This is a genomic window from Nocardia ninae NBRC 108245 (assembly GCF_007990755.1).
GTDB classification, from domain to species: domain Bacteria; phylum Actinomycetota; class Actinomycetes; order Mycobacteriales; family Mycobacteriaceae; genus Nocardia; species Nocardia ninae.
On record NZ_BJXA01000038.1, the window covers coordinates 1 to 57,671 of the forward strand.

46 protein-coding genes and 1 tRNA gene (1 of these 47 running past the window's edge) are annotated in these 57,671 nt (G+C 68.0%); 23 read left to right on the plus strand and 24 right to left on the minus strand.

All coding sequences use genetic code 11. The features are described 5' to 3' along the window. The 3 genes from NN4_RS24870 to NN4_RS24880 form a co-directional block, all read right to left on the minus strand. Positions 1-5,063: non-ribosomal peptide synthetase (locus NN4_RS24870; protein WP_147136000.1), on the minus strand; the 5,063-nt coding region annotated here is incomplete at its 3' end. A 295-nt stretch (positions 5,064-5,358) separates the two neighbouring features. Continuing rightward, the gene (locus NN4_RS24875; RefSeq protein WP_107654099.1) at positions 5,359-6,345 is read right to left on the minus strand and encodes a helix-turn-helix domain-containing protein; all 987 of its coding nucleotides are present in this window, start codon (positions 6,343-6,345) and stop codon (positions 5,359-5,361) included. 91 nt (positions 6,346-6,436) lie between these two features. After that, positions 6,437-7,258, minus strand: coding sequence for a M23 family metallopeptidase (locus NN4_RS24880; RefSeq protein WP_147136003.1), 822 nt, complete (start codon positions 7,256-7,258; stop codon positions 6,437-6,439). A 248-nt stretch (positions 7,259-7,506) separates the two neighbouring features. On the opposite strand from NN4_RS24880, the gene NN4_RS24885 reads away from it, so the two are divergent. Together NN4_RS24885 and NN4_RS24890 are read left to right on the plus strand one after the other, a co-directional pair. After that, on the plus strand, positions 7,507-8,553 hold the full coding sequence (locus NN4_RS24885) for a nitronate monooxygenase (protein WP_186818623.1): 1,047 nt from the start codon (positions 7,507-7,509) through the stop codon (positions 8,551-8,553). Positions 8,554-8,613: 60 nt separating this feature from the next. Continuing rightward, positions 8,614-9,006, plus strand: a complete 393-nt coding sequence (locus NN4_RS24890) for an SCO5389 family protein (protein ID WP_147136006.1) — start codon at positions 8,614-8,616, stop codon at positions 9,004-9,006. A 70-nt stretch (positions 9,007-9,076) separates the two neighbouring features. Here NN4_RS24890 and NN4_RS24895 read toward each other — a convergent pair whose 3' ends face one another. The 5 genes from NN4_RS24895 to NN4_RS24915 all read right to left on the minus strand — a co-directional run bounded on the left by NN4_RS24895 (position 9,077) and on the right by NN4_RS24915 (position 15,063). Next, entirely contained in the window at positions 9,077-10,714 is a 1,638-nt protein-coding gene (locus NN4_RS24895) for a long-chain fatty acid--CoA ligase (RefSeq protein WP_147136009.1), read from the minus strand. Positions 10,715-10,770: 56 nt separating this feature from the next. Then, positions 10,771-12,000: a serine hydrolase domain-containing protein gene (locus NN4_RS24900; protein WP_147136012.1), complete on the minus strand. Its 1,230-nt coding sequence runs from the start codon at positions 11,998-12,000 to the stop codon at positions 10,771-10,773. 197 nt (positions 12,001-12,197) lie between these two features. Next, complete coding sequence (locus NN4_RS24905; protein ID WP_246181068.1) at positions 12,198-13,175, minus strand: cation diffusion facilitator family transporter; 978 nt, start codon at positions 13,173-13,175, stop codon at positions 12,198-12,200. Positions 13,176-13,360: 185 nt separating this feature from the next. Further along, a complete protein-coding gene (locus NN4_RS24910; protein WP_147136017.1) occupies positions 13,361-13,747 on the minus strand; it encodes an ArsR/SmtB family transcription factor in 387 nt (128 codons plus the stop codon). 356 nt (positions 13,748-14,103) lie between these two features. Then, complete coding sequence (locus NN4_RS24915; RefSeq protein WP_147136020.1) at positions 14,104-15,063, minus strand: extracellular catalytic domain type 1 short-chain-length polyhydroxyalkanoate depolymerase; 960 nt, start codon at positions 15,061-15,063, stop codon at positions 14,104-14,106. 184 nt (positions 15,064-15,247) lie between these two features. On the opposite strand from NN4_RS24915, the gene NN4_RS24920 reads away from it, so the two are divergent. The 6 genes from NN4_RS24920 to NN4_RS24945 all read left to right on the plus strand — a co-directional run bounded on the left by NN4_RS24920 (position 15,248) and on the right by NN4_RS24945 (position 21,573). Further along, positions 15,248-16,390 carry an acyl-CoA dehydrogenase family protein gene (locus NN4_RS24920; RefSeq protein WP_147136023.1) on the plus strand — a complete coding sequence of 381 codons (1,143 nt, stop codon included), beginning with the start codon at positions 15,248-15,250 and terminating at the stop codon, positions 16,388-16,390. A gap of 147 nt (positions 16,391-16,537) precedes the next feature. Continuing rightward, positions 16,538-18,004 (plus strand): flavin-containing monooxygenase, encoded by a 1,467-nt coding sequence (locus tag NN4_RS24925; RefSeq protein WP_147136026.1) that lies wholly within the window; start codon positions 16,538-16,540, stop codon positions 18,002-18,004. A gap of 87 nt (positions 18,005-18,091) precedes the next feature. Further along, positions 18,092-18,943: a DUF1542 domain-containing protein gene (locus NN4_RS24930; RefSeq protein WP_371865700.1), complete on the plus strand. Its 852-nt coding sequence runs from the start codon at positions 18,092-18,094 to the stop codon at positions 18,941-18,943. Positions 18,944-19,063: 120 nt separating this feature from the next. Then, positions 19,064-20,443, plus strand: a complete 1,380-nt coding sequence (locus NN4_RS24935; protein ID WP_147136029.1) for a S41 family peptidase — start codon at positions 19,064-19,066, stop codon at positions 20,441-20,443. Between the two features lie 86 nt (positions 20,444-20,529). Then, on the plus strand, positions 20,530-21,435 hold the full coding sequence (locus NN4_RS24940) for an SAM-dependent methyltransferase (protein WP_147136032.1): 906 nt from the start codon (positions 20,530-20,532) through the stop codon (positions 21,433-21,435). Positions 21,436-21,500: 65 nt separating this feature from the next. After that, positions 21,501-21,573 (plus strand) — tRNA-Arg (locus NN4_RS24945). A gap of 217 nt (positions 21,574-21,790) precedes the next feature. On the opposite strand, the gene NN4_RS24950 is transcribed toward NN4_RS24945, so the two are convergent. The 5 genes from NN4_RS24950 to NN4_RS24970 form a co-directional block, all read right to left on the minus strand. Then, entirely contained in the window at positions 21,791-24,037 is a 2,247-nt protein-coding gene (locus NN4_RS24950) for an N-6 DNA methylase (protein ID WP_147136036.1), read from the minus strand. Continuing rightward, the gene (locus NN4_RS24955) at positions 24,034-24,231 is read right to left on the minus strand and encodes a hypothetical protein (protein WP_147136039.1); all 198 of its coding nucleotides are present in this window, start codon (positions 24,229-24,231) and stop codon (positions 24,034-24,036) included. The genes NN4_RS24950 and NN4_RS24955 overlap by 4 nt, the downstream gene beginning before the upstream one ends. Before the next feature lie 365 nt (positions 24,232-24,596). Further along, a complete protein-coding gene (locus tag NN4_RS24960; RefSeq protein ID WP_147136041.1) occupies positions 24,597-24,944 on the minus strand; it encodes a nucleotidyl transferase AbiEii/AbiGii toxin family protein in 348 nt (115 codons plus the stop codon). Further along, on the minus strand, positions 24,931-25,581 hold the full coding sequence (locus NN4_RS24965; RefSeq protein ID WP_147136044.1) for a type IV toxin-antitoxin system AbiEi family antitoxin domain-containing protein: 651 nt from the start codon (positions 25,579-25,581) through the stop codon (positions 24,931-24,933). Before NN4_RS24965 ends, NN4_RS24960 begins: the two co-directional genes overlap by 14 nt. 291 nt (positions 25,582-25,872) lie before the next feature. Beyond that, on the minus strand, positions 25,873-26,751 hold the full coding sequence (locus tag NN4_RS24970) for an alpha/beta fold hydrolase (protein WP_147136047.1): 879 nt from the start codon (positions 26,749-26,751) through the stop codon (positions 25,873-25,875). A 97-nt stretch (positions 26,752-26,848) separates the two neighbouring features. Here NN4_RS24970 and NN4_RS24975 point away from each other — a divergent pair, with 97 nt between their 5' ends. Beyond that, a complete protein-coding gene (locus NN4_RS24975; RefSeq protein ID WP_222595158.1) occupies positions 26,849-30,127 on the plus strand; it encodes an ATP-binding protein in 3,279 nt (1,092 codons plus the stop codon). Between the two features lie 100 nt (positions 30,128-30,227). Here NN4_RS24975 and NN4_RS24980 read toward each other — a convergent pair whose 3' ends face one another. Then, positions 30,228-31,115, minus strand: coding sequence for an SDR family NAD(P)-dependent oxidoreductase (locus NN4_RS24980; RefSeq protein WP_147136050.1), 888 nt, complete (start codon positions 31,113-31,115; stop codon positions 30,228-30,230). A gap of 70 nt (positions 31,116-31,185) precedes the next feature. Between NN4_RS24980 and NN4_RS24985 the strand changes: the two genes are divergently transcribed. The 3 genes from NN4_RS24985 (at position 31,186) to NN4_RS24995 (ending at position 34,181) form a co-directional block, all read left to right on the plus strand. Next, positions 31,186-32,109: a LysR family transcriptional regulator gene (locus tag NN4_RS24985; protein ID WP_147136053.1), complete on the plus strand. Its 924-nt coding sequence runs from the start codon at positions 31,186-31,188 to the stop codon at positions 32,107-32,109. Positions 32,110-32,268: 159 nt separating this feature from the next. Continuing rightward, a complete protein-coding gene (locus NN4_RS24990) occupies positions 32,269-33,417 on the plus strand; it encodes a lipase family protein (protein WP_246181069.1) in 1,149 nt (382 codons plus the stop codon). A 104-nt stretch (positions 33,418-33,521) separates the two neighbouring features. Continuing rightward, positions 33,522-34,181: a DJ-1/PfpI family protein gene (locus tag NN4_RS24995; protein WP_147136056.1), complete on the plus strand. Its 660-nt coding sequence runs from the start codon at positions 33,522-33,524 to the stop codon at positions 34,179-34,181. Between the two features lie 15 nt (positions 34,182-34,196). Here the strand turns inward: NN4_RS24995 and NN4_RS25000 are convergent, their stop codons facing one another. Further along, positions 34,197-35,657 carry an aminotransferase class I/II-fold pyridoxal phosphate-dependent enzyme gene (locus NN4_RS25000; protein WP_147136059.1) on the minus strand — a complete coding sequence of 487 codons (1,461 nt, stop codon included), beginning with the start codon at positions 35,655-35,657 and terminating at the stop codon, positions 34,197-34,199. A 113-nt stretch (positions 35,658-35,770) separates the two neighbouring features. Between NN4_RS25000 and NN4_RS25005 the strand changes: the two genes are divergently transcribed. The 3 genes from NN4_RS25005 (at position 35,771) to NN4_RS25015 (ending at position 40,038) form a co-directional block, all read left to right on the plus strand. Continuing rightward, the gene (locus tag NN4_RS25005; protein ID WP_147136062.1) at positions 35,771-38,104 is read left to right on the plus strand and encodes a galactose oxidase-like domain-containing protein; all 2,334 of its coding nucleotides are present in this window, start codon (positions 35,771-35,773) and stop codon (positions 38,102-38,104) included. 110 nt (positions 38,105-38,214) lie between these two features. After that, entirely contained in the window at positions 38,215-39,222 is a 1,008-nt protein-coding gene (locus tag NN4_RS25010; protein ID WP_147136064.1) for an adenylate/guanylate cyclase domain-containing protein, read from the plus strand. Between the two features lie 51 nt (positions 39,223-39,273). Continuing rightward, positions 39,274-40,038: a pseudouridine synthase family protein gene (locus NN4_RS25015; RefSeq protein ID WP_147136161.1), complete on the plus strand. Its 765-nt coding sequence runs from the start codon at positions 39,274-39,276 to the stop codon at positions 40,036-40,038. 1 nt (position 40,039) lies between these two features. Here the strand turns inward: NN4_RS25015 and NN4_RS25020 are convergent, their stop codons facing one another. After that, positions 40,040-40,684 carry a TIGR03086 family metal-binding protein gene (locus tag NN4_RS25020; protein ID WP_147136067.1) on the minus strand — a complete coding sequence of 215 codons (645 nt, stop codon included), beginning with the start codon at positions 40,682-40,684 and terminating at the stop codon, positions 40,040-40,042. Between the two features lie 87 nt (positions 40,685-40,771). Between NN4_RS25020 and NN4_RS25025 the strand changes: the two genes are divergently transcribed. The 3 genes from NN4_RS25025 (at position 40,772) to NN4_RS25035 (ending at position 42,896) form a co-directional block, all read left to right on the plus strand. After that, the gene (locus NN4_RS25025) at positions 40,772-41,209 is read left to right on the plus strand and encodes a MarR family winged helix-turn-helix transcriptional regulator (RefSeq protein ID WP_147136070.1); all 438 of its coding nucleotides are present in this window, start codon (positions 40,772-40,774) and stop codon (positions 41,207-41,209) included. A gap of 152 nt (positions 41,210-41,361) precedes the next feature. Then, a complete protein-coding gene (locus tag NN4_RS25030) occupies positions 41,362-42,141 on the plus strand; it encodes a metallophosphoesterase (protein WP_147136073.1) in 780 nt (259 codons plus the stop codon). A 77-nt stretch (positions 42,142-42,218) separates the two neighbouring features. Beyond that, positions 42,219-42,896 carry a phosphodiesterase gene (locus NN4_RS25035; protein ID WP_147136076.1) on the plus strand — a complete coding sequence of 226 codons (678 nt, stop codon included), beginning with the start codon at positions 42,219-42,221 and terminating at the stop codon, positions 42,894-42,896. 4 nt (positions 42,897-42,900) lie between these two features. Here NN4_RS25035 and NN4_RS25040 read toward each other — a convergent pair whose 3' ends face one another. Further along, entirely contained in the window at positions 42,901-43,959 is a 1,059-nt protein-coding gene (locus NN4_RS25040) for an AraC family transcriptional regulator (RefSeq protein ID WP_147136079.1), read from the minus strand. Between the two features lie 96 nt (positions 43,960-44,055). Here NN4_RS25040 and NN4_RS25045 point away from each other — a divergent pair, with 96 nt between their 5' ends. From NN4_RS25045 to NN4_RS25060, 4 genes are all read left to right on the plus strand, one after another. After that, positions 44,056-45,522, plus strand: a complete 1,467-nt coding sequence (locus NN4_RS25045; RefSeq protein WP_147136082.1) for a flavin-containing monooxygenase — start codon at positions 44,056-44,058, stop codon at positions 45,520-45,522. A gap of 72 nt (positions 45,523-45,594) precedes the next feature. Continuing rightward, positions 45,595-47,727 (plus strand): ABC transporter ATP-binding protein, encoded by a 2,133-nt coding sequence (locus NN4_RS25050; protein ID WP_147136085.1) that lies wholly within the window; start codon positions 45,595-45,597, stop codon positions 47,725-47,727. Between the two features lie 141 nt (positions 47,728-47,868). Beyond that, a complete protein-coding gene (locus NN4_RS25055; protein WP_147136087.1) occupies positions 47,869-48,606 on the plus strand; it encodes a CbiQ family ECF transporter T component in 738 nt (245 codons plus the stop codon). 439 nt (positions 48,607-49,045) lie between these two features. Then, a complete protein-coding gene (locus NN4_RS25060) occupies positions 49,046-49,693 on the plus strand; it encodes a DUF8020 domain-containing protein (RefSeq protein WP_147136090.1) in 648 nt (215 codons plus the stop codon). Positions 49,694-49,791: 98 nt separating this feature from the next. Here NN4_RS25060 and NN4_RS25065 read toward each other — a convergent pair whose 3' ends face one another. The 6 genes from NN4_RS25065 to NN4_RS25090 form a co-directional block, all read right to left on the minus strand. Next, positions 49,792-50,976: a lipase family protein gene (locus NN4_RS25065; protein WP_186818624.1), complete on the minus strand. Its 1,185-nt coding sequence runs from the start codon at positions 50,974-50,976 to the stop codon at positions 49,792-49,794. Positions 50,977-51,456: 480 nt separating this feature from the next. Beyond that, a complete protein-coding gene (locus NN4_RS25070) occupies positions 51,457-51,636 on the minus strand; it encodes an antitoxin (RefSeq protein WP_107654067.1) in 180 nt (59 codons plus the stop codon). An 81-nt stretch (positions 51,637-51,717) separates the two neighbouring features. After that, positions 51,718-54,051 (minus strand): ATP-dependent DNA ligase, encoded by a 2,334-nt coding sequence (locus NN4_RS25075; RefSeq protein ID WP_147136096.1) that lies wholly within the window; start codon positions 54,049-54,051, stop codon positions 51,718-51,720. Positions 54,052-54,102: 51 nt separating this feature from the next. Next, a complete protein-coding gene (locus NN4_RS25080) occupies positions 54,103-54,387 on the minus strand; it encodes an antitoxin (protein WP_147136100.1) in 285 nt (94 codons plus the stop codon). A gap of 37 nt (positions 54,388-54,424) precedes the next feature. Beyond that, on the minus strand, positions 54,425-55,567 hold the full coding sequence (locus tag NN4_RS25085; RefSeq protein ID WP_147136103.1) for an MBL fold metallo-hydrolase: 1,143 nt from the start codon (positions 55,565-55,567) through the stop codon (positions 54,425-54,427). Then, entirely contained in the window at positions 55,567-56,295 is a 729-nt protein-coding gene (locus NN4_RS25090) for an enoyl-CoA hydratase (protein WP_147136106.1), read from the minus strand. Before NN4_RS25090 ends, NN4_RS25085 begins: the two co-directional genes overlap by 1 nt. Positions 56,296-56,385: 90 nt before the next feature. On the opposite strand from NN4_RS25090, the gene NN4_RS25095 reads away from it, so the two are divergent. Beyond that, positions 56,386-57,489: an NAD(P)-binding domain-containing protein gene (locus NN4_RS25095; RefSeq protein WP_147136110.1), complete on the plus strand. Its 1,104-nt coding sequence runs from the start codon at positions 56,386-56,388 to the stop codon at positions 57,487-57,489. A gap of 3 nt (positions 57,490-57,492) precedes the next feature. Here NN4_RS25095 and NN4_RS25100 read toward each other — a convergent pair whose 3' ends face one another. Continuing rightward, a protein-coding gene (locus NN4_RS25100; protein ID WP_147136113.1) for an aldo/keto reductase crosses the window boundary here: on the minus strand, positions 57,493-57,671 show its end. 679 nt of this gene lie beyond the right edge of the window; 179 of the gene's 858 nt are visible here — the last part of the coding sequence; its start codon lies off the right edge, out of view; the stop codon is at positions 57,493-57,495.

Consider the following 57,671-nt stretch of genomic DNA (forward strand, 5'->3'; position numbering starts at 1 on the left):
CCGGGCACGACGCGGGCGGCCAGCGCCGCGACGGTGGGCGACTCGAACAGCTCGCGCACCACCAGGTTCGCGTCCAGGGCCTCGTTGATCCTGGCGACCACCCTGGTGGCGAGCAGCGAGTTGCCGCCCAGGCCGAAGAAGTCGTCGTCCAGGCCGATCTCACTGGCACCGAGCAGTCCGGCGAACACCTCGGCGACCGCCTGCTCGACCGGCGAGCCGGGCGCGCGGAAGGTGGCCGTGCTCAGGAACTCCGGTGCGGGCAGAGCCTTTCGGTCCAGCTTGCCGTTCGGCGTCAGCGGCAGCACGTCCAACACCACGAGCGCGTCCGGAACCATGTAGCCGGTGAGGAATTCGCCGACCTGACCGCGCAATTCGAGCGGGTCGAGCTGAGCACCGGTGTCGGGCACCACGTATCCGATGAGCCGGTCGCCCGCGTTCTCGTCGGTGCGCACCAGCACCACCGCCTGGCTCACGCCCGGGCAGCGCACCAGCGCCGACTCGATCTCGCCGAGCTCGATGCGGAAGCCGCGCAGCTGCACCTGCTGATCGCCGCGACCGGCGTATTCGAGCGTCGCCTGCCCGCCGAAGCCGACCCAGCGGCCGATGTCGCCGGTGCGGTACATCCGAGATCCGGGCGCGCCGAACGGATTCGCGACGAACCTGGTCGCGGCGAGTCCGGGACGGCCGAGGTAGCCGCGGGACAGCTGCTCACCGGCGACGTAGATCTCACCGGCCACGCCGACCGGCGACGGGTGCAGCCGGTCCTCGAGCACGTAGGCGTCCAGGCCGGGCAGCGCGCGGCCGATGACGCTGGCCGCGTTGTCGACCATCTGCTCGTCCAGCGACAGGAACGACACGTGCACCGTGGTTTCGGTGATGCCGTACATGTTGACCAGCCAAGGCGCGTCCACCGCGTGCCGGTCGTACCAGCGCTGCAGCTGGCGCAGATCCAGTGCCTCACCGCCGAACACCACGTAGCGCAGCGCGAACTTGGCCTGGTCGGCGGTCTGCGCCGCCCGGTCGGCCTCGGCGAGCTGATAGAACGCCGACGGCGTCTGGTTGAGCACGGTGACCTGCTCGCGAATCAGCAACTCACGGAACAGTTCCGGCGACCGGGAGGTGAGGTAGTCGACTACGACGACGGTGCCGCCGTTGGCCAGCGCGCACCACAGCTCCCACACCGAGAAGTCGAAGGCGAACGAGTGGAACAGGGTCCACACGTCGGTCTCGTCGAACTCGAACATCGCCTGGGTGTTCGCGAACAGCTGCACCACATTGCGGTGCGCGACGCCGACGCCCTTGGGTACGCCGGTGGAGCCGGAGGTGTAGATGACGTAGGCCAGGTTGTCCGGCCGCAGCGGCGCGGTCCGTTCGGCGGAGCGGATCCGGCCATCGGCGAACTCCGCCGTGTCCTCCAGCAGAATCACCGGAATGTCGCCCGCAGGAACGGATTCCAGCTCACCGGCGGTGGTCAGGATGCAGGCCGGGGCCGCATCGGTGAGCATGAACTCCAGCCGCTGCGCGGGGTAGGTCGTATCGATCGGCAGGTACCCGGCACCGGCGGTGAGCACCGCGAGCAGCGCGACGGGCAGTTCCTCGGTACGCGGAACCGCAACGGCGACCAGCGATTCCGGGCCGACGCCCTGCGCGATCAGCGCCCGCGCCACCTTGTTGGCGCGGCGCTGCAACTCACCGAAAGTCAAGGTGGTGTCGCCGAAACGGATCGCTCCGGCATCCGGACGACTGCGGGCCTGGGCGCCGATCAGGTCCACCAGGGTCACCTCGGGCACCGCGGCACCCGGGCTGTTCCACTCGTGCAGCACCAGCTCGCGCTCGCCAGGGGCGAGCACGTCGATGTCGCCGATGGTCACGTCGGAGTCGTTCGCGACCGCGCGCAGGATCCGGCCGAAGCGATCGGCGAAGTCCTGCACGGTGGCCTCGTCGAACAGATCGGTGGCGTAGGTGAACGCCGCCGAGATGCCTTCGGCCGCACCGTGCCTGTCGATTCGCTCCACCAGCGCCAGTTGCAGATCGAACTTCGCCAGCGGCATCGCGAGATCTACCGCCGACACCGAAAGGCCGGGCAGTTCCAGCTCGGTACGCGCTAAGTTCTGGAAGGTCAGCATCACCTGGAACAGCGGGTGCCTGGCCGCGGAGCGCGCCGGATCCAGCAGCTCGACCAGCCGCTCGAACGGCACATCGGCGTGGCCGAACGCGTCGACGTCGATCCGGCGCACCTCGCGCAGCAGGTCGTCGAACGTCGCGCCGGAGTCGATATCGGTGCGCAGCACCAGGGTGTTGACGAACATGCCGATCAGGTCGTCCAGCGCGGCCTCACCACGACCGGCGACCGGGGTGCCGACGGCGATGTCGCGCGTGCCGGACAGGCGAGCCAGCAGCACCGCGAGGGCGGCGTGCACGACCATGAACAGCGTCGAATTGTGGTTGTGCGCCAGGCGGCTCAGCGCGGCGTGCACCTCGGGGCCGATCTCGAAGCCCAGGGTGGCGCCGTGGTTGGAGGCCACCGCGGGACGCGGCCGGTCCGCGGGCAGCTCCAATTGCTCGGGCAGCGCGGCCAATTGGGTGCGCCAGTACTCGATCTGCTTGGCGAGCACCGATTCCGGATCGTCCTCGGCGCCGAGAATCTCACGCTGCCAGATCGCGTAGTCGGCGTACTGCACCTCGAGCGCGGGCCATTCCGGTGCGCCACCGCGCATCCGGTCCAGGTAGGCGGCCATCAGGTCACGGGTCAGCGGGCCCATCGAGAAGCCGTCACCCGCGATGTGGTGCACCACGCAGACCAGCACGTGCTCGGTGTCGCCCAGCTCGAGCACCCGAACCCGCACGGGCGGTGCGACGGTCACGTCGAAGCCCTCGGTCACCACCGCGGCGACCCGCCCCGGCAGCTCGGCCTCGGTGGCCTGCTCGACCACGAATTCCGGCACCGCGCGCGGATCACCGGTAGCCAGCACCCGCTGGTAGCCCTCGCCGTCGACCTCCGGGTACACCGTGCGCAGCACCTCGTGCCGCTCCGCGAGATCGCGCACGGCGGCACGCAGCGCATTGAGATCGAGGTGTCCGGACAACCGCACCGCGGCCGGAATGTTGTTGACGGCACTGGCCGGATCGAACCGGTTCAGGAACCACATCCGCTGCTGCGCGTAGGACAGCGGCACCCTGGCCGGACGCGGCCGGGCGTGCAACGCCTGTCCCGCAGCCGAACCCGCATGCTGCTCGACCCGTTCGGCGAGCGCGGCCACGGTGGTCGCCTCGAACAGCAACTGCACCGGCACCCGCACCTGCAGCGCCGAGCCGATCCGGGCGGCGGCCTGCGCGGCCAGCAACGAGTTGCCGCCGAGTTCGAAGAAGTCGTCGTCCACGCCGACGCGGCCCTCGTCCCCGGACATCAGCAGCGCGGCGAACACGTCGGCGACGATCTCCTCGACCGGCGTGGACGGCGCGCGGAAAGCCTTGGCGGCGAACACCGGAGCGGGCAGTGCCGCGCGGTCCAGCTTGCCGACCGGGGTCAGCGGGATCTCGTCGAGCACCATGATGGCCGCGGGAATCATGTACGCGGCCAAGGACTCCCCGAGGAACTCGGCGAGTTCGCCGGTGTCCACGGTGGTTCCGGGTCGCGGCAGCACGTAGGACACCAGCGCGGTCGCGCCGGACGGCAGCGTCTTGCCGAGCGTGGCCGCGTAGTCGATGTCCGGATGCGCGGTCAGTGCGTTGTCGATCTCGCCGAGTTCGATACGGAAACCACGGATCTTGACCTGGAAGTCGGAGCGGCCGAGGTACTCGATCACGCCCCCGTCTTCGGATTCGGTGCGGCGCACCAAGTCTCCGGTGCGGTAGAGCCGCGCGCCGGGAGTGTCGGTGTCGGCGCCGAACGGGCTGGCCACGAAACGCTCCGCGGTGAGCCCCGGCTTGCCCAGATAACCCTGGGCGAGCGCCGGACCGGACAGGTACAGCTCGCCGACCACACCGGCGGGCACCGGCCGCAGCCGCGAATCCAGTACGAACGCACCGACTCCCGGAATCGCCGAGCCGATCGTGATGACGTCGTCGGGCAGCATCCGCGCCGAGCTCGTCGCGAGAATGGTGGCCTCGGTCGGCCCGTAGCCGTTGTAGAACTCGCGGTCGGCGGCCCAGCGGCCCACCAGTTCCGGGCCGAACTTGTCGCCGGCCACCACCACGACGCGCAGGTCGTCCAGGCCGGTCGGGTCGACCGACTCCAGGGCACCCGGCGTGATCAGCATGTGCGTGACCCGTTCGCGGCGCAGCAGATCGGCGAGTTCGTAGCCGCCGAACACCGACGGCGGCGCGATCACCAGCGTCGCCCCCGTGGAGAAGGCGAGCAGCAACTCCAGCACCGACACATCGAAGTTCGGCGAGCACACGTGCAGCACGCGCGAATCGGCGGTCACCCCGTAGTGGTCACGCTCGGCGGCCACCAAGCCGGCCAGGCCGGTGTGGGTGACCACGACGCCCTTGGGCCGCCCGGTCGAGCCGGAGGTGTAGATGACGTAGGCCGGGTGCCGCTCGTCCAGCGGACGCACCCGGTCGGTGTAGGAGATCGGGTGCTCAGGCCGGGCGGCGATCCGCGCGGCCTGCACCGGATCGTCGAGCTCGATCCAGTACACGCCGGTGCCGAGCACCGGGCGGTGGGCCGAGGTGGTCAGCCCGACCACGGCCCCCGAGTCGGACAGGATGTGGTTGATGCGATCGGCCGGGTAGGCCGGGTCGACCGGCACGTACGCCGCGCCGGTCTTCGCGATGGCCCAGACGGCGACCACGGACTGCAGGCTGCGGGCGATACCGATGGCGACCACGTCGCCCGGTCCGACACCGCGCTCGATCAGTTCCCTGGCCAGCCGCGAGGAGGCCGCGTCGAGCTGGCCGTAGGTGAGCTGGCGTTCGTCGTCGAGCTGGCCCGACGGATTGAAGCGAACGGCGACCTCATTGGCCTCGGATTCGACGGCGGCGGTCAGCAACTGCCCGAACAGCGGGCTGCCCGACCTGCGGCGACGGCTACCACGAGCGGAACGACGGGCAGTTTCCATTCGAGTGCATTCACCTCTCGCATCGAGCTAGGACCCGGCCCAACCCCTATATCAAGGGCGTATCGTCCGGGGCCAGCGCGGTCCGAGCAATCATATAAGGGACTGTTCGGTGTCCACGCAGTGCTGTCTTGGATTAATACGGCCCGCTGACAGCGGTCCGCCCCCTCGTTCGGCTCCTGTTCTCACGTCGTACATCCGCCGCTACCCCCATGGAAGCGGTGTCTTGCCAGATGCCACGGTTTATATCGGTCTCGAGCCGGTCGCGTTGCAGGAGTACCCGGATCGGTGAACTAGTTCACAACCAACCACGCCGGGTTGCCTGCACCCCGGCCTGGAATCGGGTGCTCGCGCCGAGCCGCTCCAGCAGTCGCGCGGTCCGGCGGACCACAGTACGCCGCGACATACCGAGCCTGCGCGCGATGGTGTCGTCGGTGGCACCGAGACCCATCAGGGTCAAGATCGCGCGGTCCCGTTCGTCCAGCGCCTCCGCCGTCGGGTTCACCGAGATCGGAGCGGCCAGTGACCACAGCACGTCGAAGGTTTTGATCAGCAGATCCAGCGCGGGTGAGCCGGTGATCCGCAAGCCCATGGGGTCCGGGCGGCGTTCGTCGACGTGCAGCACCAGGCTAGCGCGTTCGTCGTCGCTGATAATCATTTTGAACGGCGGCTCGGGCAGCGTGCGCGCCTGTGCCCCACTGGCATTGGTGGACAGTGCGTGCCGCAGCCGTTCCGGATCCTGATAGATGGTGTCCTGGTAGAGCGTCTGGTAGCGGATACCTTCGCCGAGCCGGCCGCGCTTGAGCAGGAACAACTGCCGCTCGCGCTCGACGTCGCTCAGATACGGCCCGCGTTCGATGACCTTGACGCCGCTGCGCGCCGCGGTCTGCATCTCCTCGAAATCGGCGAGCATCTCCAGGCGTTCGAAGACCGGCACCACGGCGCCGTTGCTGCGCGGCGAGCGGCGCACCGAACGGAACGTCTCGCTGAGCCGCGCTGCGGCCGTGTGCATCTGGTTGATCTGCTGTTGTCTTCGACGAGCCTCGGCCTCCGACAACGACTCCGGGGCGTGGGCGTCCCACACCGCGGGCGCGCCGTCGGGGGTGCTCACGCGCACGGCGGCGCGCAAGTCACACAGCACGTCCAATGAGGCCGCGGCCGCCTCCTCCGAAACGCCCAGATACTGCGCGATATCGGCGAGACTCGATCGCGGATGATGCACCAGCACGGCATAGGTCCGGCCGTGTGGTGATCCAGGCTCGAAGATGTCGCCCAGCTCGGTCACGGCCCGAGCCTATCGACCGACCGGTCCTTGTGGGGAGCCCTGCCCGCACAGAGGCGGGGGGATCGGCGGAATATCAAGCCCGGCAGCGAAATCAGTGCGCCGAGGGACCCCACTGCAGCGGCACACCCTTGGCCGCGAGGTAACGCATCGGATCGATCTTGTTGCCGCCCTGGTCCCAGATCTCCAGGTGCAGGTGCGGACCGGTGGAGTTGCCCCGGTTGCCGACGGTGGCGATCACGTCGCCCGCGTTCACCCGCTGGCCCGCCCGGGCGAGCATCTCGTTCACGTGGCCGTAGACGGCGATGGTGCCGTCGTCCTGCTGCACCCGGACCCAGAGTCCGAAGCCGGACGCGGGGCCCGCCTCGATCACGGTGCCGTTGCTCACCGAGTGGATGGGGGCGCCGATCTGGTCGGCGAAGTCGAGGCCGTAGTGGAATTCGCCCCAGCGGCTACCGAATCCGGAGCTGACCTCGCCGGCGACCGGGCGCACCGCACCCGACGGCGCGGGCGCGACCTGCTGCTGCACACCCTTGAGGATCTGCTCGGCCTGGGCCAGCGGGCCCGCGATCTCCGGCGGCAGGTTCGGCAGGCCGAACGGGGCGGCCACCGGCGCGGCGACCTGGGTGGCGACCGGCGCCTCGGGGGCCGGAGCCTCCGGCGCGGGAGCGATCTTGGTCTGGGCGACCGGCATGATGCCGGTGCCACGGAATGTCATGGGGGCGTCGGCCTCGTCGCCGTCGTGCGCACCGGGCAGCAACGGGCTGGCGACAGCCGGGGCAATCTGGGTGACGGTGCCGATCAAGGCGCCCGCGGCGACCGCGACACCGGCGGCGGCCTTCACCCGCTCGGTCGCGGTGGACTCGACGCGATGCCGCGTCGGCCGACCCGAAATCTCATCGCCGATAAGGCTCATGACGGTAATGGAACTGGGGCCTACCCGATGGTGCGACAAAGCTGCGTCCTTGCGTCCGAAGAACAGGTGGTTCAGCGGTGCCGGGCCTCTCGCGAGCCAGGTTCGGTAACGATCCGATCAAGCTTGCGATGTAACGGTTTGGCATCCGTTGTGATGGGAACTCTACGCCAGCGTGACCATTCCGCAACCTTCTGCGCAAAGACGCAGGTAAACACTGGGTCGGGCGTCCAGTAAGCCACACTGGAGCCGTGATCATCGATGATTTGGCCGTCCCCATCGTGCTCGCGCCGATGGCAGGCGGACCCTCGACGCCCGAGTTGACCGTCGCGGTCACCGAGGCCGGTGGCTTCGGATTGCTGGCCGCCGGTTACCTCAGTGCGCACGACACCGCCGCGCGGATCACGGCGACGCGCGCCGCGACCGACGCACCGTTCGGCGTCAATCTCTTCGTACCGGGCCCCGCGACCCCCGCCGACCGCTACGCCGGATATCTCGCCGAACTCGCGCAGACCCATTCGGTGGGCGAGGCGAAGTACGACACCGACGACTGGGCCGCCAAGCTGGACCTGCTCGTCGCCGATCCGGTCGCGGTCGTCTCGTTCACCTTCGGCTGCCCGACCGTCGAGGAGATCGCCCGGCTGCATGCGGTCGGCTCGGAGAGCTGGGTGACCGTGACCTCGGCGGCCGAAGCGCGGATCGCGGTCGAGCGAGGCGCCGACGTGCTCATCGCGCAGGGCGCGGAGGCGGGCGGGCACCGCGCCACCTTCGTCGACCGGCCCGAGGACGACGCCACCGATCCACTCAGCGTGCTCGTCCTGCTGCAGATTCTGACCGCGACGACGGATCGACCGGTAGTGGCCACCGGCGGCATCGGCACCGGTGCGGGCATCGCGGCAGCACTCGCCGCAGGGGCGGCGGCCGTGCAACTCGGCACGGTGTTCCTGCGCTGCCCCGAGGCGGGCACCAATCCGGTGCACCGCGCCGCGCTGGCCACGGAAACCCCGACCATGCTCACCCGCGCCTTCACCGGCCGCCGGGCCCGTGGCCTGCGCAATCAGTTCATGGTCGAGCACAGCGCGACGGCACCCGCCGCGTACCCGGAGATCCATTACGCCACCGCACCTTTGCGCGCCGAAGCCCGGGCCGCAGGCGACCCGGACAATGTGAATCTCTGGGCGGGGCAAACCCATTCGCTGGCGCCGGAGTTACCGGCCGGCGAACTGGTCCGCACGCTGGCGGCCGATACGAAATCCGCACTGAACGCAGCACTTTCGCGGCGAATCCAGGTTTGTTGACAACGACTTTCGATTAGAATCGAGACGCATCGCATCGGCCATCCACTCTGGAGGAGCGCTATGTCTCTCGATGTCCCCACCGCACTGCTCGAACGCGCCGAACGCGGCGAAGTCGACGACGCCGACTTCGTCGAGGTCGTCCGCACTTCGTTGCCCTACGCCTGGGAAGTGGTGAGTCGGGTGGCCGGCGAACTGCGTTCGGGCACCGCGGAATACGCCGACAACGTGGTTCCGCCGCCGGACGAGGTGGCCCGCGGGCAGCTGCTGCGCGCCATGGCCTCCGACGCGATCCGCGGCGGCCTGGAACGGCACTTCGGCGTGAAGCTCGCCTTCCAGAACTGCCACCGGGTGGCCGCTTTCCCGCTCGCCGCGGTCGGCGGCGAGACTTACCGCACGTTCATCGGCACCAGGGCCCAGCTGCTGAATCAGAATCCGGAACTGCGTAACTGCTGATTGTCGAACGCAACGGCCCGGCGCGGCAAGGGTTTCCGCCGCGCCGGGCCGATGCGTCGACCGAGTCCGATCAGGACAGCGTGGTGACCGTCAGGTCGCCGTCGGCGTACTGGGCGCGCAGGCGCTTCTTGTCGAACTTGCCGACGCTGGTCTTGGGCACCTCGGCGATGAACGTCCAGCGTTCCGGCAGTTGCCATTTGGCGAACTTGTCGGCGAGGAAGTCACGCAGTTCGTCGGCCTTGGCCTCGGCGCCCTCGGCGAGCACGATCGCCACCAGCGGCCGCTCGTCCCACTTCTCGTCCGGCACGCCGATCACGGCCGCCTCGGCGACGGCGGGGTGACCCATCACGGCGTTCTCCAGGTCCACCGACGAGATCCATTCGCCGCCGGACTTGATCACGTCCTTGGACCGGTCCACCAGGGTCAGGTAGCCGTCGCTGCTGATCTTGCCGACGTCACCGGTGCGCAGCCAGCCGTCGTCGAACTTGTCCGGGTCCACCTCGGCGCCGTCCGGCGAGTAATAGGAGCCGGTGATCCACGGGCCACGAACCTCCAACTCGCCCAGTGCTTCTCCGTCGTTCGGCAGCACGGTGCCGTCGTCGCCGACCAGCCTGGCCTGCACGCTCGCCGGGAATCGGCCCTGGGTGTAGCGGTACTCCCACTCGTCCTCGCCGGTCACGCCGGTCGGCGGATGCGCGACGCTGCCGAGCGGGGAGGTCTCGGTCATGCCCCACGCGTGCAGGATCCGCACGCCGTGCTTTTCCTGGAAGGTCCGCATCATCGACGGCGGCACCGCCGAGCCACCCACCACCGCGGTGCGCAGGTGGGTGATGTCCTGCGGGTGCGCGGCCAGCCCGGCCAGCACGCCGCCCCAGATGGTCGGCACCGCAGCGGCGAACGTCGGCTTCTGCGCCGCCATCATCTCCAGCAGCGGGCCGGGCTGCAGGAATCGGTCGGGCATCAGCACATTCGCGCCCGACATCAACGCCGCGTACGGGATACCCCACGCGTTCGCGTGGAACAGGGGAACGATGGCGAGGATCGAGTCCCGGCCGGTGAAGGCCATGCCGCTCGGCGAGCACACCTGCATGGCGTGCAGCCAGTTCGAGCGGTGCGAATACACCACGCCCTTCGGGTCGCCGGTGGTGCCGGAGGTGTAACACATTGCCGCGGCGGACCGTTCGTCGATCACCGGGAAGTCGTAGGTGTCCGGCTGTGCGGCAAGGAGTTCGGTGTAGGCGTGCACCTGCACACCCTCGGGGGCGTCCAGCGTCGACGCGTCGCCGTTGACCACGATGACGTGGCGGACCGTCTTCAGGTTCGGCAAGTACTGGGCGAACATCGGCAGCAGGGTGCCGTCGACCAGCACCACCTTGTCCTCGGCGTGATTGGCCACGTAGACCAGCTGATCGGGGAACAACCGGATATTGAGCGCGTGCAGCACCGCACCCATCGCGGGTGCCGCGATGTAGGCCACCATGTGCTCGTTGTTGTTCCACATGAAAGTGCCGACCCGATCGCCGATGCCGATGCCCAGCTCGCGCAATGCGTTCGCCAGTCGGGCGGCGTCCGCGCCGAGTTCGCGATAGGTCATGGTGCGCACGCCTGTACCGGTCCAGGTGGACACGGTCGAATCGCCGACAAACGTCGATGCGTAGCGCAGCAACGTCGCCAGCGACAACGGCTCGTCCTGCATAGTGCTCAACATCGGAACTCCTTTTTCTTCAGTGACCTGTCCCGCCTCTCCGCGGATTCAGGCCAGATTCAGGTGCAACGGTAGTTGCGTCGGCGGCCGGCGGTAGCGCTGTGCGCCGAACTAGCCCGTGCCCGGCGAGTTACCCATGTACTCGCGAGATCAGTCGGCGGAGGAGTTGGACGCAGCCTGCGAGGGCGAGCTCCGAACAGGCTCACCACCCGCCCGCCCAGCATCGGGCCGTAGCCGAAGCCGAAGTTCATGCCGAGCGACAGGTCGGGCTCAGTCCTGGACTGCGGAACGAGCGCGGCCGCAATGGTTTCCGGCCGCACCACCCGGACACCGTCGAGTTCGCCACCGCGCCGGAAGATCTCGTAGAAGCGCGACAGCTCGTTCGCGGTGCTGACCACGTTCGCGGCGGGCGCGATGATGCTGAGATAGGCGGGGTCGTTGCCGGTTTCGACGGCCTCGGCGAAGGACACGCCGAGCAGCCGCTCCATCGCCAGCGACAGCGGCGGCAGCGGGGCGAGACCGGTCCGGTAGTTCCGCGCGAGGGCCGGGAAATCTCGAGGTGCCACACCGTAATTGGTCCAGCGGAACCCCAGCGGGTTCAGTATCTCCTCGGCGAGCACGGTGCGAATGTCCTTGCCGGTGACCCGGTGGACCACTTCGCCGAGGATGAATCCGCCGGATAGCGCGTGGTAGGACTGGAATCGGCCGGGTGCGACGGACGGCCGCACCGCGCACAGATTCCGTACCAGCAGTGCACGATCCGCTACGGCTTCGGCGGTGAGCGCTTCTCTCGGCACGTTCGCCACACCCGAGCGGTGCGCGAGAACCTGGCCGATGGTGATGGATTCCTTGCCGTGGCAACCGTATTCGGGGATGTACCGGCAGATCGGCGCGTTCAGCTCGATCAGGCCACGGTCGACGAGCAGGTGCACGACGAACGCCGTGACGCCTTTCGAGGCCGAGTAGGTGACGAACGGGGTGCTCGGAGTGGCGGGCACCTTCGGTGTCTCCGGGGGATCGTCCGGGCCGTTGCCTTGCGCGTGGCCGAGGGCTCGATCGAAGACGACAACTCCGTGTCGACGGATACACACTTGGATCGCAGGATGGACGCCGCTGCGATACACAACCTGCATTCGCCGCCAGATCCGCTCGGCGTAGCCGGGCGGCAGCCCTAGCTCGGTCGGTTCCGCCTCGGCACCGATGCTCGCGACGGACTCGATATCGTCCGGAATCCGGCTGCGATGTAGCAGGTCAGGCAGCTTGGAGAGGTTCCGGACGCGAGTCAGCATTGTTCACCCCACACTGACCATGAGCCACATCACATCGCGAATGCTACCTGTCCCGCCTCTCCGCGTATTCAGGCCAGATTCGGGTGCGCGATAGTTGCGTCGGCGACCGGCGGTGGCGTTAGTGGCAAATTAGCCCGTACCCGACGAGTTACCCATGTGCCCATGAAATCAGTCGGCAAGAGGGATGCGACGTGCATTCAGCCCGCATGCGCCGGGTAGGCGTGCACGACGGCGGTGTTCAGCTTGGGGACGACGTGGGTGAGGGTGTGCTCGGCCTCGTGCGCGACGCGGTGGGCGTCGGCCAGGGTGCTGGTCGGTGCGACGTCCAATTCGACGTCGGCGTGCAGCCGATGCCCGATCCAGCGCATGCGCAGGCTGCGCACGCCTTCCACGCCCGGCTCGGCGGCGAGGGCGCGCTCGGCGGCGGTCACCAGACCCGGCTCGACCGCGTCCATCAGGCGGTGCAGCACGTCCCTGGCCGCGGTGCGCAACACGGCGAGGATGGCGACGGTGATCAGCAGGCCGATGATCGGGTCGGCCAGCGGGAACCCGAGCGCGACACCCGCCGCGCCCAGCAGCACCGCCAGCGAGGTGAATCCGTCCGTGCGGGCATGCAGGCCGTCGGCGACCAGGGCGGCCGAGCCGATGCGCCGCCCGGTCCGGATGCGGTACAGCGCGACCGTCTCATTGCCGAGGAAACCGATCACGCCGGCCAGCGCGACCCAGCCGAGATGCTGGATCGGCACCGGCGCGATCATTCGGCGAACCGCCTCGTACCCGGCGATCAGGGCCGACAGCGCGATCATCGCGACGACGAACAGGCCCGCGAGATCCTCGGCGCGACCGAATCCGTAGGTGTAGCGCCGGGTCGCCGCGCGCCGGCCGAGGACGAACGCGATCCACAGCGGCACCGCGGTCAGCGCGTCGGAGAAGTTGTGAATGGTGTCGGCCGCCAATGCCACCGAGCCGGACGCCAGCACGACCAGCACCTGCAGTACCGCGGTGACGCCGAGTACGGCCAGGCTGATCTTCACCGCCCGGATGCCGACGGCGCTGGCTTCCAGCGCGTCATCGACGCTGTCGGCCGCGTCGTGGCTGTGCGGCACGAAGATCTCGCGCAGGACCCCGCGCAACCCCTTCGGATGCTCATGGGTGTGCTCACTGTGTTCATGCACGTGCTCGTGCACTCCGTGACTTCGGTTGTGCGCGTGGGGTTCCGGGTGCGCATGTCGGTGCCCGGAACCTGGAGTGTGTCCGCCGTTTTCGTGACGGCTGCCACCGAGCTCGCGGCCGGGTTCATCCGTCGCACTCACCGCGTCACACTCCGAGTTACGTTGTCCAGTGCCATGTTTCGCGCAGGTCATGTCGCCGCCCGCCGTCCCGGTAGCGCGCGAACGGTGGCCTCGTCGCGGTGATGCGGCGGCACTCCGGGGCCGGCGTGCTCGGCGTTGTAGACCGCGTCCACCACCAGTTGCCGGACGTGCTCGTTCTCCAGGCTGTAATAAATCGTGGTGCCGGAGCGGCGGGTGCTGACCAGCCGCGCCATTCGCAGTTTGGCCAGATGCTGGGAGACCGAGGGCGCGGGTTTGCCGACGCAGCCTGCGAGGTCGTTCACCGAGAGTTCGCGGTCGACCAGCGCCCACAGCACCTGGACCCGGGTCGCGTCGGCCAGCATCCGGAAGACCTCGACCACCAGACCTACCTGGTCATCCGCCAGCCGCCAGGCTTCCTTGTTATCTGCATTCATACGCAGATAATAGGGCAGACGGATGGGCGCGGCTACCCCGAATCGCACGCGCCCGTTCCCCCTCGGACCGGAATGGCGGCGACACCCCCTGCGTGGCCGCCGACATGCCGGTCCGTCCCGATCGAACCACTCACATACTTAGCCGCTATGGCACTACTGCGCCAGGCGACCGGCCGAATATCATCCCGACTGAGACAAAACCAGCCGGTCGGCCAGTACTGGCTACCCCTTGGCGACCGCTGTGACCTGCGCGAATTCGGCCATGCGCCAGCAAAGTTCGAGCCATCGAGATGCACTCACATCTGCACGTGCATCGCGGGCCGACCGGTCGGCTCGGTCCGATTTGCGCCGGATACTCAGCCGCAAGCCTGGCGCGGACCGCCGAGTCGGTGTGTCAGTAGGAAATTCATCAGTTCGCGTTGCAGGTCGAGTCCGCGCTCGGACTGCATCAGCAACCCGCCGCCGATGTGGTCGGGCCCGATGGGCGTACGGAATTCGGCGAGAACACAACCGCCCGCGTCGTATCGCTCGATGGTCGTCGGCACCGGATTCGCGCTCGACGTGACCACACTGGGCACCGTGGGCACCGCGAGATCGCTTGCGAGACGGTACGCGCCGAGCCACTGCACCAGGTTCGTGCGGCCGATCGGATACAGGCTCGTCTGATCGGCCAAGTCCTGCAGGAAGAACCCGGGCACCGGCCTGGCCCGCTCCCCCATCGCCGCCACGATCGACGCGCCGCTCAGGTCGGCACGGAACGTTTGCGGATCCAGTCGGTACGGCCCGCCTGCCATAGGCGCGATGGCCGCGTATAGATCCGGGTAGGTCGCGGCCAGCACCGTGGACATCGCGCCGCCCGCGGAGTATCCGCCCACGTAGACCCGCGACCGGTCCAGCCCGAACTCCTCGATCAACGCGGTGGTGAGGTCGGCGATGATCGACGACTCACCTTGCCCCCGTGCTTGATTCGCCGGATCGAACCAGTTCCAGCAGTACCGGTCGTTGGCCTCTTCGGTCTGGATCGGATAGGCGAGTACGAATCCGAGTTCGTCGGCGATCCTGGTCAGCGAGAATCCGGTGTCGGCGAGCTGGCGCCACGGGTCGGTGCAGCCGTGCAGGTAGATCATCAGCGGCTTGCCCGCCGGGTCGCCGGGCGGGATGTGCAGGTAGTAGTCGCGGGTGCCCGCCGCATTGGCAAAGCCGCGCTCGACCACCGCGGCCTGCGCCGAGGACGGCGCGGCCAGCAGGAACTGCAAGCTCAGCGCCGCCAGGGCGAGCACGACGATGAGCCTGCTGCGACGAGAAGTACCGCGCACCACCGAATTCCTTCCAGTGAGGGTCACGGTCGAATGTACCGACCGCCGGATAATAAACGGGCACAGTGGATTCCGCGTAGTCCGAATGAGCTTCGGCAACCCCGGCACGACCTGCCGTGCCGGTTACCCGATCGATGGGACGACCTGGCGCCCCGGACGGCGGCGGACTCGCTAGCGTAGGGGCATGCCAGTGGATCGAATGCTGCCGACGTCCGAGGCTCGGGACCTGCTCGAGCTGACCCGCGATATCGCCGACAAGGTGCTCGAGCCGCGGGTGGTCGAGTGCGAGAAGACCGGGACCTTTCCCGACGGGGTCTTCCCGGCCCTCGGCGCGGCCGGCCTGCTGAGCCTGCCGTATCCCGAGGAATTCGGCGGCGGCGCCCAGCCCTACGAGGTGTACCTGCAGGTGCTCGAGGAGCTCGCGGCGCGCTGGGCGGCGGTCGCGGTGGCGGTCAGCGTGCACAGCCTGTCCTGCCATCCGCTGTTCACCTTCGGCACCGAAGAGCAGCAGCAGCGCTGGCTCGCGGACATGCTCTCCGGCGAGACCATCGGCGCGTACAGCCTTTCCGAGCCGCACGCCGGTTCCGACGCGGCCGCGCTGCGCTGCCGGGCGACGAAGGTCGACGGCGGATACCGGATCAGCGGCGCGAAGGCCTGGATCACCAACGGTGGCCGCGCCGATTTCTACACGCTCTTCGCGCGGACCGGCGAAGGCTCCCGCGGCATTTCGTGTTTCCTGGTGCCGCGCGACACCGAGGGTCTGAGCTTCGGCAAGCCCGAGGAGAAGATGGGCCTGCGCGCCGTACCGACCACCACCGCCGCCTATGACGATGCGTTCCTGCCCGTCGAGCGGCTGATCGGCGAAGAGGGACAGGGGCTTTCGATCGCCTTCAGCGCCCTGGATTCCGGTCGGCTCGGCATCTCCGCCGTGGCAACGGGTTTGGCGCAGCGCGCACTCGACGACGCGGTCGCCTACGCCAAGGAGCGAGAAGCCTTCGGCCGCCACATCATCGACCACCAGGGCCTCGGTTTCGTGCTGGCCGACATGGCCGCCGCCGTCGACTCGGCCCGCGCCACCTACCTCGACGCCGCGCGCCGTCGCGACGCCGGACTCCCCTACTCGCGCCAGGCCAGCGTCGCGAAACTCATCGCCACCGACGCCGCGATGAAGGTGACCACCGATGCCGTCCAGGTCTTCGGCGGTTACGGCTACACCCAGGACTTCCCGGTCGAGCGCTACATGCGCGAGGCCAAGGTGATGCAGATCTTCGAGGGCACCAATCAGATCCAACGCCTGGTCATCGCCCGCCAGCTCGCGGGCAACTGACCGCCGCACCCGTCGTCGGCATCGCACCGGCGGCGGGGTCCGCGGACCCGAAAGCGTGCGGACTTCCGCGGCAGATATGGCCGAAAATGCCGATTCATTGACCGCGGATCTCTTCGGACCTGCGGGTTCGCACCTTAGGCTCGGATCATGACAACGCCGTCCATCATCATTATCGGAGCCGGATTCGCGGGGCTCGGAGTGGCGCTCGAGCTGCGGCGGGCCGGGGTGGAGACGTTCACCATCCTGGAGCGTGCCGCGGATCTGGGCGGGGTGTGGCGGGAGAACACCTATCCCGGCGCCGCGTGCGACGTGCCTTCGCCGCTGTACTCCTGGTCGTTCGAGCCCAAATCCGATTGGCCACGGCGTTTTTCGGAGCAGCGCGACATCCACGAATACATGCGTGGTGTCGCAGGCAAGCACGACCTGGCGCGGTTCATCCGGTTCGGCACCGAGGTGACCGATGCCGAGTTCGACGAACAGACCGGCCGATGGACGGTCACCACCGCGGACGGTGCCCAGCTCACCGCCGATATTCTCGTGCCCGCGGTCGGCCAGCTGTCCCGGCCCGCCATGCCGAACATCCCCGGCATCGACACCTTCGCCGGCCCCGCCTTCCACTCCGCCGAGTGGGATCACGACGTCGAGCTGAGCGGCAAGCGGATCGCCTGCATCGGCACCGGAGCCAGTGCGATCCAATACATTCCGCGCATCCAACCCGCGGCCGCGCACCTCACGCTGTTCCAGCGTTCGGCGGCGTGGGTGCTGCCCAAGTTCGACACCGAATACAGCACCACGCACAAGGCGGTGTTCAAATACCTGCCGCCGACCCGGCTCGCCGAGCGGTTCGCCATCTGGTCAGTGTTCGAGGTGCTCGCACTGGCCCTGACCGATATCCCGGCGATGAAGACGCCGGTGATCGCGCTGGCCGACCGGCACCGGGCCAAGCAGGTCCCCGACGCCGACCTGCGCGCGAAACTGACACCCGATTACGCGGCGGGTTGCAAGCGTGGCCTGTTCTCCAACGAGTACTTCCCGGCGCTGGCCCAGCCGAACGTCACCGTGGAGACCACCGCCATCGAGGCGATCACGCCGACCGGTATCCGGACCGCCGACGGCGTCGAGCACGAGGTCGACGTGATCGTCTACGGCACCGGGTTCAAGGGCACCGAGTTCCTCGCGCCGATGAACATCTACGGCATCGGCGGCCGCAAGCTGACCGACGTCTGGGGTGCGGAAGGCGCGCGGGCCTTCCTCGGCCTGTCGGTGCCGAACTTCCCGAATCTGTTCATGATGTACGGCCCGAACACCAATGTGGGCTCCGGCTCGATCATCTACATGCTGGAATCGCAGGCGCGCTACATCCGTCAGGTGGTGCAGTACCTCACCGACCGGCCCGGCCGTTACCTCGCCGCCCGCGCGAACGCCGAACAGCAGTGGGACGACTGGCTGCAGCGGCGGCTGAAAGATACGCCGTGGAACTTCTGTTCCAGCTGGTATCGCAACGCGGCGGGCCGAATCACCAACAACTGGCCGGGGGCCACCGTGCTCTACCGTTGGAAGACAAAGACTTTCGACCTGGCCGACTTCGACGAAGCGCAGGCAGACGTGCGCTGACCCGCGCCTCCGTTTTTCAGCCAGGTCTCAGCAAGCGCCCAGTAAACTGGACACCAGTTCGGATCCCGGCAACGGAAGAGGTGCGCGGTGTTGTGGCTACTGGTCGTCGTGGTGATCGTGGCGGTGGGCGCCTTCGTCCTCGTGCTGGCCCGGCAGAGCAAGCAGCGCACGGCCGACGCGCTCGCTGACGCGCTGGCCGACGCCCGCCAGGTCAACGAGCGGCTCGGCGGTCAGATCTACAACCTGAGCGGTAGCACCGAGGCGGCGAAGCAGGCGTTGGTCGACGCCTCCGAACGGCATCTCGCCGCCGGGTCGCAGCTGGATCAGGCGCGCACGCCCACGCAGGCACGGTTGGCCAAGCAGACCGCGGTGGAAGGGTTGTATTACATCCGGGCCGCGCGTAGTGCGATGGGCATGGATCCCGGGCCCGATGTGCCCGCTCTCGACGGGCAGGACGCCGCGGGCAAGGTCACTGAGCAGCGGGTTATCGAGCACGAGGGGCGGGAGATCGCGGCCTCGCCGAATCCCTCGTCGGCGACACCGAACTACTACCCGGGTGGTCGGGTGGCTGGGCGGCCGGTGCCCGCGGGCTGGTACTCCGAGCCGTGGTGGAAGCCCGCGCTGATCGGCGGGGCCTGGGGGATCGGGTCGGCGCTGCTGTTCTCTTCGCTGTTCTCCGGGATGTCCGGGGTCGGGTACGACGCGCAAGGGTTCGAGAGTGGGTACGGGGACGGGTATCAGGACGGGTTGGCAGCCGGGGACAGTGGGTTCGAGGCGGGTGGCGACAGCGGCGCGGTCGACTCCGGTGGGTACGAGTCCGGCGGTGACACAGGCGGATTCGATGGGGGTTGGGACAGCGGCGGGTTCGATAGCAGTGGCGGGTTCGATGGCAGTAGTGGATTCGACGGCGGTGGCGGGTTCGACGGCGGGAGCTTCTGAGACCCGTTGGCGAACTGACGGCAAATTCACTGTGCGAGCCGAGTAGTACGGTTAACCCCACCCTCGGTCGACCTGCCTCCCCGGTTGCCACCGCGCCGAGCCATGGTGAACCGTGGACGAATGACCATGCAGCGCAAGCGAACCGCAGTCATCGCCGTAGCACTGGTGGCGGTCGGCACGATCACGGGCTGCGGGAACTCCGCGGACACACCGCCCGCCGCTGACTTTCCGTCCGGCTTCTGGCAGGTAAACGATTACGGCAGCGTGCTTTCCGTGCACGCCGACACGCTCGAGTCCTACCAGCTGACCGCGCTCAGCTGCCTGAAGGACGACACCGCAGTACGTTCCGGAAGTCAGGGCCGTTACGTCACCGAAGGCAAAGACGTGCTCACCCTGCGCCCCGGCGGCAGTCCGGACCAGGCCACACTGCACATCGGCGGGTCACCCGGAGATCGCACGCTACGCCGTCTTTCCGCCTTACCACTCTCGTGCACCAGCTCGGTCGTACCCGCCGCCTTCGACGTCTTCTGGCAGACCTTTCAGGAGCACTACCCTTTCTTCGCGGCGAAAGGCGTTGACTGGCAGCAGGTTCGGGATACCTTCCACGAACGCGCCGCCCGGGCCGAGCAGCGCGGCGATGATGATGCGCTCTTCACTGCGCTGCGGGACATGGTCGCGCCACTGCACGACGCACACGTGGTCGTGTCGGCAGGCGACGGCGGGTTCTTCGGCACAGTCAGACCAGGGACAACCATCCCGAGTCCGCAACTCGATCAACAGGTCAAGGAGCACGTTCAGCGTCGCGACCTCCAGCAGCAGCCACTCACCGAATACGCCAACGGCCGCATCGGCTACGCCGACGTGCCCGGCCAGAACTACGGCTACCTGCGGCTCTCCGCGTTCAGCGGCTACACCACCGAACGGACCTTCGCCGCCGACAGCGCAGAACTCGACCGCGCCCTGGACGCGATCTTCACCGAGGACCGGCGCATCCGGCTGCAAGGACTGATCCTGGACCTGCGGATCAACGGCGGTGGCTCGGACAGTCTCGGCCTGCAACTGGCCGCCCGGCTCACCGACCGTCCATATTTCGCCTACGCCAAGAAGACCCGCACCCTCGGACCCCACCCGCAGCACGTCGAACCCGCGCACGGCGCGTACGCGGGCCCCGTCGCGATCCTGACCGGTGGCTCCACCGTCAGCGCCGGCGAGACCTTCACCCAGGCGATGCTCGAACGCCCTTCGCGCACAACACGAATCGGGCAACCCACGCAGGGCGTGTTCTCCGATGTCATGCAGCGCAAGCTGCCCGGCGCCGGCCACGAAGACTGGTGGTTCGGCGTCCCGAACGAGGAATTCCTGACCTCCGACGACCGCACCTTCGACGGCACCGGCATCCCACCCGAACTGACCGAGCCGGTCTTCACCGACGAGGAGTTCACCCTGAACCGGGACTCCGCCTTCGATCGCGCGATCAGCTGGCTGACCAGCGGCTCTTGACGGTTCGAGCAAACTGTCTGAGACTGTCAGCATCGGGAATCCGAATCGGCTGGCGGCAACTGGTCGAGCGAGCATCGGGAGAGCTCATGACGCTGACCACCGCCGACATCCCAGTCGAGGACTTCCGGACGCGATCCCTGCGCTGGGCCAAGGAATGCTACGAGTGGTCCCGAGTCCCGTTCCTGCCCTCGGGCGAGCGAGTCGGCCGAGTCTACGACGTAGTCGGCCCGCGAAACCTGTTCGGCGAGGACTCCCTATTCATCAATCTCGGCTACTGGCGCGACAACCCGGCCACCCTCGACGAGGCGAGCCGGGACCTGGCGCGCCTGGTCGCCCGCGAGGCCGAACTCGGTCCGGGCGACATCCAACTCGACGTCGGCTTCGGCTACGGCGACCAGGACTTCCTCTGGGCCCAGGAATTCGAGCCCGAGCAGATCATCGGCGTCAACATCGCCGTCGAACAAATCGAGATCGCCACCCGCCGCGCCGCCGAACTCGGCCTGGCCCACCGCATCCGCTACCAGTACGGCTCAGCAGTCGACCTCCCCTGCGCAGACGAGTCCTGCACCAAGGTGACCGCCCTCGAGTCAGCCTTCCACTTCCCCTCATACCCAAAGTTTTTCGCCGAGGCCCACCGCGTCCTCCGCCCCGGCGGCAAACTCGTCACCGCCGACATAGTCCCCCGCACAACCCCCACCACCCGCACCCTCCTCCGCCTGACCGACCGCCCCAGCCCCCTACCCAAAACCAACGTCTTCGACATCCACCACTACCGCCGAGCCCTGACCGCCGCAGGCTTCAGCAACATCCGCGCCTACTCCATCCGCCGCCACGTCTACACCCCCCTCGCCGCCTACCTCACCAAACGCCTCCGCGACCCCGACATGCGCCGCGTAAACCCAGCCCTCCGCCTAGCCTTCAGCCACCCCGCCCTCGCCCTCTGGGGCCCCTGGGCCGACTACATCATCGCTGTAGGCACCAAGGCCCCTTGAATCCGTTTCGGTCCAAACGCCCCCGAGCCGGTAGACTCCCCGACGTCCCGGTGGCAACCGGGCAAGCCCTCGTAGCTCAGGGGATAGAGCACCGCTCTCCTAAAGCGGGTGTCGCAGGTTCGAATCCTGCCGAGGGCACACACTGAAGACTCGAACGGGACCGGCGCGTCGCGATTGACGCGCTGGTTCCGTCCGCCCAGATGGGTGGCTGCCGCGCGTTGACCGGGCGGAATCGGGGAAGGGGATGCTCAGGCGACGTCGGTGTTGACCACAGTCAGAGGCGTCGGCCCGGCGCTGATCGTGAGGGCGGTGAGCGCTTCGGCGAGCACCAATTCGACCTCGGTCGCGAAGTCGGTCACGGTCTTGTCGATTTTGGTCGCCTCGCACCCCACGCTGGTGGCTTCTCGAAGAGAGCGATCACAAAGCTGGTTCGTTCCACTTCCGCCGTCTGCATCCGTTCGTGCAGCGCAGCGATGCCCGCGTCGGCGGCAGCCACCTCGGCACCGATGCGTTTCTGCACGTCCAGCGCAGGCAAGGGGACGAGCAGCTTGCCGAGGTTGGCAGAGCTGATGGACGGGATCGTCGTGCCAGCTGCCTTGTTCTCGATCCAGGTCACCGTCGACGGCAGCGACAGGAACGCGATGAGGTACCGCGGGTCGACCACGGCGAGGTCCCTTGCGCGCAACCGGAGCAAGCCCGTACCGAAGAGCAGCCCCTCCGCACTCTGGTCAGCAATGGCACAGGGACCCAGCGTTCCCGTTCTGGCACACAGGATGTCGCCATCTGCTAGCTCGAACTTTGCAAGCCGACGGGCGTCCTCTGGGCGCACTCGCTTCGCATGTTCATCCCTGATGCCGCGATGTCGTAGCTGTGAGGGCGCGATCATCGCGACTCCGTCGTCCACGAACTCCAGGTCCTTGATGAGGGCGTTCGAGGGCCCCGCTTGGATCTCGCACAAGACACTGAGCGGTTGGGCGTTTTCATCGGCGTTTGTGCCAGGAATCGGCCGGTAGTCGGCAGGGCTGAGCGAGAATTCACGACGCTCGATTTCGGTGACGTCGGCAGCAACAGCGATACCACCGCGACCAAGATCCTTCGGACGGAATTTCCCAGCGCCCGAACGCCATTCGCGATAGCAATCAACCATTGATCGCATGTCCTGTTCGGTCAGATGTCGACGGCCGGCCTTCTTCTCGCCCGCCGCGCGCGCGTCGATCAGGAGAACGGAATCTCGGGCCTTCGTCTCGCCTGCGGCGTCCGCGTCGGTCAGAACAACAGAATCTGGGGTCTTCGCTGGCTTAATGAGGAACCAAACACTCACCGGCACAGGGGTCGTCGCGAAGAGTCCGGGCGGTAGAGCAACGACACATTCTACGACGCCCTTCTTGACCATGGCCTGGCGAATTGCTATCTCGGTCTTGTTGTCCGATACAGCTGCTTGGTTCGGCATGACCACGCATGCGCGTCCCCCGCGCTTGAGCGACGCATACACCTGCTGGAGCCAGGCGAAGTTGCCGTTCTTCGCCGGGGGTGCCGCGAACGGCCAACCTTCTTCTGGCACAGGCCATTCGGCAGAGTTCTTCTGGTTGAAGGGCGGATTGGTCAGGACAAAATCGAATGTCGGTGACGGACTCGCAGCCTCACCTGATGTCAGGGCATCGCCAGATAGAAGGTCCGTGACCCCCGCACCGTGGATGGCGATGTTCATCGCCGCTAGCCGCAGCTGCTCGGGGTGGCGCCCGAATCCTGATGTTTCGACACCGGCCACCGCAGACGCGGCCGCAGAGATGAATTCACCGAAACGTAGGTATGGGTCATGGCACCGGACCGGGCCGGTGACCTCACCGAGCAGGATCTCGGTCGCCAGCCGAACAATGCTGGATGGTGTAAAGAATTCGCTGCTGTCGCGTTGACCCCAGTCCGCGAAACGATCGAGGATCTCTTGGAACGAGTCGCGGCCAAGATCATGACATGTCCGATGGACCTGGGCGATGTCCTCGACCGAGGAGGGCTGCAGTCGAGCGAAAACCGTTCGGATGCCCGGCAGCACGCCGTGCTCACGCAGGACGGTATCAACGATTACCCCGAGCGCGTCGAGCAGTTGCGCCGGGCTGCGTAGATCCTTGCCAGCCTCGTTGACGAGGTCGGTGATGCGCGCCCACTGCTTGGGAGCGACGACACGGACGAAGACCAGGCAGAGCAGCAGCTGCAAGTAGTCAATCTGCGGTCCGCTGCCACATACCCGTTTGGCCAATGGCCCGTACAGCTCGGCTAGAGCATCGGCCCGATCCGAACCCTGCCGAGCAGAACCATCGCCGCCGCCCGACCGGTCATAGCTGCCAGCGTCTCGCTGACGGGAGTTCCGGACGACCCGCTCGGCATAGGTGCAGCCTTTTCTCTCGGTCGCCAACAGCTGGCCGTCGGGGATCGGGCGGTCCTTCATCCACTCGATCATTTCGGCGAGGGCGAAGAGGTCGCCCTCCTCTGACGATCGTGGACGAGGGAAGCTGGCGTGCCGGCGCTTCCATGTCGACAACAGCGACTTGTCGATCCCAGCCAGTGCGGCGATCTCCCGCCGCGACACCAAGCGGTTCGTTCTCATGGCCGGACTTCGAACACGAAACGGATCATTTTCAGGGCTACGAGGGTCGCTGTGGCGCACCCCGCCGCACCGAAAGCGGCTGCGGCTGCTAGCGAGCCACCATCGACGACTGTGAGGATTCCCGCGACGATGCCAGCGATCACACCGAACAGGGTGGCCACCAGCATCAGCAGGACTCGGACAGACCGGGACATCGAACTCCTCCGTATCACCTGGGCGAGAGATGGTCTCGCTTGTGCTGGCACCACGCTATGCAGTCCGACCCTCACCGCAAAGTGCGCATTGCCATGCGCAGACAATCAGTTTCAGATCCACACGGAACCTCAGGCTTCACCACACGGACGAATATCCCAGCCTGCCTGGCTGTTTGTCTCATATAGTTGACTCTAAGTCGCCACAATCACCCCTGCAAACTGTCAACACCTCCTGTCGCGGATGCGGGGTGCTATCCGCAGGTGACATCTGCACATGCACGACCGGCGGGTGGCACCGGCGACGGCGGTGTTGACGGTGCCCGCTCACCAAATCGTGGGACACTACTGATGCCACAACCGAAGTGCTACCGCCGCAGTATTCCGGCGGTATACGTTGTAGCCGGTGGGTGAGTCGGCCTATGACTCCACGGTCGCCCGCATCGAAGCCCACTGCCTCGCTGCTGAAACAATGCAGTGTCGAGTTCGGCTGCCAGTACCTTTCGGTTGTCCAGCGCAACCAGATCAATGTCTTCACTGAGCCTGCCGTTCACGAGATGTGTACGAGCAAGAGCAGTTCCGCCGATGAAATACAGTCGGTCGCCGAACTCGCGGCTGATTGCCGCCAGCAAATGGGAGATCAGATGGTCCCGCTCGATCTGCTCTGGGGGCACGCCGAATTGAATTGCGACACCGTCATGTTCATCGATGCTCATGTCCCACCCAACTTTCCGCACGCCGAAGGACCGCACCCCGTCGCTGGTCTCTTGCGAGCTGTGCAAGTCTCCCCAAATCGCTACGACGGTAGAGCGTCTCGATTGCCGGACGGACCTCCATCTCGGCATTGCCCAGTTCCGGACGCCGGGCAAGATCGAGCACGGTCTGCTCCGGCGTCGTGACCAGCACTTGGCCTAGCGGCGTCTCGATACGCTCCGCGTCCAGTGCTTCGGTATCGCGGCGGACGAACCGGACATGTGCCGAGCGGTCGGTCAGCGCGATCGACCGGTGCTGACTCGGAACCGCGACAACCGCGGTCGCCAGCGCACGAGGTACCGCTCCCAGCACGCGGGCTGCGCTGATTCCCATGACAATGGTGTGATCCGGCCCGTAAATCGATGAGGCAATACCTGCGGCGGCTGGCTCGAGTTCGGGCAGCCAGGTCCGACCGACATAGTCCGGCGGGACGATGATGTAGTAGCCATGAGCAACGCGGTGCAGCACGCCTCGATCGACGAGCCGCGCGACCTCGGGCCGCGGTTGGGCGTAGATGCCAGCCAAGTCCTGCGGCCGCAGGGTTCGAAGCGGTGTTCGCCAGAGCTCGCTGGGCAGGACGATGCCGCGATGTTCCGCCACCTCCCGAAGAGTATGCAAATAGTTGGCTTTAACCCAACTAAATGCATAGTACCGGGTCGGGTTCGCTCATCGGCATCACTGCTGCTCACCTAGACTTTTGCGCTGCTGCCCGCTGGGCGAAAACAGCTTCGAGAGCAGTTGACCGGCGAGAAGACACCTCTCGGTACGGTTTCGATCTATTGGGAGTCCCGCCGAGGGCACATCGAAACAGCTCGCCTGAGATAGGCATTGGGCATCCCCTTCACCGATCACGGGCAGCGCTGGCGTGCTGCCCGTATCGGTCTGCGGCCATCAGCGGGTCAACAGGGTGCGGATGGCTTGGGTGACGGTGGCGGGGGATTCTTCGGCCATGAAGTGGCCGGAGGTGACGGTGGTGTGGGTGAGGTTGGGGGCCCAGGGTTTCCAGAGGGCGGGGGCGTCGAAGCCTAGGGCGGCGCCCCAGTCTTGCTGGAGGACGGTTACCGGCATGCGGAGGTGGTTGCCGGTGGTGCGGTCGGTGCGGTCGTGGTCGAGGTCGATGGTGGCGGAGGCTCGGTAGTCGGCGACGATGCTGGGGATGGCGGCGGCGGAGGCGGTGAGGTAGGCGGCGCGGATCTCGGGTGGGATGGCGGCGGGGTCGTTGGTCCAGGTGTCTAGGAAGTGGGAGAAGAAGAGGTCGGGGGTGGCGGCGATCATTTTTTCGGGGAGACCGGGGGGTTGGGCCATGAGGTAGAGGTGGAAGCCGACGGCGGCGGTTACGCCGTGCATGACGTCCCACATGTCGAGGGTGGGGAGGACGTCGAGTGAGGCCAGGTGGGTGATGGTGTCGGGGTGGTCTAGGCCGGCGCGGATGGCGACGAGGGCGCCGCGGTCGTGGCCGGCGAGGGCGAAGCGAGCGTGGCCGAGGGTGCGGGCGACGGTGACGATGTCGGCGGCCATGGTGCGCTTGGAGTAGGTGGTGCCGTCGACGTCGGCGGGCTTGTCGCTGTCGCCGTAACCGCGCAGGTCGGGGCAGATGACGGTGTGGTCGGCGGCGAGGTCGGCGGCGACGTGGCGCCACATGAGGTGGGTTTGCGGGAAGCCGTGCAGCAGCACGATGGGGCTGCCCGAGCCGCCGACCGCGACATTGAGTTCGACCTGGTCGGCGACGGCGATCCGCTGGTAGTCGAATCCGGTAATCTTCGGTGCCATGAGGTGTCCTTCCGATGTTCGTTGGTGACGTTGGACAGTCTTTTCCCGCGCACTCAGCAACTGATCAGCAGCGACTGAGTACGGCGTCGGCGGGCGCGTGGCGCAGCTGAACTTCGGTGTTCTCGGGCCCATCGGCGCCGAGCGCGCCGGGACGCCACTGCCGCTGAAGGGGTCGAAGCATCGCGCGGTGCTCGCACGGTTGCTCGTCGCGCGGGGGCGCATGGTCACGGTGGATCAGTTGATCGACGACCTGTGGGAACGGCCGCCGAGCGGTGCGGTGGGCGCGATCCAGACGTTCGTCGCCGAGCTGCGGCGGGTGCTGGAACCCGACCGCGCACCACGTACACCGGCACAGGTGCTGGTGACCGTCGCGCCGGGATACGCGTTGCGCACCGAGCCGGATGCGGTGGATGCGGACCGATTCGAGGCCGCCGTCGCGCGGACAGCAGAACTACTCGCCGCGAAGTACTTCGAGCGGGCATTGACGATGGCCGACGTGGCGGCGGCACTGTGGCGTGGACCCGCCTACGCGGAATTCGCCGAACAGGGTTGGGCGCGTGCCGAAGTCGACCGGCTCGACGGGCTGCGACTGCTGGCGGTCGAACATCGGGCTGCCGCGCTGATCGAGCTCGCACGGCCCGCCGAGGCCGAATCGGCGCTGAATGCGCTGCTCGCCGACCATCCTTTGCGCGAACACGCTTGGCAGCTGCTCGCTGTCGCGCTTTATCGATCCGGCAGGCAGAGCGACGCGCTTGCCGCCTTGCGCCGCATCCGGCACCTGCTGCGTAGCGAGTTGGGCACCGATCCCGGGCCTGAACTCCAGCGGGTGGAGGCGGACATCCTGGCGCACGCGCCGCACCTGCTTTCCTCGGCCGTACCCGCCCGAACATTGCCGCCCGGAAAGGATTTCGTCGGGCGCCGGCAGGAGTTCGCCGCCATACAGCACGTTGCGAACGAAGTAGCCCGACACGGCCGCACCCGGCTGGTGCTACTGGCGGGCGAGGCGGGAGCCGGTAAAAGCGCTCTTGCCGAAGAAGTTTCGTCGGCGTTGACCGACGATGGCTGGATCGTCGCGCGCGGCGAGAGTCCGGCCGACCTCGGCGTTCCACCCGGCTGGGCCTGGACCAGGATCCTCGCGGCGCTGACCTCCGCAGGGGCAGCACACGAGCGTCCTCCAGCGAATAGCGACGAACGACCGAACAACGAAGGCGCACCCACAGATCCGATCGAGGCGCGCTTCGTGTTCCATCGTGCCGCGGCCGACTATCTCGCGTCGGTGGCGCAACGCACGCCGGTCCTGCTGGTATTCGATGACATACACAACGCCGGTTCGGAAACCCTGGACCTGCTCTCCGTGCTCGTCACCGGCGGTATCGCGGCCCCGGTGCTGATACTGGCGACGTACCGCAGCACCGACATCACCACCGAACTCACTGCCGCGCTGGCGAAGATGGCTCCCGCCGAGCCGGTTCGCGTGTACCTCAGCGGCTTGCCCGAAAACGACACCGTTGCCCTGGTACGCGCAATCGCCGGACCGGATATCGCCGAGCGCGACGGCCGCCGAATTCACCGGCGCGGCAATGGAAATCCGTTCTTCGTTCGCGAGCTGGCCCGGTTGCTTCGCGACGAGGGGTCCGACGCACTCGACACCATCCCGGCGGGCGTGCGCGAGGTCATCCGGCATCGCATGGCGATGCTGCCGCAGTCCGCGCAGACCCTCGTCCAGCAGGCCGCCGTACTCGGCGAGGAGGTCGACCGCGAGATCCTCATCGAGCTCGCAGGCGACGCGGCCCGTGCCCTCGACGACCTCGAGTTTTCGCTGACTGCAGGGCTGTTCACCGAATCGCCCGAGGGATCACTGCGATTCACCCACGCGCTGGTACGCGACACCGTGTACCGCGACATCAGCGGTCCGCGCCGGGCCAGGTGGCATGGCGAGATCGGCGAGCTACTCGAAAAGGTCGGCATCGCAGACGTTTCCGTCTTGGCACATCATTTCGTCCGCGCGAACAGCCGGGCCACCGCGGCGAGCGCAGCCCGGTACGCGGGCGCCGCGGCGGTGGCGGCGGAACGAGGCTTCGCACTCGCCGAGGCGGTGCGGCAATGGCGCGCGGCCCTCGAAGCCTTCGACCGGATGCCCCGGCCCGATCCGGCCGCGCGACTCGACGCGGTCACCGGACTCGCTCGGGCGCTCGCAGTCACCGGCAACCTGGCCGAGGCGAGGCATTACCGCGGGCTGGCCATCACACAGGCCGGACAGTGGGCCGATCCAGTACAGGCCGCGCGAGTGATCAGCGCTTTCGACGTTCCCGCTATCTGGACCACCAACGACGACCCCGCCCTCGCACGCGACATCGTCGCCGCGGCCGAACGCATCCTCGCGATCCTGCCCGCCGAACAGCGTGAGCTGCGCGCCAGGCTGTGCACGACGGTTGCCCTCGAACTGCGCGGCGCAGACGACGACCGTGGTCTACGCGCCGCCGAGGAAGCCGAGGCAATCGCCAGGGAGCTCGACGAACCCGCCCTGCTGGCCTTCGCCCTCAACGGCCGTTTCATGCATACCTTCCAGAGCACCGGCCTGAGTGCGGAACGCGCTCACATCAGCGACGAACTCACCGCTGTCGCACGACAGCACCGGCTGGTCACCTTCGAGGTGCTCGGCAGCCTGATCAGCCTCCAATCAGACTGCGCTATCGCCGATCTCGCATCAGCAGACGCACATGCGGCCGCAGCCGACCAGCTGTCCACCGAATACGAGCTACCGATGGTCAGCGTCTTCACCCATTGGTACGCCGCGCTGCGCACCGCACTCACCGGCACCCACCACGCCGCCGAGACCGCTTACCGCACCGCCGCCAGGATGCTCACCGGCAGCGGCATGCCCGGCGTCGAACAGGGCCTCCTCCCGCTCGCACTGCTGTGCCTGCGACTCCAACACCGACTGCCGCCCGGCGACGACACAGCGGCCTGGGGTCCATACGAACCATGGGCCCGCCCGATCATCTTGTTGGACAAAGGCCTTCGTGACGAAGCTGCCGCCGCCCTGCAAGAAGTCCCCCATTCCCCACGCGACCTGCTGCTCGAACTACGCACCTCCCTCGTAGCCCGCGCCGCCCACGCCCTCGGCGACACATCGACCATGCAGCGCTGCTACGACCAACTCCTCCCGGCCGCAACCGAACTCGCCGGCGCGGGCAGCGGCCTGATCACCCTCGAACCTGTCGCCTACTACCTCGCCGAAATGGCCACCGCTCTCGGCAATCCGGAAGCCGCCGCAACGCACCGGCGGCAAGCCCTCACCCTGGCCCGCCGAGCCGACTCGACCCATCTCATCGCGGCCGTCGCCGCGCCACTGAGCTCCTCAGCAAAGCAGTGAGCACCGTCGAATAGTCGCCACATACTCAACGCACACGACTCATCTCGATGACCGAGAACCGCAGGAGCTCAACCACCTTGCTCGACTGATGCCGAGCACTTCACGGAGTAAGCAGCAGGTCCTGTTCAACAGGCGGCTTCCCGGAATACCAAGGCACGACCTGACCAAAACGAATCAGTTCTCCATACAGCGCTGGATCAATGCCCGGCGTCAACGCCAGATCGAGCACAGCGCGGGCCGCCTCGGCCGGTGTCTGCGCGTGGCTGAAATCGCTGAACCACGGCCGCGACGTCGCGGTGTCGACCATGCCGGGACACACCGCGGCGACCAAAGTGCCACTGGCCAAGTCACTGTCGCGACGCTCAGCGGCCACCGCGCGCACAGCGGCAACCTGAGCCACCTTCGACGGCACGTTCAGCCAGCGCGGCCACCCTGCCTCCTGCGCGGTCTTCGAATGTATTGCACCGCGCCAAGTTTCGACAGCCTCCTCGACCTGGTCGAGAGTGGCACCGTCGAACAGTGGCCGCAGTCGCTCAGGCAAGTGCCCCAGCGCACCCAATGTGCTTGCCACCACGAGCAATCGCCCACCGGGCCGCAGGATCGGGCCGAAGCTGCGCAGGATGGCATGCGTCGCGGTGTTGGAGACATCGATGAATTCATCGGCCATCGCCGATTGCGACCGGTCGGGGGTGAGCCGAGTAATGGCGTTGGAGAACACAATGTCCACACCGCCGTAGCTGTCCCGCAGCTCCGCGGCGAAATCAGCGATGCCCGCAGTATCGGCAACATCGAGCACCCGGCCCTGCACCTGGCTCCGGGTGCCGGATGCCGCCGCAACCTCGGCTGCGGCATCCGCAACTCGCCGCGCATTGCGTCCGGTGAGCAACACCAGATCAGCCGGGTCCATCCGAGCCGCCAGCCCTTCGGCTAGCGCCCGCCCCAAACCTTGATTCGCCCCGGTCACCAGGGCAATACGTGCGACATTCATGACTCCAAACTAGGAACGCCCCAGCCATGAGTCCAACGAAAGTCAGGCATGCCTGGTATGCGTAAAACTCATGGACTTCACCGACGTCTCGCTCACCGCGCTGCGCGTCTTCCGCGCCGTCGCCGAGCAGGGCACCTTCACCGCGGCGGCGGGCTCACTCGGTTACACCCAGTCCGCGGTCTCCCGGCAGATCGCGTCGGTTGAGCGTATGGCGGGCACGGAACTGCTCGAGCGTCGCCGTGACGGCGTAAAACTCACGGCGGCAGGGCATCTCGTGTTGCGCCGAGCCACCACAGTGTTAGAGCAGATCGACGCGACCGCCCGCGAACTGTCCGGACTGCCCGCCCAAACAGCGACGGTGCGGGTGGGCTGGTTCCCCAGTGCTGGCGCCGCTCTGTTACCGAAAGCCATTGCGGCACTGCGCCGAACCCATCCCGGCATCACCGTACTGGGCCGGGAAGGCAGCACACCGGCACTGGTCCGCGCCTTGCGCGCGGGCAGCGTGGACCTCGCTCTCCTCGGCTCCGAGCCACCGTTTCGGCCGCCGGATACCGAGTCTCCCGCCCTCATCCTGCAAACCCTCACCGAGCGCAGCCTGTGCGTGGCCGTACCCGCCACGCACGCACTCGCGCGCGGCGACTACATCGACGTCGCCGACCTGCACGGCCAGCAGTGGATCGCCGGGCCGAACACCACGGACGACCGGCTGATGGGCGTCTGGCCCGGACTGGACGAGCGCCCCGAGATCACGCACACCGCACGCGATTGGCTGGCCAAGCTCCAATTGGTCGCCGCGGGTTGCGGACTCACCACCCTCCCCGCCATCCTTGCTCCCGCCGCACCACCCGGCGTGCGCATCCTGCCGGTCCGCGGCGGCCCACAGGAACAGCGGCGCTTGTTGCTGGCGCACCTTCCGTCCCCACTCGGCGACGCGGCGACCCGGACCGCCGAAGCGCTCCGGGTCGCCGCGATCGAGCTGGACATACCCCGCTGACCACCCACAGCGACTCGACCCCACGGTGCACGACGACCCGACTCAGCGCGGAGTACCGTGGATTTGCTTGCAGTTTGCTTTCGCTCGCCGCAGTACCTGCGTAACCGTCCTGAGCTGCTCTTCACCTGGTCGCCGGCCCAGCACAAGGAGAAGTCTTCGATGCGCGTTATTCGTGGTTGGAAGAGTGCGGTAGCCCTGGCCACCGCCTCGGCGAGCGTCCTGCTCGGTCTCCAGGCCGCACCGGCCACAGCGGAAGCTCCGGGGATGCTGATCGACTCGATCCCGCAGGCCGACGGCTGGCGGCCGATGCCGAACGGGTCGGTCATCACCTACTGGATGGCCGGGTCGGACGGCACGCCGCAGCAGGCCAGCGGGGCCCTGTTCGTGCCGACGGGCACGCCGCCGTCGGGCGGGTGGCCGGTCATCGCGTTCGATCACGGGACCACGGGCCTCGGGCGCGGGTGCGGTGGCGAATCCGATCCGAGCACGGCGCCGCACTCGCATTGGCATACCGAGGAAGACGACATCATGCTGCGCCTGATCGACCAAGGCTTCGCGGTGGTGGCTCCCGACTACCTCGGGCTCGGCCTTTTCGACACCGGCCCGCACCCGTACCTCGAGCTGAAGACCGAGGCGACGGCCACCATCGATCTGCTGCGCGCCGCCCGCTCCGCGCACCCCGAACTGTCGCGCACCTGGGCCGCGATGGGCCCCTCACAGGGCGGCCAGGCGGCACTGGGCACCGGACACCTCCAGTCGAGTTACGCCCCCGACCTCGACTACCGCGGCACCATCGCGATCGATCCGGAGTCCGATGTCGAAAAGGCACTGCCCATAGCGGGTCCCGCTATTCCGACCGTGCCGGGAACGTCGGAAACATTGGGCTTCTTGACGAGCATTTTCGCCGGCTTCCGAGCCGCGCGACCCGACATCGACTTCGATCAGTACTTGAGCCCGGCCGGGCGGACGCTGCTCGATGAGATCGGCACCATGTGCAAGCCGGAGATCGAGGCGCGGGTGGACGGCGTCGGCATCGGTGAGCTGCTGTCGAAGCCGTTGTCCGACAGCCGTGTCCGGGCTGCCTACGAGTCCTACCTGACCGTGCCGACCAGCGGCTACGACGCCCCGATCCTGTTGCTGCTCAACGTCACCGATACCACGGTCCCGTCCCCGCTGCACGCGGCGCTGGCCGCTCAGTTCGCCGCCAACGACGTCGACTTCCAGACCGTCACGGGCACCGGCACGCATACCCAGCTCAATCCCCAAATGTGGTCCGCCATCGACGCTTTCCTGACTCGCGTCAGGTAATAGGACTACCTGGCGAGAATCCGTTGGAACCTGACGATCAAGCCACTTCTCGCGGACGGGCGCCGCACATAGCGTCGTAAGCACCGACGAGAAGGAGACTTTCGATGCTCGCACAGTTCGTACTGTTCGACGGATTCGATCCGCTGGACGTGATCGCGCCCTACGAGGTGCTCGGCGCGGGCGGCACGGTCACCGGTGGATCGCTCGAGGTCGAACTGGTCGCCGCGGAGGGCGCGCGGGAGGTACCCAGCGGCGTAGATCCGGTGTCGTTGCGGGCCACCGGGCGGCTGGATCCGGAACGCGCGGACCTGGTCATCGTGCCCGGCGCGATGGGCCGGATGCCCACGGACGCGGAGGATCACCGGGACGACAGCGTGCTGACCGTCCTCGTCCGAGCCCTCGGCACCGAACTGTCCGCCCTGCTGAAGGAAGCCATGGCTCGGCCCGGGCTCACCGTCGCGAGCGTCTGTGGCGGCTCGCTGTTGCTCGGGTTCGCCGGGTTGCTCACCGGTCGTCCAGCGACCACACACCCACTAGGCATGACGGCACTGGCGCGAACGGGGGCACGGGTGGTGGACGCCCGCGTCATCGATGACGGTGACCTGATCTGCGGTGCGGGCGTCACCTCGGGTCTGGACGTCGGCCTGTATCTGCTGGAACGCGAACTCGGTCCGCAGGTCGCACACGCCGTGGAGCAACTGATCGCCTACGAACGTCGCGGAACCGTCTGGCGGAACACGGGTTCCGTACCGGTCGCCGCCTGATCCGGCGCCGATCGGTCAGCGCGCGACCACGCGGATCGTCTTCAGTTCGGGGTCCGCCGGATCGGGGACGTTCATTCCCGCGTCGACACCGGAGCGCAAGTACTCGATCACCGCCTGGTCGATCTGTTCGCCGGGCACGATCACCGGTATGCCCGGGGGGTACGGGGTGACCTGCTCCGCGGCTATCCGACCGGCGGACTCCGCGAACGGCACCGTATCGATCGACGCGAAAAAGGCGTCGCGGGGCAGCATTACGGACTCGAGCTGCAACTCCTCTGGCGACGGCAACCGCAGGCGCGGGCCCGGCTGCACCTCGTGTTGCGCACGCCAAGCACCGAGCGCATCGACCAGGGTGTCGATCGTCGACTTGTCGTCGGAGATGGACAACGTGGCCTGGATCCGGCGGTGATCGCACAGGCCCATATCGATACGCCGGTGCTCGCGGAGCCAGTCCGCGACCTGGTAACCGGTTGCGCCGGTCGCGGATACGTCCATCAGGACCTGCATGCGGTCGAGGTCGTGGGAGGCCTCGACACCGCACAGCGCCTCGTCCATCACCTCGATGTCCGGGATGGCGGCCAGGTCGGTGCGCGCACGTTCGGCGAGTTGCAGTGCGGTGTCGAGCAATTCGTGGCCCCGCTCGACCATCTGCCTGCGCCAGCCGTCGATCGCCGAGTACAGCAACACATTCGGGCTCGTCGTCATCAGCAGGTCCGCGCAAGAGCTGAGGTGTTTCGAGTCGATGAGGTCACCCTGGTGGTGAAACACCGAGCCCTGCTCGAAGCCTGCGCCCATCTTGTGCACGCTGACTACACAGACATCCGCACCGACATCCATCGCCCAGGTCGGCAGGTCGGGGTGGAAGGGCAGATGCGCGCCCCAGGCTTCGTCGACGATCAGCGGCTTGCCGCGCTCGTGGCACACCTCGGCGATCCCGGCGAGGTCCGCGCAGGTGCCGTACGCGCTGGGGCTCACGATCAGCGCACCCGCCGCATCCGGATGCTCGTCCCACGCCTTACGCACCTGTTCCGGCGACGGCGGATGCGAGAAGTGCCGCTCGGCATCCCATCGCGGCGTTATCCAATGCGGCTGCACGCCGGAGAAGATCAGGCCTGCGACGATCGATTTGTGGCTGTCCCTGGCGACGAGCAAGCCGCCCTTGCTGCCGCCGGCGACCGACATCATGGCGGCTTTCACCGACAGCGAGCTGCCGCAGGTCGAGAAGAACGCGGTCTCCGCGCCGACGGCGTCGGCCATCAATTTTTCAGCATCCTTCAGATACCCGCCACGCGACAGGCGATCATCGACCCCGGGGGTGGCCAGCACGTCGGAGCGGAACGCGTCCGCGCCGAGCGCGTCGAGAACGCGCTGGTCAGTGCCTCGTCCCTGCCGGTGTCCCGGCGGCGTGAAGCCGTAACGGCCGAGTCGGTGGTACTCGGCGAGTGCGTCTACAAGCGGTGCCTTCGAGTGATCCACGATGGTCGAGTACCCACGGCCCAGCACAGCACACTCCGGGCTACGCCCCCGTTTTTCGGTAACCACGAAAGGATGGTCTCGCCGGATCGGCCGGGACGGACGACGATAGGAATGTGGCAGGACAGTTTGTTCCCGTCCCGGGGTGGTTCGCCTGGGAAAACCAGGATTGCGGCGTCGCGGTCGCGGATATCGACGGCGACGGAAACACCGATGTCGTGGTGTTCATGGTGGACAACCCGGAGGGCCAGAACGCGGGTTTCTACCGGGTCGGCTCGGGGTTCGCGGCCGACGGCACGGTGCCCGCGTGGGGGCCGTGGCTGGAGGTGCCGGAGTGGTTCGGCTGGGAGAACCAGGGTGCGGGGATCGCCCTCGCCGATCTCTCCGGCAACGGGCAGCTGGATTTGGTCATCTTCCTGGTCGACAACCCGCCGGGCCAGAATCAGGGCTACTACCGGATCGGCCGTGACCTGGCCGCCGACGGCACGGTGACCGGCGGCTGGACGCCGTGGTTGCCGGTGCCCGACTGGTTCGGCTGGGAAAACCAGGGCGCCGATATCTGCCTCACCGTGCTCGACGGACAACCGGTGCTGGTCCTGCTCACCGTCGACAACCCGCCGGGTCAGAACAGCGGTCAGTTCCGGCTGGCGAAGGGTCTGGGGGCGGACGGGTCGGTGGCAGAGTGGACACCGTGGCTGGCGGTGCCCGACTGGTACGGGTGGGAGAACCAGGGCGCGGGCCTAGCCGTCGCGGATCTGGACGGTGACGGCAGGCCCGAGCTGATCGTGTTCGCGGTGGACAATCCGGTCGAGGGCAATGTCGGGGTGTACACCATCGGCTGGGGGCTGGACGGTTCCGGCCACGCGGTCGACGGCTGGAGCACGTGGTCCACGGTGCCCGACTGGGGGTTCACCGAAAACCAAGGTGCCGCAACGGCTTTGCTCACTCACCCGGGTGCGCCGCCGGAGCTGGTCGTCTTCACGATCGACGCGCTGCCCGGCCAGAACGCGGGTTACCTGCGGGTGGTCGAGCTCGAGACCGACCTGATGCACGCCGCGCATATGGGTGTGTGGCGGATCCTGGATTTCGGCACCGAGATCAATCCGGTGCACGCCGCGCTGCTGCACACCGGCGACGTGTTGTTCTTCGCGGGCTCGGGCAATGACCCCGATCGCCACCACGCACACGACTTCCGCACGCGCGTATGGCATTACCCGAATCCCGGCCTGGACTCGGTGGATACGCCGATCGACCTGTTCTGCGTCGGCCAGGCCATGCTGCCGGACGGCCGGCTGCTCGCGGCGGGCGGCACCGAACGCTACGACCCGTTCTACGGCCTGCCCGACGCGCTGATCTTCGACCCCGCCGCGCTGTCCTGGAACCGCATGCCGGACATGGCTTTCGGCCGCTGGTACCCCTCGCTCGTCACCATGCCGGACGGCAACGTGGTCTCGGTGTCGGGTCTCGGCGCCGACAACTTCCTCTCGGTGGTGCCCGAACTCTTCGACACCGCGACCCAGACCTGGTCGCAGCTGCCGGTTCCCGGCCCCATCCCGATGTACGGCCACCTGGTGCTGCTCGCCGACGGCCGCCTGTTCTACACCGGCGGCCAGTACGGCGGCAACAACGGTATGCGGCCGTCGATCTGGGATCCGGCGACCGGCGCGACCACCGAGGTACCCGGCCTCGCCGACCCGGGCTCGCGCAACCAATCCGCCAGCGTGCTGCTGCCACCCGCGCAACAGCAGCGGGTGATGATCCTCGGCGGCGGCGGATTCGATATGCATAGTCCCGCACCGGCTTTGGCCGACACACGGATAGTCGACTGCTCCGGCCCCCACCCCAGCTACCAGCCGGGCCCGCCGATGGACCACGCCCGCATGCATCTGAGTGCGGTCATCCTGCCGGACCGGACCGTGCTGGCCACGGGCGGCTCGGGCATGGAGGAGATGGCGCACGCCGCGCCGCCGCACGCCGAGATCTTCGACCCGGCCACGAACCGCTGGATGCACACCGCGAAGTGCCGCGTCCCCCGGCTCTACCACTCCGTCGCCCTGCTCACCGCGGACGGCAAGGTGATCACCGCAGGCTCCAATCCGGCCCGCAAGACCGAGGAGCTGCGGATCGAAATGTATTGGCCGCCCTACCTGTTCCAGGGTGACCAGCCCGAGCTCCAGCTCGGCGCCGAGTCGGCGGCCTACGGTGCGACCGTGACCGCGACCAGCGCCGCGCCGCTGCGGGAGATCAACCTCGCCCGCCCCTGCGCGTGCACCCACTCCTGCGACAACGAACAACGCCTGGTCGACCTCGAATTCACCAGCACGGCACCGGATTCGGTGACCATCACACTGCCGGACAATCCCGCACTCGCGCCACCGGGCTGGTACCTGATCTTCGCCGTCGACACCGGCGGGGTGCCCTCGCTCGGCCGCTGGCTGCGCCTCGGCTGACACGCGACTACCCGTTCCAGGGACACGCCGACCGGGCCGCCCGCTGTGAGGTGGCCCAATGGTGGCGGTGTTTGCGGCGAGTAGCGCCATGGTCGTCGTAAGGTACCGGCATGGTGCCCACCGAGAAGTCCGAGTTGGTGCAGTCGATCGTCGAGTCGTATCTGCTGGACGGGGCCAGGCAGTACAGCCGCACCGACGTCGCCGGCCAGGCAGGCACCACCACGGCGCTGACCAAGCGGCTGTGGACCGCTCTCGGCTTCCCGGCCGGGCTGGACGACGACGCCGTCGACTACACCGACGCCGACATCGCGGCCTTGCGCAACTTCCGCGACCTGAACGTGCTGGCCTCCGCGGACTCCCGGCAGCAGGCGGCGACCGCGCGCACCCTCGGTCAGGGCATGGCGCGGCTCGCGGAGTGGCAGGTCGACCTGGTGCTCGCCGAGATCGGCGAGCGCATCGCCGCGGCCGACCCCGGCGCCGATCCCGAGGAAACGGTGCGTACCGCCACCGAGGGCACCATCGCGACCCTCGAACAGCTCAACACCTACGCCTGGCGCCGCCACCTCGCCGCCGCGCTCTCGCGGTCGCTCGATCCGGGCACCTCCGCCGGGGACACCGTGCGCGAGCTGGCGGTCGGCTTCGCGGACATGGTCGGCTACACCCGTTTGACCAGGCACCTGCACCCCGACGAGCTCTCGCTGCTGCTGGAGTCGTTCGAGTCCACCACGACCGCCGCGATCACCGAGAACGGCGGCTGGGTGGTCAAGAACGTCGGCGACGAGGTGATGTTCGCCGCGAACAGCGCGGCCAACGCGGCCCGCATCGCGCTGGCCATCCAGGAGTCCACCATGATGGTCGGCGGCACCCCGGAGCTGCGCGTCGCGGTGGCCTACGGCGCGGTGCTGCAGCGGTTCGGCGATCTGTACGGCTCGGTCGTGAACATCGCGTCCCGGCTCACCGGCGTCGCCCGGCCCGGCACGGTGCTCATCGATGACGAGGCCGCCGCGGCGCTGGACGGCGAGCCCGAGTTCCTGATCAAGAACCTGCGCAGCGTCCGCGTCCGCGGCTTCAATCGGCTGCGCCCGCACATCCTGCGGCGCAACGAGAAGAACCACTGAGCACCGCTTCGAGCGCGGTGCCTGCCGCGACCTAAGCTCGTTCCAGTGGAGATGGACTGGTCCGAGCTGCGCGCGCGATTCCTCGTCGAAGAAGACGCGGCGATCCTGGCTTTGCACAAGCCCGCGGGCATCTCCGTCACCGGCGAGCGGCACGACACCGACCTCGTCGAGATGGCCGCGGCGGCGGGCGAAACGCTCTATCCGGTGCACCGCATCGACAAGGTGACCTCCGGACTGGTGCTGCTGGCCAAGGAACTCGGCGCGCACGGCCAGTTGACCCGGCAGTTCAACAAGCAGACCGCCCAGAAGGCCTACCTCGCCATCGTGGCGCCGGGCGAGCTGCCCGACACCGGGACGATCGACCTGCCGTTGAGCGTCGGACGCAAGAACCGGGTCCGCATCGCAGCGCCGCGGGAGAGCATTCGCCGCGACGCGGACCGCTGGTTCGTCGCCGACGCCGATCTGCTTAATACCAAGAACTATCCGTCGCGCACCGAGTTCGCCACGGTGCTGCGCCGGGACGACCACGCAGTGCTCGTGCTGCGCCCGATCACGGGTCGCCGCCACCAGATTCGGGTGCAGCTGGCGTGGATCGGCCACCCCATCGTCGGCGACCCGCTGTTCGACAAGTCGGGCGCACACGAGCGGACCTACCTGCATTCGTGGCGGCTCGGCCTGACGGCGGACTGGCGTACCCCGCCGGAACTCGCGCTGGCGGCGACACCCGACGCGGACTTCTGGCGGCCGATCCAGGCCGAGTCGAACGAACCCGCCGACCTGCTACGCCGCGCGGGCGAGTTGCTGCGCGGCGCTTAGGTCAGTGCGGCCATTCCGGCGACCGACCGAGCATCGCGACGATCCGGTCCAGCCGATCCGCACTCGATGACGGCACCACCGGGCCGAATGCGGCACCGGGCGCCAGCCGGATCTCGCCGCCGGGAACCGCCTCGGCCACCGGGCACGCGGCATCGAGCAGTTCGTCGTCGAACTGCACCGGCAACCCCAAAGCCTTTGCCACATCCCAGGAATGCACGACGTAGTCGATGAAGTGGAAACTCACCGCCTGAGCTCCGGAGAACTCGAAGTCGGTACTGAACTCCACCAGCGGAACCTTCCGGTCGAGCACGCCGGGTTCGGCGAACGCCGCGATGACATGCTCGGCGGCGGTGCGATAGCTCGTCACCGGATCCGCACCGAGCGGACGTAGCTTCCACTGGACCGGATCGGCGTCGCCACGGGATGCGGCGGCGAATCCGTAGTGCTGGGCGATCATGTGCGTCAACAGGCCGTGCAACGTCCAATCGGCGCACGGCGTCGGCTTGTCCAGGTCCGCACTCGTCAGTTGCTCGACCAGGTCGATGCTCGTCCGCACCGCCCGCTCGTTCAACGCGATGAGATCGACGGTGCTCATCAGCGCGTCGAGGGTGCGCAGTTCCGCGCTGGTATCCGAATCGGTCGCCATCTATGGCTGCTCTCTACTAGTCCAAATAATAAGTACGCGCCTATCGTATGCTTATGCTTATCATCTGCCAAGCAGTATTTTCTACCCATGTCGCACGCTCATCGTCCCGATCTCGCCGCGATGATGGCCCCACTCATGCGGGCGCTCATGGCGGCGGAACTGCCTGTGCTCGAACGACATGAACTGTCCATGTGGGGCTACGCGGTGCTGCTCGGGCTCGGCAAGGAGCCCGTGTACACCCAGGCCGCGCTGGCCAAGTCGATCAACGCCGACAAGACCCGCATCATCCCGGTGCTCGACGAACTGCAAAAGGGCGGGTTGATCCGGCGTGAACCCGATCCGGCGGACCGGCGCGTCAATCTCGTGTCGATCACTCCGGCCGGGCGCAGTCTGCGCGACCGGGTCCAGACCGAGATCCAGGAGGTGGAGAATCGCCTGCTATCGGAGTTACCCGCCGCGGATCGGCGCGTCTTCCTGCGCTCGCTACAGACCTTGGCGACGCACGTCGAAGAGCAGTCATCGTGAGCGCAAACACAGACCACCGCGCAGGTTTCCGCTGGTGGTGAGCCTCATGGCGACGCGTAACACGCAGGTCAACTAGCCTTATTACGTGCCGCGCACGGGAGGCGGGCACACTCTGACGCAACGGAGCGATCCCCCAGAGAAAGCGAACGCCGATGATCCTGGTGGCTCAGGTCAGCGACACACATTTCGATCTCGGCGCCCGCAACGCCGAACGGGCCGAGCAGGTCATGGCCTTTCTGAGCGGCCTGCGCCGCAGGCCGGACGCGATCCTGGTGACCGGCGACATCACCGACGGGGGCAAGCCCGACCAGTACGCCCAGGCCAGACTCGCATTCGACATCGACATCCCGGTGTACGCCATCCCCGGTAACCACGACGATCGCTCCGCCTTTCGCGGCACGCTGCTCGGCGAACCGGCCTCGACCGCGCCGATCAACCACGCGCACCGGATCGGGGATCTGACCGTCGCACTGCTGGATTCGAGCATTCCGGGTGAGCCGAGCGGCCGGCTCGCCGACGAGACCTACACCTGGCTGCACGACGTGCTCGCGACCGCCCCGGCCGACAAACCGGTGCTGCTCGCCCTGCATCACCCGCCCGCTTACCTGTTCAGCCCGATCGTCGACGAGATCTCGCTCCAGGAGCCGGAGAAGTTCGCCGAACTGGTCGCCGGTGACAAGCGCATCGTCGCGGTGCTCACCGGGCACGCACACTCCGCGGCGACAACGACATTCGCGGGGCGTCCGCTGCTGGTGGCGCCGAGTACCGCGTCGGTGCTCGGTGGCATCTGGGAACTGGACCTGCCCGACCACGTGATGGACTACGCGCCCGACCCCGCCGTCGCGCTGCACATGATCGATGAAAAGCACAGTCTGACAACGCATTTCCGCAGCATCCCAATGGGCGGCTGGCTCGGTGTCGCGCCGAACTGAGGCGGGCGCGGCCGTTTAGCCGCCCGGGGTCCGGGCAGTCGAGGGATGACAGTTCCCCTCGATTCGAAGGAACTCCGATGACCGATCTCGCCGCTTCAGTAGTGCGCAGCACCTTCGCCGTGGGAGCCAAGCTGCGCCATGCCAGGGTCTTTCACCCCGACGGCCTGCACCTGTCCGGGCGGCTGCACGCGGAAAGCGAGTACGAGCACCTGTTCGGCACGGGTGAGCGTGCCGTGATCGCGCGCCTGTCGAAGGGCGCGGGCACACCGGGCAGCCTGCCGGATGTGCTCGGCTTGGCGTTCCGGGTGCTGGATCGCCACGACGAGCCGTGGGATTTCGCGCTGGCGACCACCGGCGGCGGACCACTGGGCAAGTTCCTGATCACACCCGCTCGTGGTTGGGTCCGCGCAAGGTACGGCAGCCTGATGCCGTATCGGGTCGGCAAGACCGCGCCGCTGTGGTTCTTCGCCGAACCGGACACCGGCCAGCCCACCTCCGCGTCGCTGGCGGAGATGACCGAGCACCTGCGCGAGCAGCCGATCTCGTTCACGCTGCTGGCGAGCGGGGTGACCGGTGCGACCCTGCGCCTCGCCGAGCTGACGCTGCGGCTCTCGGAAGCCGCAGACCATCGGACGGACTACTTCGACCCGATGCTCAATCACCCGGACGGCGTGGAGCTGTTGCCCAAGATCGTCGGCAAGGTAAGGGAATTCGCCTACTCCGGCAGCCGAACCGGTCGCGGCGAAGGCGCGTAACCGATCAGCGCCGCACGGCCTGTTCGCGGCGATAGGCGGCGGGCGTCGCACCGGTCCAGCGTTTGAACGCGTAGATGAACGTCGACGATTCCGCGTAGCCGAGCCGGATCGCGACGTCGCTCACCGAAAGTGGTGTCGCGGTGAGCATCTCCTCGGCCAGCGCGCGGCGCACCTCGTCGAGCAGCGCGCGGTAGCTGGTGCCCGCGGCGTCGAGGTGGCGGCGCAGCGTGCGCGTGCTCATATTGAGATCGCGTGCGACGGAGTCGATTCCGGGCGGCACGGTGAACCCGTCGGCGCCGCCGGGGACCAGGCGTTCGCGTACTTCGGCGGCGATACCGGTGCGGGCCCGGCGGCGATCGACCAGCTCCCGGCACTGGGCCAGGCACATCGCCCAGGTCTGCTCGTTGGCCTGCGGCAGTGGCTGATCCAGCACCGCGGGCTCGATCGCGAACAGGTTGCGTGGCTGCCCGAAGCGCGGGCGCACACCGGTGACCTCTTCGAGCCGGTCGGCGTATGCCGGTTCCGCGAAACGGAACTCGGCCCTGGCGAGCGGCAGCTGCCTGCCCAGCAGGTCGCTCATCACCTGATGCATGGCGGTGACGTCCCGTTCGACCAGGAACTGCCGGACATCGGCCGGAATCAGCTCGTCGTGCACCCAGGCCACGAACTCCCCCGCCCGCCACTCCGCGGCGGGCAAGCAGAAGGTGAAACTCAGCTCCAGGTAGCGCAGCGCGAACGAGATCGCCTCGCCGAGCGTCGGGCTGCTGACGCAGGCGAAGCCGAAGATGCCGAAGGTGGTGATCCGATAGCGGCGGCCGACCTCCACGCCGAGCGCGGGCCGGTCGGCGAGTTCGCGCACCAGATTGCGGACCACGACCAGTTCGATGTGCGCGTCGATCTGCCCGTCCGGGTCGCGCAGCAATGACTCGGACAACCCCGTTCCGGCGAGCATGCGCCCGGCGGACACACCGTGCTCGGCGGCATAGCCGACCATCAGCGCCACGCTGGCTATCCCGCGCGGAAAGTTCCAGTCACGGATCCCCGGATCCTGCACCCGCTCCACAGCGGACAGTATGCGGCCTGCTTGGCCGAATTTCTCGATCGGCTATCCGTGCGCCCCCTACAGTGGAACTATCTTCGGTGTTGTGAGGAGTGTCACATGACAGCGGGCAACCGGCCATCGGTCCTCATCATCGGCGCGGGCTTCGGCGGCATCGGGATGGCGATCGAGCTGCGCCGCAACGGTTTCGACGACATCACCATCCTGGAGCGGGCCGCCGACCTCGGCGGCGTGTGGCGGGAGAACACCTATCCCGGCGCCGCCTGCGACGTGCCGTCCCCGCTGTACTCGTTCTCGTTCGAGCCGAAACCGGACTGGCCGCAGCGCTACTCCGGGCGCGAATCGATCCATGCCTATCTGCGCGGCGTCGCGGAGCGCAACGGCGTGTTCGACACGATACGGTTCGGCGCCGAGGTCACCGATGCCGAATTCGACGACGCCACCGGCCGCTGGACCGTCCGCACCGCCGACGGTACCGCCAGGACGGCCGACGTCTTGATCTCGGCGGTCGGCCAGCTGTCGCGGCCCGCACTGCCGAGTATCGCGGGCCTCGACACCTTCGCGGGTGCGGCGTTCCATTCCGCCGGGTGGGACCACGAGGTCGAACTGCGCGGCAAGCGCGTGGCCTGCATCGGCACCGGTGCCAGCGCTATCCAGTACATCCCGGAGATCCAACCGAAGGTGGACCAGCTCACCCTATTCCAGCGCACCCCCGCATGGGTGATCCCGAAGTTCGACACCGACTACTCGCCCATTCAGCACCGGTTGTTCGCCCGGCTGCCCGGCGCGCTGCTGGTCGAGCGCTTCGGCTGGTGGTCGATCGCCGAGTTCGTCTCGCTCGGCCTGGTCGAGTTCCCGGCCATCGCCAGGCTGGTGGCGACGCTCGCCGAGCGGCATCTGCGCAAGCAGGTGGCCGACCCGGAGCTGCGGGCCAAGCTCACCCCGGACTATCCGATCGGCTGCAAGCGCGGCCTGTTCTCCAACGACTACTACCCCGCGCTGACGCAGCCGAACGTGCGAGTGGAGACCACCGCGATCACCGAGGTGGTGCCGCAGGGCGTGCGCACCGCCGACGGCACCGTGCACGAGGTCGACGTGATCATCTACGGCACCGGCTTCAAGGGCACCGAGTTCCTCTGGCCGATGCACATCTACGGCCGCGCGGGGCGCAAGCTGTCCGACGTCTGGGCCGACGGAGCACACGCCTACAACGGCGTCACGGTGCCAGAGTTTCCGAATCTGTTCCTCGTCTACGGGCCGAACACCAATCTCGGTGTCGGCTCGATCATCTACATGATCGAATCGCAGGCCCGCTATATCCGCCAGGCGGTCGAGCTGCTCGGTCGGCACCCAGGGCACTCGCTGGAGGTTCGCGCCGATCAGGAGGCACGGTTCAACGAGGCCCTGCAGCAACGCCTCGCCCGCACCCCGTGGAACTTCTGTGCCAGTTGGTACCGCAACACCGCGGGCCGCATCACCAACAACTGGCCCGGCTCGCAAACCAGCTATCGCCGCAGGCTACGCAAGCTCGACCCCGCCGATTACACCCTCACTCCGGCCGCATGACTGCCACCGAATGGGGTGCCGCCGGGACGCGCCCGCACACTGACCGCCCGCCCGCACTGGCAGACTTGTGCCGTGACTGGACGCCCGATAGCTGACGGCACGGCCGAACACGGGCCGCTGCGACCGATCGAGCTGGCGTTCGGCGCCGTGCTGGGCGGTGCCACCGTCGGATTGGTCACCGTCGGCTCGGTGATCCCGTTGGCGGCCGCGCTGAACCTGGTCGCCGCGGTGCCGATGGGGTTGCTCGCGCAGCGTTACCGGCTGCGCGCGCTGGTCACCGCCGCCGTCGCGGCTACCGTGGTCGCCTTCGTCGCCACCGGCCTGCTGGCCACCACCGGGCTGATGGCGACGGCCACCATCGCGGGCATCATCGGCACGGCGAAACGGCGTGGCGGCGGAATCGCCGCGGTGCTCGGGCTCTCTACCCTCGCCGGTCTGGTCTGGGCCGGCTTCGCGGTCGGCATGCTGCAACTGCTCTCCGCCACCAGGAACCTGCTGTTCGACACCGTCCGCAACACCTCGCGCGGCATCCAGGAACTCGCGGACCGCCAGGAACAACTGGCGCCGCTCGGGCGCGTGGCCGTCGACGTCACCGATTCCGTGCTGCGCTGGTGGTGGATCTGGGTCGGCGGCGGCGTGGTCACGGGCATGGTGACGACCGCGCTCTTCTCCTGGTTCGTGCTCGGTTCGGTGCTGGATCGGCTGGCCTGGTTGCCCGGTCACGACCGGCTCGACGCGCCGCCGGACGATCGCGCGATCGCACCGCTGCCGGTCACCCTGCGCGGTGCGGGATTCCGCTATCCGGGCGCGGTGCGCGACGCGCTGCGCGATATCGACCTCACCGTGGACGTCGGCGAGTTCGTCGCGGTCGTCGGGCACAACGGCTCCGGCAAGTCGACGCTCACCCGGCTGCTCGCCGGGCTACCGCCCACCACCGGAACCGTGCAGCGACCCGGTTCCGCTGGACTCGGGCACCTCGGCGGCACCGCGCTGGTGTTGCAACGGCCGGAGAGCCAGACCCTCGGCGTGCTCGTCGCCGACGACGTGGTGTGGGGACTGCCCACGGAACTCGCCGCGGACGTCGACGTCACCGGACTGCTGCGCGAGGTCGGCCTGGACGGCATGGGTGACAAGGAAACCGCCACCCTCTCGGGCGGGCAGCAGCAGCGGCTCGCGGTCGCCGCGGCCCTCGCCCGGAAACCCGCGCTGCTCATCGCCGACGAGGCCACCTCGATGATCGACCCGCAGGGGCGCCGCGAACTCGTCGAACTGCTTGCGGCACTGCCGAAACGCCACGGGATGGCGGTGGTGCTGGTCACCCACCACGAGGCCGACGCGGCCGCCGCGGACCGGGTGGTGCACCTGGCGCAGGGCCGCGCGGTCGAGCGATTGGCCGCCTGGCCGCGCCCGGTCCGGGACGTGCGGCGCAGGCCGATGGGTGAGCCGCTGCTCGAACTGCGCGACGTCCGATACACCTACAACCGCGGCACACCGTGGGAAGCGGCGGCCCTGCACTCGGTCGACCTTTCGGTGCGCCGCGGTGAGGCGCTGCTCATCGTCGGCGGCAACGGCTCGGGCAAGTCGACGCTGGCCTGGATCATCGCCGGACTGGTCGAACCGACCTCGGGCCGTTGCGAACTCGACGGCAAGGCGGTCACCCAGCAGATCGGCCGGGTCGGGTTGGCGTTCCAGCATTCCCGGTTGCAACTACAGAAGCAGACGGTCGGCACCGAGATCGCGGACTGGGGCGGGCGGGCCACCGGGTCCGGGGCCGTCGGCCGGGCGCTGGACGCGGTGGGACTGGATCGGTCGCTGGCCGCGCGGTCGATCGAGGAACTCAGTGGCGGACAGGCGAAACGAGTGGTGCTCGCCGCGATCGTGGCCAGCCATCCACAAGTGGTCGTGCTCGACGAGCCGCTGGCCGGGCTCGACCCCGAAGGACGGGCGGACATCGTGGAACTGCTTGCGCGGCTGCGGGATTCCGGTTTGACGTTGATCGTCATCTCGCACGATGTGGAGGACATGTCCACGGTGTGCGATCGGACGGTGCACCTGCGGTCCGGGCGGATACTGGCGGACGATGCGGTGCCCGACACTGCGCCCGCGACCGATAACCCTGCGCCCGAGCGTGATTCCCGCACTGCAGCGCCGCCGCCCCGGTCGGGCGAGCCCGCATGGCGGATCGAGCACGGAGGCCAATCATGAGTGAGCGAGTCATGTCACAGCGTGCAACGCACATGCCGGAACCGGGCGTCAGCGAGGTGCAGGCATGAGTGAGCGAAGCGAGCGAAGCGTGTTACAGCGTGCAACGCACATGCCGGAACCGAGCGCCAGCGAGGTGCAGGCATGAGTGTTGTTCTGTTCCGCCGGGTTCCGGTGCAGAGCCCGGTGCACGACCTGTGGGCCGGCACCAAGATGATCGGCGCGTTCCTGATCAGTCTGCTCATGTTCCTGCCGACCTGGCCGGTGCTCGGCGTGATGGTCGCGTTTCTGGTGTTCATCGGTGTGCTGGCGCGAATTCCGCTCGGCACGCTGCCGCGCCTGCCCTGGTGGTTCTGGGGGTTGCTCGGGATCGGCGGGCTGGTCAACGCCGCGGTGGACGGCCAAGCGGTGCTGCGCTACGCGCAGACGGTGGTGCTCGGCCTGCTGCTGGTCGCCACGTCGTTCCTGGTCGCTTGGACGACGCCGATGAGCGATATCGCCCCCGCGCTGGCGAAACTCGGTGCGCCACTGCGCAAACTCAAGCTGCCCGTGGATGAATGGGCCGTGGTCGTCGCACTCACCCTGCGTGGATTGCCGCTGCTGATGGAGGAGATCCGGGTGCTGCGCGCCGCCCGCAAACTCCGCCCCAAGAACACCCTGGTCGCCCTCGCCACGGAGAACCCGCTGATCGACATCCTCACCGCCGCCATGGCCGTATCCACCCGGCGCGCAGGCGAACTCGGTGAGGCGATCACCGCGCGCGGTGGCACCGGCGAACTCGCGGCCTACCCCAGCTCCCCCGGTCGCCGCGACGCCGTCGCATTGATCGTCGTCGTCGCAGTGTGCGCGGGCGCCTTCGCGCTCGGTATCGCGCTCCTGTAGCCGGAGGCCGACGCTTCCAGGACCGGGCCGAGGCACGGTGCGGCCCTGACAGTCGTGGCGTTGCCGGATGGATTCTTAACCGAATCTGAATGGTTGCTGCTCCGGTTTGCGGCGCTGCTTTGGGTGTTCGATGACGGGTGCCGACCCTGTGCGGGTCGAGCGGAACGAGACAACGAGAGGCGCACGGCTCATCGTGCGCGTCGATCATGGTCCTGCACAGAAGAACATGAATAGCCAACGGCTATAATCTGTTTCACGGTATTTAAAAGGATTGTTGCCCCCTATTTCATGGGCTGTAGCACCGTCGAGGCAGTAGAGTTATCTGCGGAGTAGCTGTCCGCTAAATCACGTGGCCGCGCACCGCAGTGGGGGAAAGGAAATCGGACGTGCGCGCCGTTTCTCCGATGCTTGAAAACCTGATGAAGAATGGAACACCCGAATGATTTTCCGCAAGATCACTGCGGCCGCAGTGCCTCTCGTCGCCGCGGTCGCGGTCGGCGCGGGCACCGCCCATGCGCAGCCCACCGCCGCGCCGACGCCTGAGATCGGTTACTCGGCACAGCTGGTGGGCAACACCATCATCACCACGCTCACCGGCGGATCGTTCGAGCTGGCGGGCAATGTCGTCGACATCAAGGACGAGGCCGGGAACACCGTGGTAACCATGCCGCTGGCGTTCCGGCAGGACGGTCTGGAATTCCCGCTCCCGCACGCGGTGCGCGACGCGGGCCGCGTGCTGGAACTGACCGTGGTCAAGGACCTCACCCAGGCGCGCCCGGCGGCGACCCCGATCGCCTCGCCGTTCGAGAACCAGCGCGCCCAGGACGCCTTCCTGACCCAGTTCGGCATCGCCACCGCGGTCGGCGGTTTCATCGGCACCGTGATCGGCGCGGTGGTCGGGCTGACCGGCATCATCGGCGGGCCGACGGTGATCGCCAGCGTGCTGGCGGGCGCGGCCGTCGGCGGGGTCATCGGCACGATCGTGGCGGGCGGTCCCACACTGATCGTCGCGGGGATCGACCTGATCAACACCCTCGCCGCGCCGCCGGGGACCACGAAGTGGATGGACGACCCCCGGTCGCGGTAGGAACCGTATCGACCGAACGCGGCCCGCACCGAATCCTCGACGATTCGGTGCGGGCCGCGTCATTGTCTGCGCGACAAGGGTTGTGACCGGTCTGTGCGCTACCTCGCGCGGCAGCCGGGCGCGACCGGCGCACCCGCCACCCGGTCCGCGAGATAGGACATCGCGCCGAGCGCCTCGCCGACCGCGGCCGGGTTGTGGCCGGGCAACGCGGAATGCACGGAGGTGACCGTCGCGCCCTGGGCGCAGTAGCGGCCGAGGATGTCGGTGAAGCCTGCCACGGGGACCACATCGTCAGTGGTGCTGTGGTACAGGTACATCGGGACGGTGGGCGCGGGGTTGCCGAGTTCGTGCGGGTCGGTCGCCGCGCGGAAAGCGGGGTGCGCCAGCAGGTTCGGCACCGCGGCGTAGTCGTCGACGCGCGCGTTCATGTACTTCGCCACCAGGTCGGGGCCGCACGCGGCACCGTCGGCGGCGATCATCGCGCGGCCTCGGTCGTTGAGCAGCTCCATCAGGCCCGCGTTCGGATTGTCCCGGACCGCCGCGATCACGATGAGCATGGCCAGACCCGCCTGCATGGTGCCGTCCACGTGCTGGGCGATGGCGGGCCAATTCGACGGGACGCCACCCGCGGCGATACCGGCGAATCGCACGTCCGGCGCATAGCTCGGCTGCATCTGGGCGGCCCACAAGGTCGCGAACGCGCCGCCCGAATAGCCCCACGCGGTAACGGGAGTCGCCGGTCCGAGCCCCGCGGTGGGCAGGGCGCGGGCGGCCCGAATACCGTCCAGCACACCGCGCCCGGAGTTGACGCCGTCGAGGAACCGGGACTGCGGGCCCTGGTAGTCGCTGGTCACCACGGCCCAACCGCGGCTAAGTGCGGTTGCCATGAACGGGGTGTCGATCAACGCCTGCGCACCGCCGGGGTCGCCGCCGCCGCGCAGCGCGTAGGAGGGCGCGCATCGGGTGCCGAGGCTGTCTTCGGCGATCTGATAGGACAGCAGCGGGCGGGGACCGGGGCCGAGCCACGGCAGCATCGGCACCATGACGGTGGCCACGTCGGCCACCGGATTGCCGCCCGCGTCGGTGCTCCGGTATTTCACCTGCCACGTCGAGATCGGTAACGGCAGACCGAACAACGCACTCTGGCGCGACTCCACGATCGCGCCCGCGGGGTAGGCGGCAAGGTCGGCGGGCGCAGCGTAGAACGGGTCCGCGTCGGGCGGCGGCACCTGTGCTCGCGCGCTGCCCGGCGCCATGATCAAGGTCGAAGCCAGCGCCAGCACCGACAGAATGACTGCCGATGAGCCGACCCGAGCCACTCTCCTGCCGAGGCCCCGACCCGGTGGCCCGAAGGCCGTTGGGCTGAGGAGTGAAGTCCCCCTACCGATTCCATGCGGAGTCGCCATGGCAGGCAACCTACCTTGCGCGTGGCCGAACCGTTCGGCACTCGCGCGACGTTTCCCCGACACCCCTAACTTGTTGCCGGAACGAAATACTCGGCCGACCAGTATCGATAGCGCGGGCACACCGGCTCCGGCCGGTTCGTGGCTGCTGCGCATGGGGACCTCCCCTGTCCGGTGCGGCCACGACGCCGTGCGCCGGATACGGGTCCGCGCCGACGCACTCGGGCCTCGAGGCCATTCACGGTACTGACCGTTCCGGACCCCCGGCAACGGTCAACCCATGGTCAGACCCACCGCCGCGAATGTCCGGCGCGGCCCGGTCCTGCGTGTCGAAAGTGCCTCAGGCGCAGGCGAGCCGGGTCACTTCTGCTCGCGCAGGGCCTTCTTGGCGGCTTCCTGGGCGGAGTCGACCTGGCCCGCGTACTTGCCGCCGGTCTTCTGGTCGACCAGGTCGCCGGCCTTGTCGATGACGGTCTCCACCTTGTCCGCGTGCTGCTGGGCCAGGTCGACAGCCTTGTTCGCCAGGTTCTTGAAGTCCACTACGCACTCCTCGTTCGAGATGGGTCCACCAGCGGATCACTGTAATGGGCGCGGCCGAACGGGAGTACGCGCCGGTACACCTCAGTCCGTGGCGCCCAGCCACGCCGGATGCCACAGGCGGCCGGTCTCGGTCCAGTTCATGAAGCGCACCGTGCCATGGATTTTCGGGGTCACCCAGACCGCTTCCTTGCGCTCCTCGGCGGTCAGGTCGTTGTCGAACGGGCTGGTCTTCCGCTCCGACGGGCTCAGGCGTTTGGCCAGCTCCCGCATGTCGGTGTCGTTGAATCCGGTGCCGACCCGGCCGACGTAGATCAGCCTGCCCTCGTACGGGATGCCGACGAGCAGCGACTTGAAGTCCCGCGCATCGCTGCGCCGCCAGCCGCCGATGACCACCTCCTGGGTGCGCCAATTGCGCTGCTTCACCCAGGAGTGGCCGCGCTTGCCGGGCAGGTACACCGAATCCTTACGCTTGGCGACCACGCCCTCCATGCCCTGGTCCTGGCTGTAGCGCACCGCGTCGGCCCCGGAGCCGTCCAGTCGCGGCGGCACCAGCAGCGAGGGCGCGGTACCGGCGAGCGCCTCCAGCACCCGGCGCCGATCCGAATACCGTTTGCGGACAAGCGAAGTGCCGTCCAGATACAGCACGTCGAAGCCGACGAACACGGCCCGCGCCGCATCCGCTTGGAGCAGACCGAGATTCGCCACCCCGTGGTCGTCGAAGACCACCGCCTCGCCGTCCAGGACCACACTGTGCCCGGACAGCTCGTCGCCGAGCACCGCCATCCCCGGGTAGCGGTTGTTCACCACGATGCCGTGCCGACTGCGCAACGTGACTGTGCCGGAATCGATTTCAGCGATCAGCCGGAAGCCGTCCCACTTGGTCTCGAAGCACCACTCGTCGGCGATGAGATCGGCGACGTCACCGGGGGTCGCGAGCATCGGCGCCAGCCCCCTGGGGAAGGGCGACGGCCCGCTCGACACCCGGATGATGCGGCCTGCCGGCTTGGCGGGCTCTTCGCCGAGGCCGCTCGCGGCCCTGTCGCTCGGATCAGCACCATCGGGATGCTGCTCGCGCATCAGATGCATCAGCCACTGGTTGCCGTTGGTCTGGATCAGCGCGTAGCGCCCGTTGAGCCGCTCACCGTGGAATCGGACGATCACCTCGTCGTCGCGCCACTTCTCGGTGTCGTAGGTGCCGGAATCCCAGATCGTCATCTCGCCTGCGCCGTACTGCCCCTTCGGGATGGCGCCGTGGAAGTCCAGGTACTCCAGCGGATGGTCCTCGGTGTGCACGGCAAGCCGGTTCTGATCCGAGGTGGTCGGCGGGCCCTTCGGCACCGCCCAGGACACCAGCACGCCGCCGCGTTCGAGCCGCACATCCCAATGCAGCCGCCGCGCATGATGTTCCTGCACGACGTAGCGATTGTTCTCGCCCGGTTCCGGCCGCTCGGCGGGCACCGGCTCGGGTGTCCGCGCCGGGTCGCGCATCGACCGGTACTTGGCCAGCGCGTCGGCACCGGACTCCGGCGACGCGGTATTGCCCTGCGGCAGTGGCGGATCGAGCTCGGCAAGCAGGTCACCATCGGCCTGCCAGCGGGCGAGGACCTCGTCGAAGCGCAAGTGCCGCAGCTTCTTCCGGTTCTCGATCTCCTTCCAGGTGCGCGGGGCCGCCGCGGTGGGCTCCGCGCGACCGCGCATGGAGTAGGGCGCGATCGTGGTCTTGGCGGCGTTGTTCTGGCTCCAGTCGAGGAAGATCTTGCCGCCGCGGGCCGCCTTCGCCATCGTCGCGGTGACCAGATCCGGGTGCAGCCGTTCGAGATTCGTGGCCACCTGTTTGGCCACCGTGGACGCGCCGCTCGAACTCACCTCGCGATCCAGTGGGACGTAGATGTGAATTCCCTTGCTACCACTGGTGACCGGGAACGCGCGCAGGCCGATGTCCTCGATCATGTCGCGCACCGCGAGCGCCACCCGAGCGCAATCCGCCAGCTGCATGTCGGGACCCGGATCGAGATCGAAGACGATGCGGGTGGCCGGCCCGACCGAGTCGCCGTCGAAACGCCATTGCTGCACATGCAATTCCAGCGCCGCCTGCTGCCCGAGCCAGGCCAGCCCCGCTTCGGAGTCGATCAGCGGATAGGTGACCTTGCGGTCGGAATGCTGGATGGTGTGCCGTTCGATCCACGACGGGGCGTGCGCGGGGAGGTTCTTCTCGAAGAAGGAAGGCTCATCGACCCCGTTGGGCCAGCGCTTCCTGGTGACCGGGCGACCGGCGATATGCGGCAGCATCGCGGGCGCGATCGCCGAATAGTAGGCGATGACTTCGCCTTTGGTGGTGCCGGTGGCCGGATACAGCACTTTGTCGAGGTTGCTGAGTTCAACCTCGATATTCCCGAACCGCCGGCGGGACGCCATGACAACGATTTTAGAGGCGGGGACCGACAAAAAGCGGGCCCCCGCCGCTCGTCAGACCTGTGTGCCCGGCTGATCCGGGGTGCCGGGCTGATCCGGGGTGGTGCCCGGCGCGCCCGCACCGCCCGGCTGACCCGGCGCACCCGGCTGATCCTCCGGCGGAACCACCTTCTTGGCGGCCTCCTTGCCCTTCGCGATCTTGTCCGAGTACTTGCCCTGGGTCTTCTGGTCGATGAAGTCGCCGCCCTTGTCGATGGCGTCGTTGATCTTGTCCGCGTTCTTGGCCGCCGCGTCCTTGCCCTTGCCGACGAGGCCCTTCAAAGTATCTGCGAAGCTCATAGCTTTCCGATCCTTCCTCTAGCCCACTAGCAGGATGTCAACCCACATCTTCCCACCATGAATCCCGCAGTGGTACACCACCGGGGTCGACCCGCTGGCCGGGCATCGGAATCGCGATCGCCGTGCCGGCCGCCTCGGCCGCCGTCACCATCCGCCGCACCGGCTCGGACCACCCGTGGAAGGCCAGATTGAAGGTGGCCCAGTGGATCGGCACCAGCAGGCCATGTCCTGCGTCGCCCGCGCACAGGTCGGCGTGTGCGCGCACCGCCTCCTCCGGATTCATGTGTACGTCGCGCCACCGCTCGTCGTAGGCGCCGATCGGCAGCAGCGTCAGATCGAACGGGCCAAGGGCCGCACCGGCTTCCGCGAACGCTTTGGTGTAGCCGGTGTCGCCGCCGAAGTACGCCCGCTTGGTCGGCCCGACGATCGACCAGGACGCCCACAGGGTGGTGTTGCGGATCAGTCCGCGACCGGAGAAGTGCCGCGCCTCGGTACAGGTGAGCACCAGATCGGAGCCCTCGTGGGCCCGGCCCAGCGCGGACAGCGAAACCGAACCGCCCCAATCCAATTCGATGATCCGGTGCTCCGGCACACCCCAGTGCCGCAGGTGTGCGCCGATGCCGATCGGCACCAGGAACGGCGCGGTCTGGCGCAGCACGAGCTCGCGGACGGTGTCCTTGTCCAGATGGTCGTAGTGGTCGTGCGAGATGAGCACCGCGTCGACCGCGGGCAGCTCCGCCAGCGGCGTCGGCACCGGATGCATCCGGGTCGGCCCGACCAGCGCGGACGGCGAAACCCGTTCGCTCCACACCGGATCGGTGAGCACCCGGTAGCCGTCGATCTCGATGAGCGCGGTGGCGTGGCCGTACCAGGTGACGGCCAGGTCGGCGGCCGACTCCGGCAGCTGCGGCGTCTGCAGCGGGATCACCCCCGTCGGACGGCCCACATTGCGCTTGGTGAACGCCGAAACCAGCAGCGACGGCGCCGATCCCGCGGCCAGCTGACTGCTCGGCTCGGTGTTGTGGAACTGGCGGTCGCGGTAGGTGGTCGCGCCCGCCGCGTACGGCTGGATGGCCGAGATCGAGGCACCCATCGCGGACGGGATGCCCCACGCCGCCCGGACCACCCAGGTGAGGCCGAGCGCGCCCGCCGCGGCACCGGCGATGCTTCGAATGTTCATCATCGCCCCACGAATTTCGCGGCGCGCTTCTCTTGTCTGGCCAGCCTGCCCTCCTGCGCGTCGGCGCTGGACCACGCCGCCTCGAGCGCGTCGCGCTGCTGCGCGGTCTCCGGCTCGCGGGTGCCGTCGTCGTTGAGCACCAGCTTCATGTGCCGCAGCGACAGCGGGGCGAGCTCGGCGATCTGCTTGGCCCAGGCCTGTGCGTCGGCCAGCGTGCCGAGCCGGTTGGCGAAGCCGAAGGTGTAGGCGTCGGCCGCCGTCACCTGCTCCGCGCCGATCAGGATGGTCCTGGCCGGGCCGCCGCCGATCAGCGAGACCAGCCTGCGCATCGTCCACCGGTCGACCGAGATGCCGAGCTTGGCAGCGGGAATCGCGATGTAGGCGTCCGGCCCGATCACCCGCAGATCCGAGGCGATGGCCAGCTGCACGCCCGCGCCGAGCGCACCGCCGTTGATCGCCGAGATCACCGGCACCGGCACCGACTCGACGGTGTGCAGCATCTCCATCAGGCCGGCCAGGAACTCCTCGGAGTAGACCCCGGACAGATCCGCGCCCGCACAGAAGATGGGGCCGCGGCCGGTTACCACGATCACCCGTGCGCCGTCCGCGACGGCGGCGATGACGGCTTCGCGCAGCAGCGTGATGAGCTCGAGGTTGAGCGCGTTGCGCCGCTCCTCCCGCTGAAGTTCGATGGTCACTACGTCACCGTCTCGGCTAACTCCGAGCATGCGACCTCCCCAACTGAGCGCTCCGTCTGGTTACATTCACTTTGCCACAGCCGACGGCGCGGACCGCTCAAGCGGATACGATCTCCGGCTGTGCCGACAGACTTCGAAATCCTGGTGATCGGCGCTGGTCAGGCCGGACTGTCGGCCGGTTATCACCTCCAGCGCCTCGGGCTGCGCCCCGAACAGGACTTTCTCATCGTGGACCATGCACCCGGCCCCGGCGGGGCCTGGCAGTTCCGCTGGCCCTCGCTCACCCTGACCACGGTCAATCGGGTGCACGACCTCCCGGGCATGTCGTTCGCGGAAACATTGCCGCCGGGCTCGGAATCGGCGCCTGCGGCCACCGCGGTGCCGCACTACTACGAGCTCTACGAGAAGCGCTTCGAGCTGCGGGTGCGCAGACAGGTGTCGGTCACCGTGGTCTGCGACCGGACCGAGGACGGTAGCCCCGCCGAACACGGGCCGATCCTCAACGCCGAGACCGATTCGGCGGGCACGATCCGGGTGCGCGGCCTGATCAACGGCACCGGCACCTGGGAACACCCCTTCATCCCCCGCTATCGCGGCGCGGAGACCTTCGCCGGACGGCAGCTGCACACCCACGACTACCGCACCGCCGCGGAGTTCGCGGGCAAGCATGTGGTGGTGGTCGGCGGCGGTGTCTCGGCGGTGCAGTTGCTCGACGAGATCTCCCAGGTCACCTCGACCACCTGGGTGACGAGAACCGAACCGATCTTCCGCGACGACTCCTTCGGACCCGAGGACGGACGCGCGGCGGTGGCCCAGGTGGAAGACCGGGTGCGCCGGGGTTTGCCGCCCGGGTCGGTGGTCTCGGTGACCGGATTGCGGCTCGACGATCGCCTGCGAGCCGCCAGGGAACGCGGCGCGCTGCGCCGGCTGCCGATGTTCGACCACATCGAACCGGACGGGGTGCGCTGGGCCGACGGCTCGTTCCAGCCCGCGCAGGTGATCCTGTGGGCCACCGGATTCCGCAGCGCACTGGATCATTTGGCGCCGCTGCGACTACGCGGGCCCGGCGGCGGCATCACCATGACCGGGCGACTCGCCACCCAAGTGGCGGCGGATCCGCGGATCCACCTGATCGGTTACGGACCGTCCGCGAGCACGATCGGCGCGAATCGCGCTGGGCGCGCGGCGGCCACGGAGCTCACCCGATATCTGAACGCGCAGTAACCCTCAGTCGTCCAGGCCCGCGGCGAACGTCTCCGGGTCGCCGCCGGTGCGGGAGCCGGTGTCCAGCGCGTTGATCGCGTCCATCTGATCGCGGGACAGTTCGAAGCTGAACACGTCGAAGTTCTCCGCGATCCGGGACGGGGTGACCGACTTCGGGATGACGATATTGCCGAGCTGCAGGT

Coding starts and splice junctions, on each gene's coding strand:
- NN4_RS24880 (WP_147136003.1), bottom strand. CDS start 7,258: ATGAGCCTTATCGGCGATGAGATTTCGGGTCGGCCGACGCGGCATCGC.
- NN4_RS24890 (WP_147136006.1), top strand. CDS start 8,614: ATGTCTCTCGATGTCCCCACCGCACTGCTCGAACGCGCCGAACGCGGC.
- NN4_RS24895 (WP_147136009.1), bottom strand. CDS start 10,714: ATGTTGAGCACTATGCAGGACGAGCCGTTGTCGCTGGCGACGTTGCTG.
- NN4_RS24900 (WP_147136012.1), bottom strand. CDS start 12,000: ATGCTGACTCGCGTCCGGAACCTCTCCAAGCTGCCTGACCTGCTACAT.
- NN4_RS24910 (WP_147136017.1), bottom strand. CDS start 13,747: ATGAATGCAGATAACAAGGAAGCCTGGCGGCTGGCGGATGACCAGGTA.
- NN4_RS24920 (WP_147136023.1), top strand. CDS start 15,248: ATGCCAGTGGATCGAATGCTGCCGACGTCCGAGGCTCGGGACCTGCTC.
- NN4_RS24925 (WP_147136026.1), top strand. CDS start 16,538: ATGACAACGCCGTCCATCATCATTATCGGAGCCGGATTCGCGGGGCTC.
- NN4_RS24935 (WP_147136029.1), top strand. CDS start 19,064: ATGACCATGCAGCGCAAGCGAACCGCAGTCATCGCCGTAGCACTGGTG.
- NN4_RS24940 (WP_147136032.1), top strand. CDS start 20,530: ATGACGCTGACCACCGCCGACATCCCAGTCGAGGACTTCCGGACGCGA.
- NN4_RS24950 (WP_147136036.1), bottom strand. CDS start 24,037: ATGAGAACGAACCGCTTGGTGTCGCGGCGGGAGATCGCCGCACTGGCT.
- NN4_RS24955 (WP_147136039.1), bottom strand. CDS start 24,231: ATGTCCCGGTCTGTCCGAGTCCTGCTGATGCTGGTGGCCACCCTGTTC.
- NN4_RS24960 (WP_147136041.1), bottom strand. CDS start 24,944: ATGAGCATCGATGAACATGACGGTGTCGCAATTCAATTCGGCGTGCCC.
- NN4_RS24970 (WP_147136047.1), bottom strand. CDS start 26,751: ATGGCACCGAAGATTACCGGATTCGACTACCAGCGGATCGCCGTCGCC.
- NN4_RS24980 (WP_147136050.1), bottom strand. CDS start 31,115: ATGAATGTCGCACGTATTGCCCTGGTGACCGGGGCGAATCAAGGTTTG.
- NN4_RS24985 (WP_147136053.1), top strand. CDS start 31,186: ATGGACTTCACCGACGTCTCGCTCACCGCGCTGCGCGTCTTCCGCGCC.
- NN4_RS24990 (WP_246181069.1), top strand. CDS start 32,269: ATGCGCGTTATTCGTGGTTGGAAGAGTGCGGTAGCCCTGGCCACCGCC.
- NN4_RS24995 (WP_147136056.1), top strand. CDS start 33,522: ATGCTCGCACAGTTCGTACTGTTCGACGGATTCGATCCGCTGGACGTG.
- NN4_RS25010 (WP_147136064.1), top strand. CDS start 38,215: ATGGTGCCCACCGAGAAGTCCGAGTTGGTGCAGTCGATCGTCGAGTCG.
- NN4_RS25015 (WP_147136161.1), top strand. CDS start 39,274: ATGGACTGGTCCGAGCTGCGCGCGCGATTCCTCGTCGAAGAAGACGCG.
- NN4_RS25020 (WP_147136067.1), bottom strand. CDS start 40,684: ATGGCGACCGATTCGGATACCAGCGCGGAACTGCGCACCCTCGACGCG.
- NN4_RS25025 (WP_147136070.1), top strand. CDS start 40,772: ATGTCGCACGCTCATCGTCCCGATCTCGCCGCGATGATGGCCCCACTC.
- NN4_RS25030 (WP_147136073.1), top strand. CDS start 41,362: ATGATCCTGGTGGCTCAGGTCAGCGACACACATTTCGATCTCGGCGCC.
- NN4_RS25035 (WP_147136076.1), top strand. CDS start 42,219: ATGACCGATCTCGCCGCTTCAGTAGTGCGCAGCACCTTCGCCGTGGGA.
- NN4_RS25045 (WP_147136082.1), top strand. CDS start 44,056: ATGACAGCGGGCAACCGGCCATCGGTCCTCATCATCGGCGCGGGCTTC.
- NN4_RS25055 (WP_147136087.1), top strand. CDS start 47,869: ATGAGTGTTGTTCTGTTCCGCCGGGTTCCGGTGCAGAGCCCGGTGCAC.
- NN4_RS25060 (WP_147136090.1), top strand. CDS start 49,046: ATGATTTTCCGCAAGATCACTGCGGCCGCAGTGCCTCTCGTCGCCGCG.
- NN4_RS25075 (WP_147136096.1), bottom strand. CDS start 54,051: ATGGCGTCCCGCCGGCGGTTCGGGAATATCGAGGTTGAACTCAGCAAC.
- NN4_RS25080 (WP_147136100.1), bottom strand. CDS start 54,387: ATGAGCTTCGCAGATACTTTGAAGGGCCTCGTCGGCAAGGGCAAGGAC.
- NN4_RS25085 (WP_147136103.1), bottom strand. CDS start 55,567: ATGAACATTCGAAGCATCGCCGGTGCCGCGGCGGGCGCGCTCGGCCTC.
- NN4_RS25090 (WP_147136106.1), bottom strand. CDS start 56,295: ATGCTCGGAGTTAGCCGAGACGGTGACGTAGTGACCATCGAACTTCAG.